General features: G+C 68.0%; 43 protein-coding genes and 2 tRNA genes (1 of these 45 running past the window's edge). 15 read left to right on the top strand and 30 right to left on the bottom strand.

Features of this window, described 5'->3' with window-relative positions:
• The 3 genes from IEV64_RS08560 to IEV64_RS08550 all read right to left on the bottom strand — a co-directional run.
• Positions 1 to 1,050, bottom strand: the 5' portion of a protein-coding gene (locus IEV64_RS08560) for an alpha/beta hydrolase (RefSeq protein ID WP_188423661.1). Its footprint begins 408 nt before the window's first position; only the first 1,050 of its 1,458 coding nucleotides appear in the window; its start codon is at positions 1,048 to 1,050; its stop codon lies beyond the left edge, outside the window.
• 78 nt (positions 1,051 to 1,128) lie between these two features.
• Positions 1,129 to 1,626, bottom strand: coding sequence for a pyridoxamine 5'-phosphate oxidase family protein (locus IEV64_RS08555; protein WP_188423660.1), 498 nt, complete (start codon positions 1,624 to 1,626; stop codon positions 1,129 to 1,131).
• Between the two features lie 38 nt (positions 1,627 to 1,664).
• Entirely contained in the window at positions 1,665 to 2,972 is a 1,308-nt protein-coding gene (locus tag IEV64_RS08550) for an MFS transporter (RefSeq protein WP_188423659.1), read from the bottom strand.
• 119 nt (positions 2,973 to 3,091) lie between these two features.
• Here IEV64_RS08550 and IEV64_RS08545 point away from each other — a divergent pair, with 119 nt between their 5' ends.
• Complete coding sequence (locus IEV64_RS08545) at positions 3,092 to 3,343, top strand: DUF7999 family protein (RefSeq protein ID WP_188423658.1); 252 nt, start codon at positions 3,092 to 3,094, stop codon at positions 3,341 to 3,343.
• Here IEV64_RS08545 and IEV64_RS08540 read toward each other — a convergent pair whose 3' ends face one another.
• On the bottom strand, positions 3,344 to 3,574 hold the full coding sequence (locus IEV64_RS08540) for a hypothetical protein (protein ID WP_007274455.1): 231 nt from the start codon (positions 3,572 to 3,574) through the stop codon (positions 3,344 to 3,346).
• Positions 3,575 to 3,695: 121 nt separating this feature from the next.
• Positions 3,696 to 3,769 (bottom strand) — tRNA-Lys (locus IEV64_RS08535).
• A gap of 132 nt (positions 3,770 to 3,901) precedes the next feature.
• Here IEV64_RS08535 and IEV64_RS08530 point away from each other — a divergent pair.
• Complete coding sequence (locus IEV64_RS08530) at positions 3,902 to 5,359, top strand: DHH family phosphoesterase (RefSeq protein WP_004970563.1); 1,458 nt, start codon at positions 3,902 to 3,904, stop codon at positions 5,357 to 5,359.
• A gap of 4 nt (positions 5,360 to 5,363) precedes the next feature.
• Here IEV64_RS08530 and IEV64_RS08525 read toward each other — a convergent pair whose 3' ends face one another.
• From IEV64_RS08525 to IEV64_RS08505, 5 genes are all read right to left on the bottom strand, one after another.
• Positions 5,364 to 5,657, bottom strand: a complete 294-nt coding sequence (locus IEV64_RS08525; RefSeq protein WP_007274456.1) for a PRC-barrel domain-containing protein — start codon at positions 5,655 to 5,657, stop codon at positions 5,364 to 5,366.
• Positions 5,658 to 5,840: 183 nt separating this feature from the next.
• Positions 5,841 to 8,042, bottom strand: coding sequence for an LUD domain-containing protein (locus IEV64_RS08520; RefSeq protein ID WP_188423657.1), 2,202 nt, complete (start codon positions 8,040 to 8,042; stop codon positions 5,841 to 5,843).
• Positions 8,035 to 8,538, bottom strand: a complete 504-nt coding sequence (locus IEV64_RS08515; protein WP_007274458.1) for a LutC/YkgG family protein — start codon at positions 8,536 to 8,538, stop codon at positions 8,035 to 8,037. Before IEV64_RS08515 ends, IEV64_RS08520 begins: the two co-directional genes overlap by 8 nt.
• A gap of 78 nt (positions 8,539 to 8,616) precedes the next feature.
• The gene (locus IEV64_RS08510) at positions 8,617 to 10,461 is read right to left on the bottom strand and encodes an Nramp family divalent metal transporter (RefSeq protein ID WP_007274459.1); all 1,845 of its coding nucleotides are present in this window, start codon (positions 10,459 to 10,461) and stop codon (positions 8,617 to 8,619) included.
• A gap of 122 nt (positions 10,462 to 10,583) precedes the next feature.
• Positions 10,584 to 11,231: a helix-turn-helix domain-containing protein gene (locus IEV64_RS08505; protein ID WP_007274460.1), complete on the bottom strand. Its 648-nt coding sequence runs from the start codon at positions 11,229 to 11,231 to the stop codon at positions 10,584 to 10,586.
• 372 nt (positions 11,232 to 11,603) lie between these two features.
• On the opposite strand from IEV64_RS08505, the gene IEV64_RS08500 reads away from it, so the two are divergent.
• The 3 genes from IEV64_RS08500 (at position 11,604) to IEV64_RS08490 (ending at position 17,526) form a co-directional block, all read left to right on the top strand.
• Positions 11,604 to 13,316 carry an L-lactate permease gene (locus tag IEV64_RS08500; RefSeq protein WP_188423656.1) on the top strand — a complete coding sequence of 571 codons (1,713 nt, stop codon included), beginning with the start codon at positions 11,604 to 11,606 and terminating at the stop codon, positions 13,314 to 13,316.
• Positions 13,317 to 13,520: 204 nt separating this feature from the next.
• Positions 13,521 to 16,601, top strand: a complete 3,081-nt coding sequence (locus tag IEV64_RS08495; protein ID WP_188423655.1) for an FAD-binding and (Fe-S)-binding domain-containing protein — start codon at positions 13,521 to 13,523, stop codon at positions 16,599 to 16,601.
• Positions 16,602 to 16,740: 139 nt separating this feature from the next.
• Complete coding sequence (locus IEV64_RS08490; RefSeq protein ID WP_007274463.1) at positions 16,741 to 17,526, top strand: CBS domain-containing protein; 786 nt, start codon at positions 16,741 to 16,743, stop codon at positions 17,524 to 17,526.
• A 48-nt stretch (positions 17,527 to 17,574) separates the two neighbouring features.
• On the opposite strand, the gene IEV64_RS08485 is transcribed toward IEV64_RS08490, so the two are convergent.
• The 4 genes from IEV64_RS08485 to IEV64_RS08470 form a co-directional block, all read right to left on the bottom strand.
• Positions 17,575 to 18,702, bottom strand: a complete 1,128-nt coding sequence (locus IEV64_RS08485) for a pyridoxal phosphate-dependent aminotransferase (RefSeq protein ID WP_188423654.1) — start codon at positions 18,700 to 18,702, stop codon at positions 17,575 to 17,577.
• Positions 18,703 to 18,783: 81 nt separating this feature from the next.
• Complete coding sequence (locus IEV64_RS08480; protein WP_007274465.1) at positions 18,784 to 19,587, bottom strand: helix-turn-helix transcriptional regulator; 804 nt, start codon at positions 19,585 to 19,587, stop codon at positions 18,784 to 18,786.
• A 222-nt stretch (positions 19,588 to 19,809) separates the two neighbouring features.
• Positions 19,810 to 20,331, bottom strand: a complete 522-nt coding sequence (locus tag IEV64_RS08475; protein ID WP_007274466.1) for a GIY-YIG nuclease family protein — start codon at positions 20,329 to 20,331, stop codon at positions 19,810 to 19,812.
• A gap of 21 nt (positions 20,332 to 20,352) precedes the next feature.
• Positions 20,353 to 20,784 carry a thiol-disulfide oxidoreductase DCC family protein gene (locus IEV64_RS08470; RefSeq protein ID WP_007274467.1) on the bottom strand — a complete coding sequence of 144 codons (432 nt, stop codon included), beginning with the start codon at positions 20,782 to 20,784 and terminating at the stop codon, positions 20,353 to 20,355.
• 106 nt (positions 20,785 to 20,890) lie between these two features.
• On the opposite strand from IEV64_RS08470, the gene IEV64_RS08465 reads away from it, so the two are divergent.
• The 6 genes from IEV64_RS08465 to IEV64_RS08440 all read left to right on the top strand — a co-directional run bounded on the left by IEV64_RS08465 (position 20,891) and on the right by IEV64_RS08440 (position 30,931).
• Complete coding sequence (locus IEV64_RS08465; RefSeq protein ID WP_188423653.1) at positions 20,891 to 23,242, top strand: DEAD/DEAH box helicase; 2,352 nt, start codon at positions 20,891 to 20,893, stop codon at positions 23,240 to 23,242.
• Positions 23,243 to 23,369: 127 nt separating this feature from the next.
• Complete coding sequence (locus tag IEV64_RS08460; protein WP_188423652.1) at positions 23,370 to 24,527, top strand: alpha-1 4-glucan-protein synthase; 1,158 nt, start codon at positions 23,370 to 23,372, stop codon at positions 24,525 to 24,527.
• 122 nt (positions 24,528 to 24,649) lie between these two features.
• Positions 24,650 to 25,813: an iron ABC transporter substrate-binding protein gene (locus IEV64_RS08455; protein ID WP_007274470.1), complete on the top strand. Its 1,164-nt coding sequence runs from the start codon at positions 24,650 to 24,652 to the stop codon at positions 25,811 to 25,813.
• Positions 25,814 to 25,825: 12 nt separating this feature from the next.
• Positions 25,826 to 27,421, top strand: coding sequence for an ABC transporter permease (locus tag IEV64_RS08450; RefSeq protein ID WP_188423651.1), 1,596 nt, complete (start codon positions 25,826 to 25,828; stop codon positions 27,419 to 27,421).
• Positions 27,411 to 28,583, top strand: coding sequence for an ABC transporter ATP-binding protein (locus tag IEV64_RS08445; RefSeq protein WP_007274472.1), 1,173 nt, complete (start codon positions 27,411 to 27,413; stop codon positions 28,581 to 28,583). The genes IEV64_RS08450 and IEV64_RS08445 overlap by 11 nt, the downstream gene beginning before the upstream one ends.
• A 2-nt stretch (positions 28,584 to 28,585) precedes the next feature.
• A complete protein-coding gene (locus IEV64_RS08440; RefSeq protein WP_188423650.1) occupies positions 28,586 to 30,931 on the top strand; it encodes a DUF7846 domain-containing protein in 2,346 nt (781 codons plus the stop codon).
• A gap of 72 nt (positions 30,932 to 31,003) precedes the next feature.
• Here IEV64_RS08440 and IEV64_RS08435 read toward each other — a convergent pair whose 3' ends face one another.
• From IEV64_RS08435 to malA, 3 genes are all read right to left on the bottom strand, one after another.
• The gene (locus IEV64_RS08435) at positions 31,004 to 32,302 is read right to left on the bottom strand and encodes an MFS transporter (protein ID WP_004970535.1); all 1,299 of its coding nucleotides are present in this window, start codon (positions 32,300 to 32,302) and stop codon (positions 31,004 to 31,006) included.
• Positions 32,303 to 32,584: 282 nt separating this feature from the next.
• Positions 32,585 to 35,059 carry a glucosylglycerol hydrolase gene (gene gghA, locus IEV64_RS08430; protein ID WP_188423649.1) on the bottom strand — a complete coding sequence of 825 codons (2,475 nt, stop codon included), beginning with the start codon at positions 35,057 to 35,059 and terminating at the stop codon, positions 32,585 to 32,587.
• Between the two features lie 95 nt (positions 35,060 to 35,154).
• Entirely contained in the window at positions 35,155 to 37,194 is a 2,040-nt protein-coding gene (gene malA / locus IEV64_RS08425; protein ID WP_268237522.1) for an alpha-amylase MalA, read from the bottom strand.
• A gap of 174 nt (positions 37,195 to 37,368) precedes the next feature.
• Between malA and IEV64_RS08420 the strand changes: the two genes are divergently transcribed.
• Positions 37,369 to 41,904 carry a DUF7997 domain-containing protein gene (locus tag IEV64_RS08420; protein WP_188423648.1) on the top strand — a complete coding sequence of 1,512 codons (4,536 nt, stop codon included), beginning with the start codon at positions 37,369 to 37,371 and terminating at the stop codon, positions 41,902 to 41,904.
• A 118-nt stretch (positions 41,905 to 42,022) separates the two neighbouring features.
• Entirely contained in the window at positions 42,023 to 42,508 is a 486-nt protein-coding gene (locus IEV64_RS08415) for an SRPBCC family protein (RefSeq protein WP_188423647.1), read from the top strand.
• A 39-nt stretch (positions 42,509 to 42,547) separates the two neighbouring features.
• Here the strand turns inward: IEV64_RS08415 and IEV64_RS08410 are convergent, their stop codons facing one another.
• The 8 genes from IEV64_RS08410 to IEV64_RS08375 form a co-directional block, all read right to left on the bottom strand.
• Positions 42,548 to 44,686 (bottom strand): hybrid sensor histidine kinase/response regulator, encoded by a 2,139-nt coding sequence (locus IEV64_RS08410; protein WP_007274479.1) that lies wholly within the window; start codon positions 44,684 to 44,686, stop codon positions 42,548 to 42,550.
• 119 nt (positions 44,687 to 44,805) lie between these two features.
• Positions 44,806 to 45,687: a DMT family transporter gene (locus tag IEV64_RS08405; RefSeq protein WP_188423646.1), complete on the bottom strand. Its 882-nt coding sequence runs from the start codon at positions 45,685 to 45,687 to the stop codon at positions 44,806 to 44,808.
• Positions 45,688 to 45,775: 88 nt separating this feature from the next.
• Positions 45,776 to 46,528 carry a class I SAM-dependent methyltransferase gene (locus tag IEV64_RS08400; protein WP_188423645.1) on the bottom strand — a complete coding sequence of 251 codons (753 nt, stop codon included), beginning with the start codon at positions 46,526 to 46,528 and terminating at the stop codon, positions 45,776 to 45,778.
• A 98-nt stretch (positions 46,529 to 46,626) separates the two neighbouring features.
• Positions 46,627 to 47,367: a 7-cyano-7-deazaguanine synthase QueC gene (gene queC, locus IEV64_RS08395; protein ID WP_007274482.1), complete on the bottom strand. Its 741-nt coding sequence runs from the start codon at positions 47,365 to 47,367 to the stop codon at positions 46,627 to 46,629.
• 71 nt (positions 47,368 to 47,438) lie between these two features.
• The gene (locus IEV64_RS08390; RefSeq protein WP_188423644.1) at positions 47,439 to 48,212 is read right to left on the bottom strand and encodes a 7-carboxy-7-deazaguanine synthase QueE; all 774 of its coding nucleotides are present in this window, start codon (positions 48,210 to 48,212) and stop codon (positions 47,439 to 47,441) included.
• Positions 48,212 to 48,688, bottom strand: coding sequence for a 6-pyruvoyl trahydropterin synthase family protein (locus tag IEV64_RS08385; protein ID WP_188423643.1), 477 nt, complete (start codon positions 48,686 to 48,688; stop codon positions 48,212 to 48,214). Before IEV64_RS08385 ends, IEV64_RS08390 begins: the two co-directional genes overlap by 1 nt.
• Positions 48,689 to 48,830: 142 nt before the next feature.
• A complete protein-coding gene (locus IEV64_RS08380; RefSeq protein ID WP_007274485.1) occupies positions 48,831 to 49,214 on the bottom strand; it encodes an acyl-CoA thioesterase in 384 nt (127 codons plus the stop codon).
• A 91-nt stretch (positions 49,215 to 49,305) separates the two neighbouring features.
• Positions 49,306 to 49,584: a DUF7999 family protein gene (locus IEV64_RS08375; protein ID WP_007274486.1), complete on the bottom strand. Its 279-nt coding sequence runs from the start codon at positions 49,582 to 49,584 to the stop codon at positions 49,306 to 49,308.
• Positions 49,585 to 49,753: 169 nt separating this feature from the next.
• Between IEV64_RS08375 and IEV64_RS08370 the strand changes: the two genes are divergently transcribed.
• Positions 49,754 to 50,131 carry a 2Fe-2S iron-sulfur cluster-binding protein gene (locus IEV64_RS08370; protein WP_007274487.1) on the top strand — a complete coding sequence of 126 codons (378 nt, stop codon included), beginning with the start codon at positions 49,754 to 49,756 and terminating at the stop codon, positions 50,129 to 50,131.
• A gap of 150 nt (positions 50,132 to 50,281) precedes the next feature.
• Here IEV64_RS08370 and IEV64_RS08365 read toward each other — a convergent pair.
• The 3 genes from IEV64_RS08365 to IEV64_RS08355 form a co-directional block, all read right to left on the bottom strand.
• Positions 50,282 to 50,355 (bottom strand) — tRNA-Tyr (locus IEV64_RS08365).
• Positions 50,356 to 50,429: 74 nt separating this feature from the next.
• Entirely contained in the window at positions 50,430 to 52,583 is a 2,154-nt protein-coding gene (locus IEV64_RS08360) for a DEAD/DEAH box helicase (protein WP_188423642.1), read from the bottom strand.
• A 171-nt stretch (positions 52,584 to 52,754) separates the two neighbouring features.
• Positions 52,755 to 53,237, bottom strand: a complete 483-nt coding sequence (locus IEV64_RS08355; protein ID WP_007274489.1) for a hypothetical protein — start codon at positions 53,235 to 53,237, stop codon at positions 52,755 to 52,757.
• A gap of 1,259 nt (positions 53,238 to 54,496) precedes the next feature.
• Here IEV64_RS08355 and IEV64_RS08350 point away from each other — a divergent pair.
• The gene (locus IEV64_RS08350) at positions 54,497 to 55,702 is read left to right on the top strand and encodes a Cdc6/Cdc18 family protein (RefSeq protein ID WP_004970504.1); all 1,206 of its coding nucleotides are present in this window, start codon (positions 54,497 to 54,499) and stop codon (positions 55,700 to 55,702) included.
• Between the two features lie 174 nt (positions 55,703 to 55,876).
• Here IEV64_RS08350 and IEV64_RS08345 read toward each other — a convergent pair whose 3' ends face one another.
• The gene (locus tag IEV64_RS08345) at positions 55,877 to 56,659 is read right to left on the bottom strand and encodes a helix-turn-helix transcriptional regulator (RefSeq protein WP_229722572.1); all 783 of its coding nucleotides are present in this window, start codon (positions 56,657 to 56,659) and stop codon (positions 55,877 to 55,879) included.
• Positions 56,660 to 56,743: 84 nt separating this feature from the next.
• Entirely contained in the window at positions 56,744 to 57,304 is a 561-nt protein-coding gene (locus IEV64_RS08340) for a TATA-box-binding protein (protein WP_004970502.1), read from the bottom strand.
• Between the last annotated feature and the right edge of the window lie 367 nt (positions 57,305 to 57,671).

Genomic DNA, 57,671 nt, shown 5'->3' with positions numbered 1-57,671 from the left:
GCGCATCGACTCGGGCCAGTCGCCGCACCGTCCCCCGACGTGGAGCGCGATTGTGCCGCCGAGGCTGACGCCGCCGACGCCGACGACCGGCGCGCCCTCGGTCCGCGCCCAGTCGGTGAGGACGGCGGTCTCCAGCGCGGCCGCCGAGTAGAGCGTGAAGAGGCCGACGGGCGCGCGGGCGATGTAGGGTTCACCGCTGTACCGGCCGAGTAGCTCGCGGCGACCGTGCCACGGCGCGTCGGGGAGGATGACCCGATAGCCCTCGGGGGCGAGCGCGCGGGCGACGTACTCCTCTTCGGGCCAGTAGCCGAGTTGGTCGTCGAACGCCCCCCATCCGGAGTGGAAGACGAGCGTCGGCAGGTCGGCGTCGCCGCCGGTGTTGACGTCGATGTCGACGGGTTCGTACACCCGCGCGGTCACCCGGTCGCTGAGGTGCGGCGAGGGCGACCGGAAGCGAAGCAGGTACTCGACGGTTCCCGGTCCGCGGACGGTCGCCGAGCGCTCGACGCGGGGGAACTCCTCGGCCGCGCTGGACTCGGCGAAGCCGTACAGTCGCTCGGGTTCGGCGAGTTCGTGGTTCCAGCGGGTCCGCGCGTCCTCGGGCGAGGGCGTCTCGAACTTCACCGACGGCACGAGGTGTTCCTTCGAGAGGAACCCGAAGATGTCGGTCGGTTTGGCCCGCCGTTCCGACACCTCGCGGCGCTCTCGCTCGACGGCGACGCGCTCGTCGGGCGTCGACTCGCCGTCGCCCCAGAACACCTGCTCCCAGCGGTCCATCGTCTCGTCGTACGCGCCGCGGAGGCGCGCGTACCGCGCGAGGGCGCGTTCGATTCGGTCGTGGAGGTGCGGCGCGGGCGGCGCGCCGACCTCGCGGAGGTACGCTTCCGGGCCCTCCGAGAGCGCCACGTCGGCCGCGGCGCGAGCGCGAACGACGGCGAACTCGCGTGGGAGCGAGCGTGTCTTGAACGCCTCGAACGGGCGCGAGGTCACAAGTCGGCCGGCGGGCGAGGTGAGCAACCGGTGTACCGCCGGGGTTTCGAGGTGGTCCATACCGTGTGATACGAGTGACACGATAATGACCCTAGGCCCGCCTGTCGATGAGTGAGAACGGGCGGGGTCGGCCGGCGCTCAGGCCGAGTCGAACCGCCAGCGCGTCGCGTCGGCGGGAAAGCCGGACCACGCCAGCGCGCGCTCGGGGCGAACCCGAAACACCGGCGTTCCGTGTCGAATCCCGTACTTCGCCTCGTAGGCGTCGTCGACGCGGGCGAGCCTGGTTTCGTCCGCCGTCTCCGCGTCCAGTCGCTCGGCGACGCCTTCGAGGATGACCACGTCGGTCCCGCTTTCGGTGTGGACCGCGAGGCGCGGGTCGCGCGCGAGATTTCTCACCCATCTGGTCCGCTCGCCGCCGCCGCAGTGGAACGCGCCGTCGACCCAGACGCCCCAGACCGGGCGGGCGTGCGGCCGACCGTCGGGGCGAGTCGTCGCGACCCAGAACACCTCGTCGTCTGTGAACGCGGTTTCGACGACGCGCCACTCCAGAAGGCCGTCGTCCGATGCGGGGATGCCGTAGCTCGCTTCGGTCTCGGGGCGGTCGCAGACGGTCGCTGGCGGCGCGTCGTCGGGCATGAGACAGAGAGGGGCCGCGAGAGATTAAGCGCGAACTCCTACCACGCCGTGAGCGCGTCGGTCCCGTGGGTCCACGTCAGGGCCGCGAGGAAGGCGAGGACGCCGGTGATGGCCGCCGCGCCGCCGACGAAGAACACCCACTCCATGCCGACTTCGGCCATGAGGTAGCCGCCGAGGAGTGGCGCGACGACGCTCCCGGGCCGCCAGAGGAGTTCGCGGATGCCGAAGCTACTGGCGACGCCCGCGCCGCCGGAGCCCTCGTCGGCGAAGAGCGCCATGCTGGCCGGTTCGCGGAGGCTGTCGGCGACCCCGAGCAGACCCGCGAGGCCGACGAGCGGGAGGAAGGCGGGCGAAAGCGGGCCGAGGAGGGGGAACACCGCGGGGAGCGCGAGCGCCCCGCCGACCGCCGGCGAGAAGGGAACGGCGAGCGCGATGAGACCGTAGAGGCCGCCGCCGACGAAGACGAACCGCGCGCGGCCGTACCCGTCGGAGACGCGGCCGGTGTAGGGCTGACAGAGCATGTTGGTGAACTTCTCGGCGACGACGGTGGCGGCGACGGCGATGCCGCCGTATTCGAGGCCGCCGGAGGCCGCGGCAACGCCGGCGTAGATGGGCACCCACGTCCGGACGAGCGTAACGGCGACGGCGTACTGGACGCGGAACGTCGCCATCGTCAGGATGCGCTCGTTGAGCGCGAGGTCAGTGAAGGGAAAGCCGCGGACGCGGGTCTCGTCCGGCGGGAGGAACACCCAGATGGCGACGACGGCGATGCTCAGGAGAATCGTGATGACCATGAAGATGGGCGTGAAGCCGAACAGGTCGTAGAGGACGCCGGCGCTGATACTGCCGAGGATGGAGGCCGCGAACCGGGCGGCGTTCGCCTTCCCGATGTGGTTCGCGCGCGTCCCCTCGCGGGCGAGCTCGCCGACGAGCGCGAGCGACATCAGCCCCGCGCCGGTGACGGCGACGCCCTGTGCGGCCCGCGCGAGGATAAACGAGAGACTGGAGTCGACGAGCGGAAAAGCGGCGTAGACGACCGCGCCGAGACCGACCGTCCCGGCGAGGACGAGGCGTTTGTCGTAGCGGTCGCCGGCCCACGACAGCGGCACGACGGCGACGGTCTGGGCGAGCGTGAAGCCGGTGGTGAACATCCCGATGACGAACCCGCGCGAGAGGGAGAAACCGCCGAGCGCGAGCCCGCCGAGGGCGAACTCGGGCACGAGGACCGCGCTCGGGTCGAGTTCGTTGATGTACTTCGGAAGCAGGGTGACGAGCGTGATGAAGCCGAACCCCCCGGCGAATCGAGTGAGATACAGCGTCCAAAACCTGAGACGGGTGCGGTCCATGGGCTGTGTGCGGTCAACCGGCGAAAAGAAGTACCGGAACCGGCGGTCACCGTCGGCGACCTAAAAGCCCGTCAGATAGCGGCAGTGAGCTTTATCTTTCAGGACGAGTGACACATCATATGGAACAGGTGGGTGGAGAGACGGCCGCGAGAGGTACGGAGACGCGCCTCGTTCGGATCGAGCGGGAGATGAACGACCACGGGGCGATGACCGTCCGCGTGGTCGAGACCGGAGAGCTACGCACCGTGGTGGCGTGTGCGACGTCGGACCTGCGGGAGCGACTCGCTTCGACGGCGGCGGGCGCGGAGTTCCCGCTTCGGCTCGCGCCGTCGCCGGGGCGCGGGAACTCGTGGGTCGCACTCGGGAGGTAGTCAGGAGTCGAAAAGCAGTTTCGCGCCGACCGCGAGGCCGCCGAACAGCACTACGAGCACCGCGCCGGCGACGACGTCGGAACCGAAAAGCACCCCGAAGTCCGGGGTGAGAACCGCAAGGAACCGTCCGGGGTCGAAGTGGTCCTCGACGCCCGTGGCCAGTCCGAAGACGATGGCGACGAGAAGCGTGATGAAGACGAGGACCAGTTCGGTCCTGTCGCTCTGGTTCATAGTCGGTAGCGTTCGGAGCGGGACATAAAACATCCGAGGGTGGGAAGCCACTCACCTGTCAGCTATCCGAGTGATATAGACGGAGCGCCTCGGCTGTCGGAGTTGGTCTGGAAGGAAGTAGTGGGCCGGACGCGATTTGAACACGCGACCGTCTGATTAAGAGTCAGACGCTCTGCCTAACTGAGCTACCGGCCCTTGCAATCTCTCGTAACTGCCGGTAGGTAAAATGACTTTCCTTTCTGTACGACGACGGCAGGGACGCACACGCGCGAAACAACGGACAAACGGTGGGTGTTAAGTGGCGGCCGGCCGGAGTAGCGGGCAACGATGAGTGCAGGGGTCAGCATTTCCTCGATGTCTACGTACGCGATACTCGGCTGTGGGAGCGTCGGGCACGCGGTCGCCGAGGAACTGACAGACGAGGGAAAAGACGTCCTCATCCTCGACAAGGACGAAAGCCGCGTCGAAGCCCTGCGCGACCAGGACTTGAACGCGCAGACCACGAACATCGCCGACCCGGAGCTCGCCGACGCCGTCACCGGACGCGACGTGATTCTCATCCTCTCGTCGGACGTCGAGGCCAACAAGGCCGCCGTCTCGACCATCCGCGACCGCGACGAAGACCAGTTCATCGTCGTCCGCGCCTCCGACCCCGTCTCAGAGGACGAACTGACGAAGCTCGGTGCCGACGTGGTCATCAACCCCTCCGAGGTCATCGCCGACTCCGCGCTCCGAAGCGTCGAGTCCGGCGAGCTCGAATACAAGGCCCGCCAACTGGCCGACATCCTGCGCGACACCGACCACGGGATGGCCATCCTCACCCACGACAACCCCGACCCCGACTCGCTCGCCTCGGCGGTCGCCCTCCAAGCCATCGCCCGCGAGTACGACGTCGAGGCCGACATCCTCTACTCGGGAGACATGGGCCACCAGGAGAACCGGGCGTTCGTGAACATCCTCGGCATCGAACTCACCCCGCGGAGCGACTCGAAACCGCTCGAAGAGTACGGCGCGGTCGCGCTCGTCGACCACATGAAGTCGGGGATGCCCGACCTCGGCGACGCCGACATCACGGTCTTTATCGACCACTTCGAACCCGACGACGGCATCGACGCCCGCTTTACCGACGTGCGGCCGAACGTCTCGTCGACCTCGACGATTCTCACGAAGTACATCCAGGAGTTCGACCTCAGCCCGTCGCAGGCGGTCGCCACGGCGCTTCTCTACGGCATCCGCGCCGAGACGCTCGACTTCAAACGCGACACGACGCCCGCCGACCTGACCGCGGCGGCGTACCTCTACCCCTTCGCCGACCACGACACGCTGGAGAAAGTCGAGTCGCCGTCGATGTCGCCGGAGACGCTGGACGTGCTCGCCGAGGCCATCCAGAACCGCGACGTGCAGGGCTCGCATCTCGTCTCGAACGCGGGGTTCATCCGCGACCGCGACGCGCTGACGCAGGCGGCCCAGCACCTCCTCAACCTCGAGGGCATCACCACGACGGCCGTCTTCGGCATCGCCGACGACACCATCTACCTCGCGGCGCGGTCGAAGGACATCCGCATGAACATCGGGAAGATTCTGAGCGACGCCTTCACCGGCATCGGCGAGGCCGGCGGCCACTCCACGCAAGGGTCCGTCGAGATTCCGCTCGGCATCTTCACGGGCATCGAGTCCAACGACGACAACCGCGACACGCTCCTCCAACTCACCGAGGAGGCGGTAAAGCGCAAGCTCTTCCGTGCGATGGGCGTCGAGGGCGGCGAGAGCGGAAACGGGAGTTAGAACGTCAGACGACCAGCGACTCTTCGTCTTCTTCTGGGTTCTTCAGGCGCTCGATGACGTCGTTGATGAGGATGACGTCGCCGACGGCGCGGACCCATCGATACGGGATGAGAACGCCCTTTCCGGGTTCGATCTGGTTGCGGAACAGTTCGTCGTTCAGCGCCGTCAGCGCGAGGCCGGTGACCGTCTCGTGGTCCAAGTCGAGGCGGACGTCTTCGACCTCGCCGACGAACACACCGTTGTTCGAGTAGACCTCCCGGCCTACGAGCGTCGTAATCTCTTCGGGCGTCCCGTCCATATCCGCCAACATGGGATGCCGGGTCTTAATTGTTCGTAGCCCGCGAGTCGGGGCGCAGACGCGCGGCAGACGGGCGTCCGACGCCGGCGAGAAATCACCGGACGGAGACGTGTTGTTCAGTTGAGAAGACGGGGGCGAGTCGCCGCGAACGACGACCGAGACAGGAGCCGAGTCGGGGGCGCGTTACCGCCGCGGCGCGACCAGTTGAATCGGGTGTTGCGTCGGGCGGCTGAGGAGCGAATCGAGCTGTTCGAGACAGGAGGTCCCGCTGGCGACGACCGTGCGGTCCCCGTTCTCGTCGGTTTGGAACTGCCCCTGTAGCTCGGAGCCGACGTCGACGCTGAGTTCGTAGTACTCGGACTTGTAGCCGAACGAGCCGGCCATGCCACAGCACTCCACGTCGGAGGTGGCGACGTCGTAGCCGAGGTCCGACAGGACGGCCTCGGTGTGGCCTTCGAGGCCGAGCGTGCGCTGTTGGCAGTGACTGTGGTAGGCGACTTCCTCGCCCGTACCGGCCGAGAGCGCGTCGGCGTCAGCGCCGTGTTCCAGCAGGCCGAAGACGTACTCCATGACCTCGTAGCTGGCCTCCGAGATGCGCTCGAAGGACTTCTCGGGCAGGAACTTCTCGTACTCGGTTCGGAACATCGCGAGGTCCGAGGGCTCGATGACGACGATGTCGCGGCCGTCGTCGATGTGCTCCGCGAGGCCGGCGTACACGTCGTGGGCGTGGTCCTCCGCGGTCGCAACCATGCCCTGCGAGAGCGGGGCGCGGCCCGACGAGCGAACGTCGGGGACGATGACGTCGACGCCGAGCGCTTCGAGGGTACGGACCGCGGCCTTCCCGCGTTCGACCTGCACGTGGTTCGTGTACACGTCGGGGTAGACCACGGCCGTCCGGACCGGGTCGTCGACCCGCGAGGTGCGGCTCTCGAACCAGTCTTTCAGCGTCTCGCGCTGGAATTCGGGGAGTTCGCGGCGGGCGTCGATACCGAGGAACCGCTCCATGACGTCGCGGGAGACGCCGAGGCCGGCGGCCCAGTTGGAGACGGGCGCGAAGAAGCTCCCGACCTTCGCGGCCGTCTCGAAGTTGCCGAAGAAGCGCTTCTGGAGGCTGACGCCGCCGGGTTCCTCGTCGGGGGTGAGTCCCTCGACGAGCCAGTCGAGTTCGGACACCTCGCCGCGGTTGACCCGGTCGCGGACGACCGTGTTTATCCACGGGATGTCGATTTCGACCGGGCAGGCGGTGGTACACCGGCTACAGCCGGTACAGAGGTCGTTGAACTCCGCGGCGCTGTCGAGGCCCTCGACGCCGGCCTCCCAGCCGGTGCCGATGCCGCCGGAGTAGGTCTCGCCGCCGAAGGCGTGGCCGCCGACGTGCTGGAAGTTGGCGCAGACGTTGGAACACGCCGAACACCGGATGCAGTAGAGCGTCTCGCGGAGTTGGTCGTCCTCGCGCATGTCGAACCGCCCGTTGTCGATGAGCACGAGATGGAAGTCGCGGTCCGTCTCGGTCGCCGAAAGCGGCGTGTCGGGAGCGTCGAAATCGACGGTCGGCGACTCGACCGGCGGCGTCAGAAGCGAGATGTAGGAGGTGATGTCCTGTCCCGTCCCCGACTTGCCGATGAGTTCGACGAAGGGCCGGAGGTCCTCGACGGTCGGAATGACCTTCTCGACGCCGGCGACCGCGACGTGCGTGTCGGGCACGACGGCCGTCTTCCGGGCGTTACCCTCGGAGGTGACGAGCGCCATCGTCCCGGTGTCGGCGGTGATGAAGTTCGCGCCGGTCATCCCCACGTCCGCGCCCTCGATGAGTTCGCCGAGCTGTTCGCGGGCGAACATGGTGAGTTCCTCGGCGGTTTCGAGGGGTTCGTCGGGGTCGAACGCCTCGTTGAACAGGTCGGCGATGGCCTCCCGCGACTTGTGGATGGCGGGCGCGACGATGTGCGACGGGGACTCGTCTGCGACCTGCAGGACCCACTCGCCGAGGTCGGTTTCGACCACGTCGATGTCGGCGGCTTCGAGGTCCTCGTTGACCTCTATCTCCTCGGAGGTCATCGACTTCGACTTGACGACGCGCTCTGCCTCCTTGTCCTCGCAGACCTCGCGGATGTACCGGTTCGCGTCGGCCGCGTCGTCGGCGATGTAGAGCGTGCCGCCGTTCGATTCGACCGTCTCGCGCAGTTGGTCGATGAGTTCCGGGAGCCGTTCGATGGCGTCTTCCTTGATGGCCCGCGCTTCGGACTTCAGCCCCTCGTAGTCGTCGAGCGTCTGGACCGACTGGTAGCGCCCCTCGTTGAACCCGCGGGTGCTCGTGCCGACGGCGTCGCCCTCGGTCTCCATCAGCTGTCGAATCTTCGCCGCCTTGGCCTCGCGCGCCTTACTCATCGAGAATCACCACGTGGACTTCCTTCGGACCGTGCGCTCCCTTCACCAGCGCGCCCATGTCGGCGGTGGCGCTGGGACCGGTGGCGATGATGGCCGAGGAGTGTCCCGTGCGGAACTCCTCGCCCAGCCAGTCGAACGCCTCGGGCATGCCGGGGACGATGTCCGACCGCCGGAGGACGGCGACGTGGAGGTCGCCGAACAGGCTCACGGGTTCGACGCCGTCGGGCGTGCCCTGCACGACGACGCTCCCGTAGTCCGCGATACCCAGACCGGCCGCCGTGACACCCGCGTTCGCCTCCCGGAGGTCCGCCGGGGTCGGGTCGGTGTTCACCCAGTCGGGGAGGTCGACGCCGTCGTACGGGAGGGAAACGCCGATAGTCGGGTCCGAACAGAGTCCTTCGAGCACGTCCGCCAGCCCATCGGGAGACGCGTGTGTCCAGCCTACTTCGAGTCGTTCGAGCGAGTCCTCGAACGTCGCAACCGTGCCGGTTGACATACGTGGAACTAGCGCGTTCTACATAATCGTTCTTCGGGTTCAGACACCACGCCGTCGGTTAATTATGAAAGATTCGGGTTAGGGGAATCGACCGACCGCCTCGTCCGCGTCGGCGACCGTGCCGGCCGCCTCGCGCTTGCCGGCGGCGGATTTCGTCACCGCGTAGGCCTGCACGACCAAGTAGCCCGCCCAGAGGAGGTAGCCGCCGGTCCCGCTCCCGAGGACCGTCGGGACCGTTCGGAACGTCGTGAGCCCGATTCCGTTGAGCCACGTCCCGATGAGGAGGACGCTGAAGTAGCCGTAGAAGCCCGTCGCCCACCACATGCCGACGACGCGCGCCCAGCCGGGTTGGACGTGTTCGGGGAGCCGCGTCGTGTTCATCACGAGGACGAGCGCGGTGTAGGGCCACATTATCACGCCGGACATCGCGGCCCCGACGACGAGGAAGAAGAACGGCTCTTGGCCCTCGAACGGCGAGGAGAAAAGCAAGATGATGACGACGCCCCAGACGCAGAAGGCGGTGAGGAGCCGCCAGAACAGCTTCGGGAGGTCCCAGCCGGCCTCGCGGCCGTAGGACTCGTAGAGGGCGTCGGCGCTGTTGCGGACGAACGACTCGACGATGGCGTACTCGGTGGTAAAGAGCGCGACGAAGAGGACGGCGAAGACGAGAAACGAGCCGACCGGGCCGAGAAGCGGGACGACGTCGCCGAGCCACATCTGAATGGCGTTGGCGGTCGACCCCGACGCGTAGCGCATGGCGACGCTCATCAGCGCGGGGGCGACGAGGAGCAGGCCGAACACGAACGTGAGCAGGTGTTCGAGTTGGACGACGCGCCACCAGCCGCGCCAGCGGCGGAGGTTCGTCAGCGTCGGGCGGAACGCGAAGCCGTCGCGCTGGATGGGTTCGGGGTCGTCGCCGCGAAGCGGGTTCTTCACGCGCCCCTGATAGTTGCCCATGCCGTAGCCCTTCTCCCGCATCCAGAGGCTCTGAGAGAGGTTGAGGTAGCCGCCCGCGCCGGCGAAGGCGAGGCCGCCGAGGAAGACCGCGATGTCCAGTCCCTCGGGGAGCGTTCCGACCGAGCCGGCGGCCGCGGGGAGGTCGGCGAACTCGACCCACGAGCCGGTGACGGCGACGAGGAGCAGGGCCGCGCCGATGGCGACGAACAGGAGGCCGATTTGGAACACCTCGACGGCGTTGTACATGACCGACGACACCTGATACGAGAGCCAGATGACGCCCATGAGGGCGGCGGCGACGAGTTTCCACGTCGCGAGCGACGCGCCGAAGAGCGCGACCGACCCGTCGAGTCCGAGCGCCGTCGTGGCGACCTGCGCCGCGCCGGCGGCCCACCCCGGCCACCCGAGGCTGATGAGGCCGCCGACGAGGAACGCCCACGGCCAGTACGACCCCACGCGTGCGAACGCGCGGAAAATGCTCTCGCCGGTGGCGAGCGTCCAGCGCTGAAGCTCCGTGTTGATGAGAAACTGCGTGAAGACGCCGACGACGAACGCCCAGAACACCGCCCAGCCGTACTGCGCGGTCAACACCGGCCAAAACAGCGTCTCGCCGCTCCCGAGCGACGCCCCGAGCATGATGGCCGAGGGGCCGACGACGTGGCCGACGCGGGGGACCCGCGGGAGGTCGGCGAGGCGGAACGACCCGCCCTCGCCCGACTCGGGGTAGTCGTCCGAGTCGTCGGACTCCTCCAACTCCTCGTAACGAAGCGGGAGATACCACGTCCCGCGGTACTGCTTTCCCTCGACCTCGGAGGCGTAGACGTCGTCGCCGCCGGCGACGCTCGGTTCCGTCGAGGGCGCGGACTCCGAGGGGTCCGAGAGGTCCGCGCCGGAGTCGTCCGAGTCGTCGAGCGCGTCCGACCGCGCGGACGCGTCGGCGTCGGAACCGGGTCGACCGTCGCTCACGAGACGAGACACCCCGGAACGGAACTATCGGACGGCGAATCGCTTGACATCGATGCGTTTGCCGGAATTGTGGCCCGATGGTGTATAAATTCGTAGGGTGGCTGTCGCGTTCAAAAACGGGACTACCCGCCGAGGAAGTGCCAGATGTGGCCGCGCTCTTCCGGCGGGTCGACGCCCGGCAGTTGCTTGAGCGCCGGCTGAATCGCGTTCCACCAGCCCTCGGCGGACTCGAAGCCGGCGGGGTAGTCGTGGTACACGTCCCGCAGGAAATCCGCCTTCTTCGCCTCCGGGTGGTCGGTGAGGTACTGGTACGCCGCCGACAGCGCCTCCCGGCGGGCGTCGAGCATCGGGCCGCTCCCCGGCAGGTCCGCGCGCTCGATGGCGGACGAGACGGCGGGCGGGTGGTCGAGGTCGTTAGGACCGTCGGCCTCGGCCTCGCCCGTGGCCGCGGTTTCGGTGGGCGAAGCCGAGTCGGTCGAGTCGGCGGCCCGCCCCGCAGTCGACTCCCCGCGGGCGGGTATCGGAATCCAGAACACCCGGCTCCGAGCGCCGACCTTCCGGGTGGCGAGGTCGCCGCGTTCTTCGAGTTCGTTCAGTTTGTTGTGCGCGGTGCGCCGCGAGCAGTCGAGCGCCTCCATCACGTCGGTGGCGGTGAGGGGGCGAGCGGCGTCGTCGCGCCCCTCGAACACGTCCAAGACGGCGTCCAGCGAGATGCGTCCCACGTACTGTCCGTGCTCGTTTCGGGAGCGCGCGCGAGACTCATCTTCCATGATAATTCCAGTTCACACGACTGTATAAGCCTTTGCACACGAGTGAATATCCAGTTCACTCGTGTGTTGTGGCCGTGAGACACGTGTGTTATAGCCGTTTCGAGAATCGGTTTTCCGAAATCGGCTCCGAACGCGAACCGACAGGATAGACCATGTGAAACCAGAATTCGGCGTTTAATCGCGTATTTGCCCGAATATCCACGAGTGTACTGGGTTGTGTACTTCGGGTAAGTCGACCTCAACAGATATGTCATGAATAGCGACGAACGATAGATATTTATCACAAAGGTTGTGTAGCGGATGCCACGATGCACCGCATCAGGCACGAATCTGGAACGGCACAGGCTGGAACGAACTGCGGAGGTGTGCGGCATGGTTAACGCGACCGACGCGGTCGTCGCACTGCTCCCGCTTATCACCATCGCCTATCTGATGGTCGGGCGGTACTGGCCCGCGACGCGGGCGATGCCCGTCGCGTGGGTCGTCGCAATCGGGGCCGGCGTCCTCGGCTGGGGCATGACGCCGCAGTGGGTCATCGCCTCGACCATCAACGGCTTCATCACCGCCTCGAACATCCTGTACATCGTCTTCGGAGCTATCTTGCTCCTGTACACGCTCAAGCAGACGGGCGCGTTCGACGCCATCAACAACGGCTTCGCCTCCATCAGCGAGGACCGCCGCGTGCAGGTCGTCCTGCTCGTGTTCCTCATGGGCTCGTTCATCGAGGCCGCCGCCGGCTTCGGCACACCCGCGGCAATCGTCGGCCCGCTCCTCGTGGGCCTCGGCTTCCCGCCGCTCGCGGCCGTCGTGGTCGCGCTGACGGGGAACCTCATGGCCATCACCTTCGGCGCGGTCGGCACGCCGCTCATCATCGGGATGATAGACATCTTCGACGACGTGCCGGTCATCACGAACGCGCTCGACGCGCAGGGCATGGGCGTCGAACAGTGGGTCTCGGAAATCGCCGTCTTCGCGGCGATGAACCACGTCGTCGTCGGCATCCTGCTCCCCTTCATCGGCGTCGCCATGATGACGCGTTTCTTCGGCGAGGAGCGCTCCATCAAGCCGGCGCTCGCAGTGCTTCCTCTCACGCTGTTCGCGTGGGCGTCCTTCTCGGTGCCGTACTTCCTGACGGCCTACTTCCTCGGCCCGGTGTTCCCCGGACTTGTCGGCGCGATGGTGGGGCTACTGCTCACCGTCTCCGCGCTCAAAGCCGGCTTCTTCCACCCCGACGAGGAGTGGGACTTCGCGCCGCAGACCGAGTGGCCCGACCACTGGGTCGGCGACATCCAGCCCGGCGAGACGAGCCAGCGCGGCGGTGCGGTCGCCGCCGACGGCGGTTCGGTCCAGCAGATGCCGCTGTGGAAGGCGTGGACGCCGTACGTCCTCGTCGCGGCGCTCCTCGTCGTCACCCGCGTGTTCGACCCGCTGACGAGTTTCCTCACGTCGAACCTCGTCTTCGAGTACGCCGACATCTGGGGCACGGAGTTGGCCGGCGACTTCCAGTTGCTCTACCTGCCCGGCGCGGTGTTCCTCGTGGTCCACCTCGTCACCATCGGCCTCCACGACATGGACGCGAAGCAGGTCAAAGCCACGTGGGCGGAGACCGCCGAGAAAGTCACGCCGGCGGTCGTCGCGCTGTTGTTCGCGGTCGCCACCGTCCAAATCATGCTCCAGTCGGGCAACGCCACGGGCACCGACAGCATGCTCATCGTCCTCTCCGAAGGCATGGCAGGCATCGCGGGCGGCGTCTACCCGTTCTTCGCCGCCTTCGTCGGCGCGTTCGGCGCGTTCCTCGCGGGGTCGAACACCGTCTCCGACATCCTGTTCGGCACCTTCCAGTACGGCGTCGCCGACCAGATCGGCACGCCGAAGACCGTCATGCTGGGCGCGCAGGCGGTCGGCGGGGCCATCGGCAACCTCATCGCCGTCCACAACGTCGTCGCCGCGCTCGCGGTCGTCGGCCTCGTCGGCGAGGAGGGCCGCGTCATCCGCCTCGAACTCATCCCGCTTCTGTACTACGGGACCGCGACCGGCGTCCTCACGCTCCTGTTCAGCTACGTGCTGTTCCCGGGCGTGTTCTGACCGGCCGGCGCTTTCGACCCTGCTCGGCCCGGTCGAACTACCTCGGCCCGAATCGACCAGATTCGGTTCGGGGCGAACCGTCCCGATCCGGCTCGATTCGAACCGCGAACCGACTCGCAAACCACCCGCGCGCGACCCGGACCGACGCCCGTCACCGGGTGTCTTTATCCGTTCACGCAAACCGACATACGACAGAGCTAACCAATGGCATCCAACACGCACGAACCGGCCACCGACCCCGCGCTCGCTGGCGATTACGACTACGTCAGCGACGACGTCGAGCGGCCGGGGCTGGTCGAAGACCTCCAGTCCCTCGTCGAGGGCGACGTGCGCTTCGACACCTACACGAGAACGCTGTACGCGACCGACGCGTCGGCGTACGAGCAAGTCCCCATCGGCGTCGTCATGCCGACCTCGACGGCCGACGTGGCGGCGGTGATGGAGTACTGCGCCGATCGCGAGATTCCCGTCCTCCCCCGCGGCGGCGGCACGAGCCTCGCCGGCCAGACCGTCAACGAGGCCGTCGTCCTCGACCTCGTCCGCCACATGGGCGGCGTCGAGGAAATCGACCCCGAGGCGCGGACCGCGACGGCCGAGGCGGGCGTCCGCCTCGGCGAACTCAACGAGGAGCTCGCCCTCCACGGCCTGAAGTTCGCGCCCGACCCGGCGTGGGGCGACCGCTCCGCGCTCGGCGGCGCAATCGGCAACAACTCCACCGGCTCGCACTCGCTGAAGTACGGCAAGACCGACTACTACATCGAGGAGCTAGAGGTCGTCCTCGCGGACGGCACGGTGACGACGTTCGGCGAGGTGAGCGTCGACGAACTCCGCGAATCCGGCGACCCCGACGGCGACCTCGAAGCGCGCATCTACGCCGAAATCGCGCGGATACTCGACGAGGAGGCCGACGAGATTGCAGAGCGCTTCCCCGACCTGAAGCGCAACGTCTCGGGCTACAACCTCGATATGCTCGTCGACGAGATGCGCGGCGAGCGCCGCACGCCCGACGACTCGGGCATCGACGAGGACTGGGAGGCCGGCCGCGTCAACCTCGGTCGCCTCGTCGCCGGGAGCGAAGGCACCCTCGGCATCGTGACGAAGGCGACCGTCTCGCTGGAGGAGATTCCGAACACCGCGTCGGTGGCGCTTCTCACCTACGACGACGTCATCGACGCGATGCACGACGTCGCGCCCATCCTCGAACACGAGCCCGCGGCCGTCGAGGTGATGGACGACGTGCTTCTCGGCCTCGCGCGCGACACCGCCGAGTTCGCGGACGTGGTCGGGATGCTCCCCGAAGGCACGGACTCGACGCTCCTCGTGGAGTTCTACGCCGACTCCGACGAGGCCGGCAAACAGAAGGTGGCGAACCTCATCGAAGACCGCGTCATCGACCCCGACGGGACCGAGTTCGACCCCGACGAGGGCTCGGCCTCGGTGACCGAGACGGAGCGCCGCGCGACCGACTTCATGGAGGCCCACGACGCCGACACCCGCGCGAAGTTCTGGAAGATGCGCAAGTCGGGCCTCCCGATTCTGCTGTCGCGGACGACCGACGAGAAGCACATCGCGTACATCGAGGACACCGCCATCCCGGCCGAGAACCTCCCGGCGTACGTCTCCGACTTCCAGGACATCCTCGACGAACACGACACCTTCGCGTCGTACTACGCCCACGCGGGGCCGGGCGTCCTGCACATCCGCCCGCTCGTCAACACGAAGACCGCCGAGGGCGTCGAGACGTTCGAGGCCATCGCCGACGAGGTGACGGACTTGGTCGTCAAGTACGGCGGCTCCGTCTCCGGCGAGCACGGCGACGGCCGCGCGCGCACCCAGTGGAACCGCAAGCTGTACGGCGACCACCTGTGGAACGTCTTCCGCGACCTCAAGACCGCGTTCGACCCCGACTGGCTCCTGAACCCGGGGAACATCTGCGGCGACCACGACATGACCGAGAACCTCCGCTTTTCCCCCGATTACGAGTTCGACGCCGGCTTCGAACCGGCGCTGAACTGGGACAACGACAACGGGTTCGAGGGCATGGTCGAACTCTGCCACGGCTGTGCCGGCTGTCGCGGCCAGCAGTCCACCGTCGGCGGCGTCATGTGTCCGACGTTCCGCGCCGCCGAAGAGGAGATTCAGGCGACCCGCGGCCGCGCCAACATGCTCCGGCAGGCCATGAGCGGCGGCCTCCCCGAAGACGAGATGTTCACCGACGAGTTCGTCGACGAGGTGCTCGACCTCTGTGTCGGCTGTAAGGGCTGTTCGAAGGACTGCCCCAGCGAGGTCGACATGGCGAAGATGAAAGCCGAGGTCGTCCACGAGTACCACCAGCGCAACGGCTCCAGCTTCCGCGACAAGCTGTTCGCCAACATCGACTCGCTGTCCAAACTCGGGTCGGCGTTCGCCCCGCTCGCCAACGCGGCGACGAAGGTGCCGGGCGCGCGGACGCTCATGGAGAAGACCGTCGGCATCGCCAAGGAGCGCTCGCTTCCGACGTTCCACTCGACGAGCTTCGTCGACTGGTTCGAGAGCCGCGGCGGGGGCGGCGTCCCGGAGGCGGAGGCCGACCGCAAGGCGCTGTTGTTCCCCGACACCTACACGAACTACAACCACCCCGAGGTCGGCAAGGCCGCCGTGAAGGCGCTTGAGGCCGCGAACGTCCACGTCCGGATTCCGGAGGGCGTCGCCGGCTCCGGTCGGCCCCCGCACTCGAAGGGCTTTCTCGACAAGGCCCGCGCCGATGCCGAGCAGAACGTCGAGGCGCTCGCGCCTTCCGTCGAGGAGGGCTGGGACGTCGTCCTCTGTGAGCCCTCGGACGCGGTGATGTTCCAGTCGGACTACCTCGACCTGCTCTCCGGCGACGACGTGGAGGCCGTCGCCGAAAACGCCTACGGCGTCATGGAGTACGTCGATGCGTTCCGGCTGGACGAGTCGCTGTCGTTCCGACCGCAGGACGACTACCTGACGTATCACGGACACTGCCACCAGAAGTCCACGAAGAAGGACCACCACGCCGTGGGCGTCCTCCGCCGCGCCGGCTTCGAGGTGGACCCGCTTGACTCGACGTGTTGCGGGATGTCCGGGTCGTTCGGCTACGAGGCCGAACACTACTCGATGTCGAAGGCCATCGGGAACATCCTCGAAGGACAGGTGGCCGAGAGCCCCGGCGACGTTGTCGTCGCCCCCGGCGCGTCCTGCCGGACGCAACTCGAAGACATGGACGGCGCGACCGACGACCCGCCGCACCCCGTCGAGATGCTCGCGCGCGCCATCGACGCGTAAGCGGCGCTACGGCAGAAACCACCGATTCGAGCGCGCCGCCGGTCGCCGTCCCGCCTCGTTTTTCGTCGCAGATACGTTTAGGGCGCTCGGCGGCCAACCGCGGGACGACCGAGATGCGAGGGAACCAGCCATGACACCGATGGAACTCGACGACGTGCGCGTCGACGCGTACATGACGACCGGCGTGGAGACCGTCGACCCCGACGCGTGGGTCACAGACGTGGTCGACAAACTCAAGGCGGGACCGCAGTACGGCGGCCTCCCGGTGGTCGACGACGAGAACCGCCTCCTCGGGTTCGTCGGCGCGATAGACCTCTTGGAGGTCAACGGCGACGTGCGGGTCGAGTCGGTGATGAGCCGCGACCTCGTGGTCGTCCGCCCGGAGATGACGGTGAAGAACGCCGCGCGCGTCATCTTCCGCACCGGCCACCAGTTCCTCCCCGTCGTCGACGACGACCGGGTGTTGCTCGGCCTGTTTTCGAACGGCGACGCGGTGCGGAGCCAAATCGAGCGGACGACGCCCTCGAAGGTCCAGAGCACCCGCGAGATGCTCGAACGGACCCACGACACGTCAATCGACGTCGGCGAGCGGGAAGTCGAGGTCGGCTCGCTGATTCCGACCCAGCGGGAGGTCTACGGCGACGAGCTCGAGGGCCGGAAGTACGAACTCCAGAACGGCCTCGCGGAGCCGCTCATCGTCGTCTCCCACGGGTCCGAGACGCTCCTCGTCGACGGCCACCACCGGGCGATGGCCGCGAGGCGGCTCGATATCGACCGGATGCTCGCGCACGTGCTCACGGTCTCGGAGGAGGTCGACGAACTGGGTCTGCGGCGGATGGCCCGCCTCGGCGGCCTCCGGTCGCTCGCGGACGTGGAGGTCAACGACTACCTCCAGCACCCGCTCATCGAGAAGACAGAACAGTAGACGGACCGAAGCGAGGAGGCGAAAACGGTGGGTCGAGGGTGCGGCGGGCTACTCGGCGAGGTCGTCGAGCGCGTCGCCGAAGGCTTCGAGGCCGGGTTCCATCGCCTCGGGGTCGCCGCCCAGCGAGATGCGGAACGACTCCGGCGAGTCGAAAAATCGGCCGGGGACGACGAGCACGCCGCGGTCCCACGCGGCGTCCGCGACCGCGTCGCCGTCGGCGTCGGCGTGGTCGAGGAAGGCGAACGTCCCGCCGGCGTGGATGCGCCCGTCGAGGTCGTCGCGCTCGGCGACGAACGACGCGAGGAGGTCGTGATTGGCCGAGAGGTGCTCGCGGGCGGCGGCCTCTATCTCGTCGCTGTGGTGGAGCGCGCGCCGGGCGAGTTTAGTGCTCGGTTCGGCGACCGCGGGGAGGTACATCGACGCCGAGCGGGCGCGCTCGACGACCTCCTCGGGGCCGATAATCCAGCCGACGCGGAGGCCGCCGAGGCCGTAGAACTTCGTCAGCGACCCGGTGACGACGGTGTTGTCGAGGCCGGACGCCGTGGTGCCGCCGAAGGGGCCGTCGACCGCGGGGTCGACGAAGGGCGCGTACACCTCGTCGACGAGGAGGTAGCCGCCCGCGTCGGCCGCGGCCGCCGCGACCTCGGCGAGTTCCGCGCGCGGCGTGAGTTTGCCCGACGGGTTGTGGCGGTTGGTGACGATGGCGAACGCGAAGGCGTCGGTCGAGGCCCCGTCGAGGCGGGGCGGTTCGAGTTCGTAGTCGTACTCCGGCGGGCGGACGAAGCGGTCGACGCGCGCGCCGAGCGCCTCCGAGGTGACAACGAGCGGCTGGTAGCCCGGCTTCTCCACGAGCACCTGCGGGCGCGAGGCGTCGGATTCGTCACGGTCTTCGTCGTCGCCGGACGCGAGGTCGAGGAGGGCGCAGGCGGCGAAGAAGTTCGCGTTCGTCGCGCCCGCGGTGACGAGGACCGACGACTCGGAGACGCCGTAGCGTTCCGCGAGTTGGCCGGCGAGCGTCGCGTCTTCGGGGTCCGAGCGACCCGCGAGAACCGGCGGGACGAGGTCGTCGCCGCGCCGGGACGAGCCGAGGTCGCTCGTCGCGAGGTCGTGGGTGGCCTCGTCCACCCGGTCGACAATCCACTCCAGATAGGGAATTCCGGGAAACGTCGTCGTCATTGGGACTCCTTCGCGGGCACTGCCGTAAGTCGTTGGGGTCTCGGGGACATCGGCCGCAGGCGATGGGGGACGGCGGGGCGCTCAGCGGTCGTCGGTCGTCGGCCGAGGAAGCGGCGCGGCGTCCGTCTGCCAGTCGTCGATGCGTCGCCTGGCCCACGACACCGCCGGCCGCGAGTCGTTGTAGATGACGCCCGCGAGACCTCGCTCCGAGTACGCGACCAGGAACGCGACGGGGCCGTCCGGGAGGTCCGAAACGACGAGACTGTAGGGAAGCGAATCGACCGACCGGAGCGAAAAGGAGTCGACCGACCACGCCTCGGCGAGCTGTGGCCGGTAGGCGGTGACGAGCCGCTGGACCACGTCGTCGGTGGCGACGATGTCGACCGGGATGCCGCCCTCGACGACGGCCCGGTAGTAGGCGTCGACCTGCGAGGGAAGGGCCCCGCGGACGCAACCGCGTACCGACGTCGCCTCTTCGACGAAGGACGTGAGCTTCGACAGCGCGGGGCCGGAACCGCCATCGGTGACGGAGATGGCGTCACAGCCGTCGAGGAACGCCGGTGCGAGCGGCGCGTCCGAGTCGAGGGAGTCGAGCACCGCGGCGGCCGCGTCGATGTCGTCCAGACACTCGACGAAGTGCGCGTACGTATCGAGCGCCATTCGACCGGCGAGCGTCGGGCGGTGGACGCCGCCGTTCGTCTCGACGAAGCCCGCGCTCTCCAGCTCGCGAAGCCCGCGGTCGACGGTCGACCGCGACACCGGGAGGTCGTCCGCGAGCTCCGCCGTCGTCCGAGGCTGGCGAACGACGGCGTCGAGCACGTCGGCGCGCGACGCGAGCACGTCGAACACCTCGTCGACCTCGGACCGAACCATGTCGAACTGCATGAACGTGTTACTACTTAAATAACAGGAGAACCGACGCTTAGTATATAAATAAACGAACTGTTTATATATTATAACTCACGGCGTGCGTGAGTGATGCGATGGGTGAAGTAAAGCGTGTGGCAGGAGTATGAGGGAGTGCCGGGGTGCCTCTGACAACCGGCTTTTCGCCCGAGCCGGGGTGCCCGGTCCGGTTCGGGCGTCAGAAGGGGAAGACATTCCCCTTCACATTTTGCTCTGAAACGCTTCTTCGACGAGGGGAACCGCCGTCTCCACCGAGTCGCCGCGCGCGAGGTGCGCGTCGCACGAGCAGTCCGACGAGCCGAAGCCATCGACGCCCGCCGCACCGAGCGACGACGCGAGGTCGGTCGCGACCGCGCACTCCACGTCGCGGTCGGTGACGCAGACGACGCGCGCGAGGTCGACCGCGGGGGACCCGCCGAGGTAGTCGACGTGCCAGTGGCGGGCGTCGTGGTCGCCGGCCGCGACGCGTCGGTGGCGGCGGACGCGGCGGAGGCCGCCCGTTCCGAACGCGCTCCCGACGTAGACGTAGGCTCCCGCCGAGAGGCGGTGGTCGCCCAGCGCGCCGACCTCGACGGTCACCGCGGGTGCGTCGAAGACCAGCGCGTACGTCCCGACGGGCGACCGAGCGTCGAGCGCCAGCGGGTCGTCGTCGGTGCCGAGGACCGCGGAGTCGAGCGAGTGGACTGTCGGGGCGTCGTCGGTCGGGGTCCGCGGGGTGGTCATAGTCGGAGTACGTCCGTCCGGTTACGAAAGCTCGGCGGGTCGCTGTTCGGCGTTGTCGAGGAGGGCCGGGAACAGGTCGGCCGCGGCGGCGTCGAGGTCGTAGACGCTGTGGACGTCGTCGGGGTCGCGGCCGCGGCCGCTGGCGGCACCGACGGCCTTGGCGATTCTGTCGTAGTTGTCGCGGACGAGACTGCCGAGGAGGCCGGGCATCCCGGCGCGGTCGGTGAGTTCCTTCGCGGCGGCGCGGCCGGCGTAGACGCGGCGCGCTCGGCGGTCGACGAAGACCATGGCGAACGGCACGTCGGCGAACTGGGCGTCGAGGAACGCCTGTGCCGCGTCGTCGTACCACGAGATGGCCTCCACGTCGTCGAGGCGCTTCAGCGCCGACGCGGCGACAGAGCAGTAGGCGCACTCGCCGTCGTAGATGAGCACGGCGTCCGCGGACTCCTTCATACGCTTCCGTCGGGGCGCGGAGAACAAAAACGGCCCGGCGGCCGTACCGTGTGCTATCAGTTCCGGCCTGCGACAGCGTTAGGGCGACCACGTCCGCAGTAGGCGTGTGGACGACCTCATCGAGTGGCTTCGGACCAGACCGTACTACGAGGGACAGATTCGGTCCCACCGCCGGTTCGAGGCGCGCGAGCCGGCGTTCGCCGACGTGGACCTCGAACCGCGGTTGGCGTCGGCGCTCGACGACCGCGGCATCGACCGACTCTACCGGCATCAGGCCGAGGCGGTCGAGGCCATCCGCGACGGGAACAACGTCGTGTTGGCGACGCGGACGGCGAGCGGCAAGAGCCTCGCGTACACCGTCCCGGCGTTCGAGCGGGCGATGGACCACGGCGGGCGGACGCTCTATCTCGGCCCGCAGAACGCGCTCGTCGCCGACCAACTCGACACGCTGTCGGACCTCGCGCGCGGCCTCGGCTTCGGCAGTCGCGTCTCGGTCGACCAGTACACCGGGCGGCTGTCGAAATCGGAGAAGCGCGAGGTGAGAAAGCGGATGCCGACGGTCCTGCTTTCGAACCCCGACATGGTTCACTACGCGCTCCTCCCGCACGCCCACCGGCTGTGGGAGTGGTTCTTCTCCTCGCTTGAGACGGTCGTCATCGACGAGGTCCACGGCTACCGCGGGGTGTTCGGGAGCCACGTCGCTTTGCTCATTCGCCGGCTCAAGCGCGTCTGCGAGCGGTTCGGTGCCGACCCGCAGTTCGTCTGCTGTTCGGCCACCATCGGCAACCCCGTCGAGCACGCCGCGCGCATCACGGGCGAGCGGGAGGACTCCTTCGCGCTCGTGGACGAGGACGCGAGCGGGACCGGCGAGACCAACTGGCTCCTCTGGAACCCCCCGGAGTACGACAACCCCGACGCCGGCGGGTCGGGGCGGCGGCGCTCGGGTCACGTCGAGACGAAGAACCTCTTTGTCGACCTCGTCGCGCGCGGTCACCAGACGCTGGCGTTCACCCGCGCCCGACAGGCCGCCGAACGGTACGCTTCCGAGAGCGCGAGCGACCTCAGAAGCCGCGGCGAACACGGACTCGCGGGCGAGGTGGCGGCGTATCAGGCCTCCCTGACCCACGACCGGCGGCGAGAGATAGAGGCCGGCCTCCACGACGGCGACATCGCGGGCGTCTGGAGCACCAACGCGCTCGAACTCGGCGTCGACGTGGGCGGCCTCGACGTGGTGCTCATCGACGGCTACCCCGGCACGCGGATGTCCGCGTGGCAACAGGCCGGGCGGGCGGGTCGCGGCGACAGGCCCGCGCTCGTCGTCCTCGTCGGCGGCGAGGACCAACTCGACCAGTATCTGATGAACCACCCCGCGGAGTTCTTCGACGGCGACCCCGAACGGGCCGTCTCCGACCCGGAAAACGACCATCTCCTCCCGTCGCACGTCGCCTGCGCGGCCGCGGAGAACTGGCTCTCGACCGACGACGAATCGTACTTCGGCGGGTCGTTCCCCGGCGCCGTCTCCGACCTCGAAGCCGACGGCACGCTGGCGCGCCGGGAGACCGACGACGGCCTCCGGTGGACCCACGACGGGGGCGAGAGCCCGCAACACGCGATGAGCCTCCGAACCATCACCGACCGCGAGGTGCAACTGATGGACTCGCGGAACGACGAGACCATCGCCACGCTGGCGTTCGACGACGCGCTCCGGGACGCCCATCCGGGCGCGGTCTACCACCATCAGGGCCAGACGTACGAGGTCGCCGAGTTGGATTTGGACCGCGACGTGGCCCGGCTCCAGCCGACGTGGGCGGACTACTACACCCGCGTCCTCCACGACAAACACATCACGGTCGAGCGGGACATCCTGTCGAAGCCGCTGTCGGCGCGAGACGACGTGGAGGTCCGGTTCGCGGAGGTGACGATGCGAAAGCAGATAACGGGCTTCGAGCGCCGCGACCCGAAGCGCGGGACGACAATCGGCCAGCAACTGCTCGACCTCCCGGAGACGAGTCTGCGGACGAAGGCGCTGTACTTCACCGTCCCCGGCGACGTGGAAGGGGAGATGCGCGAGCTATCGAACGACCGCCCGGAGGGCCGCGACTACGGCTTCAACGGCGGCATCCACGCCGCGGAACACGGGATGATTTCGCTGTTCCCGCTCCGACTCCTCTGTGACCGCGGCGACATCGGCGGGCTCTCGACGCCGTACCACTCTCATACTGACCAATCGACTATCTTCATCTACGACGGCCACCCCGGCGGGGTCGGCATCACGCGCGCCGGCTACGACATCGTCGAGGGACTGATGCGCCAGACCGCCGACCTGATTTCGGACTGCGACTGCGAGGACGGCTGTCCCTCCTGCGTGCAGTCGCCGCAGTGCGGCAACGCGAACGACCCGCTGGCGAAGGACACGGCCGTCCTGCTGTTGGAGTCGCTGACGGGGACGCGGGCCTGAATCCGGCGGCCGGGCGCGAACCGCCCGCCCCCGCCGACCCGACGGGTGAAATATCACGATACCGGCATTTCAGGGCCGCTATTCCGAACCAACAGCTATTTTTGGGAACCCTAAATCTATAGGGGCAATGAACGCGGACATCTGCGTGGTCGTCCCGACAATCCGGGAGTACGAGTGCATGCGGTCGTACTTCGACAACGCCCGCGCGCACGAGTTCGACCTCGACCGGCTGTTCGTCCTCCTCGTGACGGAGGACTTCTGCGACGCCGAGGGGATGGCGTCGATGCTGGACGACGAGGGGGTTTCGGGCGCGGTCTTCGACGGGTCGGCCCGCGAGGAGTGGTACGACGAACACGACATCTCCGAGTACTCGCATCTCGTGCCGGCGGCGAGCCACGCCCAGACGAGCTTCGGCCTGCTGTACATGTGGGCGCACTCCGAGTTCGACTACGGCGTGTTCATCGACGACGACACGCTCCCCCACGACGAGTGGGACTTCTTCGGTCGCCACATGGCGAACCTCGACCGCACCGACGAGGTGGAGTCGGTGTCGAGCGACGAGCGCTGGGTGAACGTCCTCTACCAGAACGCCGACGAACACGGGCTGTACCCCCGCGGCTACCCCTACTCGGCGATGGACGAGACGGTCGAGACCGGAACGCGCGAACTCCGCGACGTGGTCGCCTCGCAGGGGCTGTGGACGAACGTCCCGGACCTCGACGCGGTCCGCATCCTGATGGACGGCGACCTCGAAGGGCAGGCCCAGACACGGACCGACTTCGAGGACTTCGATGGTGACTTCGTCGCCGAACCGGGCCAGTACCTCACCGTCTGCTCGATGAACCTCGCGTTCGAACGCGAAGTCATCCCGGCGTTCTACCAGCTCCCGATGGACGACAACGAGTGGGAGGTCGGCCGCTTCGACGACATCTGGTCGGGCGTCTTCCTCAAGCGCGCCGCCGACGTGCTCGGAAAGGACGTGCTCACCGGCTACCCGCTGTGCGAGCACAACAAGGCCGCCCGCCCGACGTTCGACGACCTCAACAACGAGGTGCCGGGGCTCGAACTCAACGAGCATCTCTGGGAGGTCGTGGACGCGGTCGGCGACGACGCCGACAGCTACGCGGGCGTCTTCGAGGCGATGGCCGACGCGCTCGCCGACGGCGACTGGTCCGACTACCGCAACGGCGACTTCTTCAACTACGTCGGCGAGCACATGCGCGACTGGCTGGACTGCCTCGACGCGCTCGCCGCGCCGCGGGCCGCCGCGCCGGCCGACGATTGAACGGGCGACGGCGAACGCCACCCGCGCGACGACGCGGGGGAGGTGACCCGCGTCCCGCGATTCGGCCGCGTCGCCCGACAAATCGGTAGGTATAAATGATTTAGGGAGACCTAAATCAATGTATGCACGAACGCGACCGAGAGCCTCGCGGCCACAGTCGTCGCCGGTTCATCGCGACGACGGCGGCCCTCGGGGTCGGCGCGCTCGCCGGGTGTACCGGCGGCGACGAGGAGACGGAGACGACGACCGAAGCCGGAGCCAACGAGTCGGTCGGACAGATCGGGTCCGGGCGGTCTCCGTTCGGCGACCGCGACATCACCGGCGGCGTCTCCGTCGCGGAGATGCCGGACCTCTCGGGCGAACTCACGCTCTACTCGGGTCGCGGACAGGCGCTCGTCGGCGAGCTCATCTCCTTTTTCGAGGAGTACTACGACGAGTTCACCATTCGCCCGCGGTACAACTCGGCGGCCGAACTGGTCAACCAGATTCAGACCGAGGGCCAGAACAGCCCCGCGGACGTGTTCTTCTCGGTCAACGCGGGTTCGCTCGGCGCGCTGAAGGACGCCGGTCGCACGCAGGAGCTTCCGAGCGACGTGCTCGACCTCGTCCGCGACGAGTTCCACGACCCGGACGGCCAGTGGACCGGGACCTCCGGTCGCGCCCGGACCGTCCCGTTCAACACCGACCAGTTCGACGAGTCGGACGTCCCCGACGACATCATGGCCTTCCCCGACACGGAGGCGTTCAGAGACAACATCGGCTGGGCACCGACGTACTCCTCGTTCCAGGCGTTCGTCACGGCGATGCGCGTCCTCGAAGGCGAAGACGCCACGAGAGAGTGGTTACAGGGCATGCAGGACCTCGGCGTCACGGAGTACAACGACGAGTTCCTCGTCTCGCAGGCCGTCGCCGACGGCGAAATCGGCGCGGGCTTCGCCAACCACTACTACATCCAGCGCATCCTCGCCGGGCGACCGAACGCGCCGCTTTCGACCGCCTTCACCGCGGGCGACGCCGGCTCGATTTTCAACGTCGCGGGCGCGCTCGTCCTCGACAGTACCGACGACGCCGAACTGGCGAGCAACTTCGTTCGCCACCTGCTTTCGGCCGAAGCGCAGGACTACTTCGCGCGGACCACCTTCGAGTACCCCCTCGTTTCGGGCGTCGACCCCATCGGCGAACTGCCGAGCATCGACGAACTCAGCCCGCCGGAGTCGCTCGACCTGACCCAGCTTTCGGACCTCGAAGGAACCGTGGAACTCTTGCGTGAGGTGGGCGTCCTCTGAGGTAGCACACTCATGGCGACCGAACAGCAGACGGGGACCGGTGGAGGAGACGACGAGCAACCGCTCGGTCTGACCATCGCGAGCGGGGCCGTCGCCGCCGCCGTCGTCGTCCCGCTGTTGTGGCTCGTCAAGACCGCGCTCGACGTGGGGTTCGCCGAGGCGGTGTCGCTCGTCACCCGGCCGACGACCGTCGAAGTGTTCCTGAACAGCGCCGTCCTCGTCACGCTCGTCACCGCCGCGTGCATCGGGCTCGGCGTCCCGCTGGCGTACCTGACCGTCCGGACCGACCTGCCGTTCAGGCGCTTTTGGACCGTGGTCGTCTCGCTCCCGCTCGTCATCCCGAGCTACATCGGCGCGTTCGCGTTCGTCTCGGCGTTCGGCCCGCGGGGCGCGTTCCAGCGGCTCTTGGCCCCGCTCGGCGTCGAGTCGCTCCCCGAGATATACGGACTACCCGGTGCCGTTTTGGTGCTGACGCTCTACACGTACCCATACGTGTTCATCACCACCCGGGCCGCGCTGAAGTCGATGGACACCACGCTCATCGACGCCGCGCGGACCCTGAACCACAGCCGCTGGGAGGCGTTCAAGCGGGTGACGGTCCCGCAGATTCGCCCCGCGGTCGCCGCCGGCTCGCTCCTGACGGCGCTGTACGTCCTCTCGGACTTCGGCACGCCGGCGATTATGCGGTTCGACGCCTTCACCCGCGTCATCTACGTGGAGTTCGGGACGTTCGGCCGCGACACCGCGACGCTCCTGTCGCTCCAACTCATCGCCGTGACGCTCCTCATCTTGACCCTCGAATCGAAGATTCGGGGCGACGAGCGCACGACGACCGGCGGGCGCTCGGGGGCGCCGATGCCGCTCGGCCGGTGGAAGTACCCGGCGCTCGGCTTCGCGGCGCTCGTCGCGACCGTCGGGCTCCTCGTCCCGCTCGGCATCCTCTTTACGTGGCTCGCGCAGGGCGTCGCCGCGACGAGCGGGTCGCTCGCGTTCCAACCCGAGTACGCGTTCAACTCGGTCCTCGTCGCGGCGGCGACCGCGGGCGCGGCGACGCTCGCCGGCCTGCCCGTCGCGTACCTCGCCGCGCGGCACCCCTCGCGGCTGAGTTCCGTCTTCGAGCGCGCGACCTACGTCGGCTACGCGGTGCCGGGCGTCGTCCTCGGGCTGGCGCTCGTCTTCTTCGGAAGCTCGTACGCGACGCCCATCTATCAGACGCTCTACCTCCTCGTGTTCGCCTACGTCATCCGCTTTCTCCCGCAGGCAATCGGGTCGCTCCGGGCGTCGTTCCTCCGGGTCGACCCCGCGCTCCCGGAGGCGGCGCGGACGCTCGGCGAGACCCCGACGGGGGCGTTCCGGCACGTCACGCTCCCGCTCGTCGCGCCCGGCCTGTTCGGCGGCGCGGCGCTCGTCTTCCTGACCACGATGAAGGAACTGCCCGCGACGCTCCTGCTCCGCCCCTCGGGGTTCAGCACGCTCGTGACACACATCTGGACGGCCTACGAGCAGGGCTACTTCGGTCAGGCCGTCGTGCCCGCGTTCATCCTGCTTTTCGTCTCCGGGCTCTCGATGCTCGTTATCATCACCCAAGAGGGATACGATGTCAAATAGCACACTCTCGACCACCGACCGCTCGAACCGCGCGGAATCCACCGGCTCCGAGGCCGACGACGAGGACATCGGCGGCGTCCTCGAACTCGACGGCGTCTCGAAGTCCTACGGCACCGAGTCGGTCATCGACGACCTCTCGCTCAGCGTCGAGGAGGGCGAAATCCTCACGCTCCTCGGCCCCTCGGGCTGTGGGAAGACGACGACGCTCCGACTCATCGCCGGACTCGACCGCCCCGACGGGGGCGAGGTCCGACTGAACGGGAACGTCGTCTCCGGCGGCGACACCTTCCGCGCGCCCGAGGAGCGCGGCGTCGGCGTCGTCTTCCAGGAGTTCGCGCTGTTCCCGCATCTCACCGCGGCCGAGAACATCGCCTTCGGGCTGAAGGACCTCGACGAGGCCGCGCGCGACGAGCGCGTCGCCGACCTCCTCGACCTCGTGGGACTGGAGACCCAAGGCGACAGCTACCCCGACGAGCTCTCCGGCGGCCAGCAACAGCGGGTCGCCCTCGCGCGCTCGCTCGCGCCGGAGCCGGCCATCCTGCTCCTCGACGAGCCCTTCTCGAACCTCGACGTGGACCTCCGCGTCCAGATGCGCGAGGAGGTCCGCCGCATCCTCAAGGAGGCCGGCGTGACGGCCGTCTCCGTCACCCACGACCAAGAGGAGGCGATGTCCATCTCCGACCGCGTGGCCGTGATGAACGACGGCGACCTCGAACAGGTGGGCGAACCCGAACAGGTGTTCCAACACCCCGAGTCCCGGTTCGTCGCGGGCTTCCTCGGCTACGCCGGGTTCCTGCCGGGACGCATCGCGGGCGACGTGGTCGAGACCGAACTCGGGACGGTCGGCCGCGACCAGATTCACGGCCTCGCGCCCGAGTACGACGACACCGACATCGACATCCTCGTTCGCCCCGACGACGTGTCGGCGCATCCCTGCAACGGCGGCGGCGACGGCCACGGCGAGGTCGTCGGCAAGCGCTACCTCGGGCCGACCATCCTCTACGAGGTCGAACTCCACGGCGGCGACAACCTGCTGTGCATGCACAACCACGACGAGACCGTCCCGACCGACGGTTGCGTCGAGGTGACGCTCGACGCCGGCCACGAACTCGCGTGGTTCCCGCGCGAACAGCGCCCCGAGACCGGCCTCTACTCGGACTGAGGATGGGTCGGCGAGACTCGAACACGGGCCGGAGGGTCCCGCTCGGCGGGCGCGTTCGCGCCGCCGTCCGCGGCCTCGCGTTCGACACCGACTTCTCCATCGACATCGACCGAAACCGGACGCGGCGGCGACTCGCCGCGCTCTGTGTCTCGCTTCTCGTCGGCCTCGTCGTGACGTGGCTCGCGGTCGACCTCTTTCCGTACCACACCGTCAACGACGACGAGGGCGTCTACCTCACTCAGGCCGCGATGCTCCTCGAAGGCAAGCTGTTCCTCTATCCCGGCCAACTGACCGAGGCCGTCAGGCCGTGGTTCTTCGTGGTACAAGAGACGCCGAGCGCGCCCGGCGGCGTCCAGCTCTACTCGAAGTACTCGCCGGCGGTGCCGGCGCTGTTCGCGGTCGGCCTCGCGGTCGGGCTTCCGAACCTCGTGTTGGGAGCCATCGCCGCGGCGTCCGCCGCGTTAGTCTACGCCCTCACCGCCGACGCGTTCGACCGGACGACCGGCGTCGTCGCGGCGGGCCTGCTCGGCCTCTCGCCGCTGTTTCTCATCACCTCGGCGACGTTCCTCGCGTACGCGCCGACGACGATGCTCAACCTCGGGTTCGCCGTCTGCTACGTCCGGGCCGCCCGCCGAGACTCCTCGGGCTACGCCGTCGTCGCGGGCGCGCTCGTCGGCGCGGCGTTCTTCGCCCGCCCGTACACCGCCGTCCTGTTCGCCCTGCCCTTCATCGCCCACTCGCTGTGGGCGCTGGCGACCGCCCGCCGCGCGGGGACCGGCTGGGTCGTCTTCCGTCGGTACGCCGCCGTCGCGCTCCCCGGCCTCGCGTTCGTCGGCCTGACGCTCGCGTACAACGCCGTCGTGACGGGCGACCCGCTCACGTTCCCGTACATCGCCTTCGCACCGCGGGACGGCATCGGCTTCGGCGAGCGGGCCATCCTCGACTACGAGGTCGTCTACACGCCCGCCATGGGCGTCGAGACCGCCGTCGAGGCGCTCGACCGACTCGCGTTACGCTGGGGGCCGATGGGGTGGCTCGGCACCGTCGCCGCGGTGTTCGGCCTCGGCGTCACCGCCCGCCGCTGGTGGAGCCACAAGACCGGCCGAAACCTCCGGGGGAGCGCGAGACGCCGCCACCACGGACTCGGCGGCCGCGACCGCGCGTTCACCGAACTCTCCGACGACGCCCTCGCCTGCGTCGTCGCGGGCGTGTTCGCCTCGGTGTTCCTCGGCAACGCCGCCTTCTGGGGGACGCACAACGGTCTTCGAAACGGCCTCATCGACCTCCTCGGCCCGTTCTACCACTTCGACGCGCTCGTCCCGCTGGCGGTGTTCGGCGCGGCCGGCGTCGTCGCCGGCGCTCGGCTCCTCCGCCGGCTGGCCCACCGCCGCTTTTCGGCCTCGGAGGCCCGCGGCGTCGTCTTCTCGGTGCTTCTCGTCTCGGCGCTGTTCGCCGGCGGCGTGACCGTCGGCGCGGTCGAAGACCCCTACGACGAAAACCGGCTCCGAACCGAGAACCTCGCGGCGACCTACGAACCGCTCCTCGACGCCGGCTTCGAACAGCCGCCGCTGACGCCGTCGCTTCCGGGCGTCGATGCCGGCGGTATCGAGGGCGGTGCCGACGGTCTCGGCGTCGCCGGCGACCCGTCCGCCGCCGGTAACGAGACGAAGGCGCTCGTCTTCCACCCCGACCCCTACGGCGACTGGTCGGCCCATCCCTTCCAGACGCTCCGCAACGACCCCGGGTTCGACGGTCCGGTGGTGTACGCACTCGACGACGGGGCCGAACGGGACTTCGCGGTCCTCGACGCCACGAACCGAACGCCGTATCGGTTCACCTATCGGGGCACGTGGACCGGAGCAACCGAGGCGGTCGAACCGGACCTGACCCGACTCGACGTGCTCGCCGGCGAGCGGGTCGACGCGACGACGACGCTCGGCGCGCCCGCGGGGGCGAACACGGCGTCGGTCCGCGTCGAGACCAAGGCGGGCTACGCCCGTTACGACGCGGCGACGGCCGAGAACCTGACCGTCGAGTGGTCGCTTTCGCCGGCGGGCGTGGCCGTGACGAACCGGCCGCTGGCCGCCGGTCCCGAGCGACTGTCGATTCCGCCCGGCGCGAGCGAGGTCGACCTCGCGGTGACCTACGTCGGCGACTTCGGCGAGACGGTCACGTACCGACAGACCGTGACGGTCGAGCGCTCGGGCGGCGAGATACGGGTTCTCTGGCCGCCGGAGACCCGCGTCTGCCGGCTGACCACCGACTGCGGGACGGAAGGCGAGTGGGTCGGCCCCGACGGCGACTACCTCGACGGCGTCTCGGTCGAGACCGACGCGCGCGTCGCCTGAGGCGAGCGTCGAGAGCCGGCGGCTCGCGGGAGTGTGGGCGTCGGGAAAAAATGAAACGTCGCGGTCGGCGGCTCAGTCGTCGGCCGGGCCGGTCGAGCCCGACGAGCCGAGGAAGCCGTCGACGGTCGCGCGCTTCGCGATGTGCGGGCGGTAGACCCACGCGTTCAGGAGGACGATGGGAACCATCGTCGCCGCGACGAGCGCGTAGCCGACGTGCAGGTTCGGCAGGAGCACAGACGAGTAGACGAGCGGGTAGGTGATGCCGCCGATGGTGCCGACGCCGCCGACGACGCCCGCGACGGCCCCCGAGCTGTTGGGGAACATCGCGGGGACCTGCGCGAAGATAGCGCCCTCAGCGAAGGCGCAGGCCATGCCGACCATGAAGCCGGCGGCCACCGCGATGAGGACGGTCCCCGAGAGGCCGGCGAGCGTCATGACGAGCATGGCGACGACGATGAACGAGAGCGACACGAACGTCCACTGCTCGCGGTAGCGGCCCTCGAAGACGGGCAGGATGTCCATCTCCTTGCGCGCCAGCACGTCGCTGACGTAGCCGCCGATGGGCCGGAGCAGGCCGGCCGCGATGGAGAACGTGGCCGCGAACGTGCTCGCGAGCACGAGGTTGTTCGTGTTGAACGCCTCGCGGTAGTAGGTGGCGAGCCAGCCGTTCATCGAGAGTTCGAGACCGAAGCTCATGACGTAGGCGAGCGCGAGCGCGACGGTCCCGTAGCGGGTCGCGGTGTGGACCCACTGCTTGAGCGTCGCGTTGTCGGCGGTCGCCTGCCGGCGCTCGTCGTTCGCCGCGGCCTCGCCGAGGAGGTAGTAGGCGACCGCGAGCAGAATCGAGACGACGCCGGTGTAGAAGAACGCCGCCCGCCAGTTGCTCTGGAACAGGGGCCCGCTCCAGTCCGCCCCGAACACGCGGGGCAGGATGAGCGCGCCGCCGGCGGCCCCGGCGTTCCCGATGCCGGCGTAGATGCCCTCGGCCATGCCGAGGTTCTCCTCTTCGAACCACTCCGAGACGTGCTGGATGCCGATGACGAACGTGATGCCCGCCGTGGCGACGATGAGGCGCTCGACGAAGAACACGGTGTAGCTCTCGGCGAAGGCGCTCGCCATCGAGAACACCCCGACGTAGCCGAGGACGATGGCGAACACCACCGGCGCGCCGAACTTATCCGAGAGCCAGCCGGTGAGGATGCGGCCGAAGGGCGCGAGCCAGATTGCCGCGCTCGCCAAGATGCCGATTTCGGCGAGCGAAAGCCCGAACTCCTCCGCCATCGGCCCCGTGAAGGGCGCGAACGAGAACCAGATGAGAAAGGAGAAGTTGAACCCGATAGTGGCGAGAAGGAGCGTTCGCCACTTGGTCATCTTTACGAGACCCATACAGCAACCTCCGAAATAGGAGCACAATCGTGTACAATCCCACCGTTCTTCTGCATTAGTTTGAACATCATGTAGCGGATAGCACAGAGACATCATAGAAAAGTACTGTCCACAATTCTCCATAAACACTTACCGAGTGTTTAGAGAATTGAACTAGATAAGGAGTATATTACCCATATTATCCGATAATATACCGAGTTGCACTATGGACATACGTCCAAAAACACTCGGAGAGTATGAATCTGGTGGTGAGTTCTCTCCCGTCGGCTACGGGTCGCGCCGCCAGACGACGGCCGCCCCGTTGGCGAGTTCGACCGCGAGCGGATTGGAAGCGGCGGTCGAACCGTCTGGTTCCTCGACGCCGGGAGCGACGAGCGCCGGCTCCCAGCCGTCGGTCGGGACGGCCGGCGCGTTCGCGTCCCCGGCCGCGTCGTCGGCGAGGGTCGCGGGCGACACCTCGACGGGGACGCCCTCCATGTTGGCGGCGAAGAGCAGTTGTTCGCCACCGGTCGAGTCGGTCGCGTCGCCCCTGTCCGGCGCGGTTCGGAAGCCGTAGTAGAGGACCGTCCCGTCGGTCGGGTGGCGGTAAGTGAAGTAGTCGTCGTCGGCATCGAGGTCGGCGAGGAGCCACGGGCGGTCGTGACGGAACTCGCGGGTTTCGAGGCGGAAGGCGGTCCGCTCGTCGTCCTGTTCGTCGCGCCAGTGGCCGAGGTTCGCGAAGTCGTGCACGTCGCGCATCCACGCGTAGCCGTAGGCTTCGAGGTCCGCGGCCGAGAGGTCGTCGCCGAGCGGTTGGTCCATCGCCGAGAGCATGGCCGCCATCACGTCGAGGTCGTAGTCGGTCGCGCCGACCGCCGACGAGAGGGCGTTCATGAAGGTCAACAGTCCCTCGCGGGAGTCGAAGCCGAGGTCCTTCACGCGCCGGAAGAAGCGGTCGTCCTCGAAGTCCTCGTCGCGCACCTGCCAGTAGCAGAACTTCGACTCGTCGGAGACGACCTTGACGTTCCACGTCGGGTCGGTGTCGCGGACGAACCCCCACGGCGCGCGCATGTTGGCGTGGACGAAGTCCATCGGGACGCCCGGCAGGAAGCAGTGGAACAGCATCGACGACGCGGCGTTGTCGTACGCCTCGCTCAGCGTCTCGGGGTAGTCGTCGCCGAGGTAGGGGTTGACCGGCGACTGGTTGAACTCGACCGTCGGGTCTATCTGCGTCCCCCGGCGGACGGTGTCGTGGTTGGCGACGCCCGTCAGCCAGTTGCCGCCGAACTCGCCGACCTCGCGGACGCGCCACCACTTCGTCGCCCAGAAGGTGAGAAGCGCGGGGGTGTTGTGGGCGAAGGTGATGGGTGACCACTGGAACGAGTGGGGGTGTTGTTCGATGAGCGCCCGGTACGAGGAGGCGAGTTCCCAGTCCTCGCGCGGCCACGGCCGCCCGTCCTCGTAAATCATCCACGGCCGGTACTCCGTGCCGGCGACCTCCTGCGTCACGCGGTCCATCTCCGCGAGGAAGTCGTCGTCGTGGTACATCTCGCCCGTCTCGGGGTCGTGGGAGGTGAAGTCCTGCGCGCCGTCGACCCGGATGCCGTCGGCACCGAAGTCCATCTTGCGCTCTTGCATCTCCAAGAAGACGGCGCGCGCGGTCGGTTCGGTGTAGTCGAGGTGCTTGCCGTACATCCCCGGGCCGAGGACGTACCGGTCCGAGAGGAGTTCCGCGCCGCGGTTGTCGGCGTGGCCGAGCGCGATGTCGAAGACGACCTTTATCGGTCGCGGGAGGTCGTGGCAGGCGGCGATGAAGTCGACGAGTTCGTCCGGGCGGCCGGTTTCGAGGACGGCCGGATTCGGCGCGGAGAAGGCGCTGACGACGATGTCGTAGCCCCAGTTTATCATCTCCGGGCGGGCGACGTCGACCGTCACCTCGCCGGCCGAGCCGTCGGCGACCGTCCAGAAGTCGTGTTCCGCCTCGTTCTCGGTCAACGGCTCGACGGGCATCAACTGAATCCCGTCGTAGCCGGCGAAGGCGCGCTCCCACGGGGCGAGGTCGTCGCCGGCGCGCTGTTTCGCGGCGATTCCCTCGTACACCTCGGCGAGGCCGGCGAGCGACCCGCGTTCCGTGGCGGTTCCGGGGTGGATTTCGAGCATGCTCGTCGCGGGGTCGATACGCGGGAGGCCGCCGTCGTCGGTCGTGGCCACCCGCTCGTCGTCGGTGCCGAGCGCCTCGAAGTAGGCGCGGTCGGCGCGGGTCTCGTCCAGCCTGTCGAGGTCGTACACCTCCGCGGGCGCGAACGCCCCGAACGGAACCGAGTACGCGACGGGGTCCTGAACCGTTCGCTCCTCGCCGTCGTCGCCCTCGTAGACGAGTCGGTAGAGCGCGCCGAGGGTGTCGCGCGTGCCGGCGCGGACGCCCTCGACGGCCGCCCAGTGGTACTCGCCGACCCGACGCGTCGGGACGCGGTGGCGGTCGAACGTCACGCGCCGGTGGTCGGTCTCGCCGGGGTCGAGGTCGGCCGGCGGCGTCAGCAGTTCCAGTTCGACGGCGGCCTCCGGCACGCCGGCCTCGACGAGGTCCGGCGTCCAGAAGCCGAACTCGACGACTCCGTCGCGGCGGTGCGCGCCGAGTTTCGTCGTCAGCGTCTTGGCGGCCGAGAAGTCGTCGTCGTTGCTCTCGACGACCGACTCGTGCCACGAGGTGAGGTCGTCCGTTCGGTCGGCGTGCAGGGTCGGGATAGGGGAGTTCGTGCTCATGGTGTATCGGGCTGGTCGGGTCGAACGGCGGCGAAATCGGAGGTGGAGGCGAAATCGGAGACGACGCGAACGTGGAAACGGGACGTCTGCGGACGTTACGCGAGCGGGCAGACGACCACGTCGTCGACGCGGACGCCGCCCTCGGCGGCGACGGAGTCACCGGAGACGATGTCGGTCGCGTCGACCGCGAGGTCGCCGACGTCGACCGTGGTCGAACCGGGGGCGAAGTTGAGCGCACAGAGGTACGAGCCGTCGTCGTGGTCGCGGACGAACGCGACCGCGCGGTCGGAGTCGGCCTCGTAGTCGATGCGGCGGAACGTCCCGTCGTGCCGGAGCGCGGGCGTCTCGTCGCGGAGTTCGATGAGTCGCTCGTAGTGCTCGCGGATGTCGTCGCGGGCGTGGTCCCACGCGAGGGCGTCGCGGCGGCCGCGCTGGCCGATTTCCTGCCCGCCGTAGACCATCGGCACGCCGGGGAGCGTAAACAGCGCGCCCGCGGCGGCCAGCGCCTCGTCCTCGCCGCACTCGACGATGTAGCGCGTCTCGTCGTGGTTTTCGAGGTAGAGCATGAACGACGCGTGGTCCGGGAAGCCGACCTGCGTCCGCTGTTCGATGGCGTCGAGGACGCGCTCTGCGGGTTCGTCGCCGCGGCCGACCTGCCGAAGGGTGAAGTACAGCGTCGTGTCGAAGTGCATGTCGAACATGCCCTCGTGGAAGTCGGCGATGTAGGGGATGGTCTCGTCCAGAAGCAGGAACTCGGGGTCTTTCGCCTTCACGCGGTCCCGAATCTCCTGCCAGAACGTGTCGGGGACGGCCCACGCCATGTCACAGCGAAAGCCGTCGACCACCTCGGCCCACATGTCCACCGCGTCGAGCAGGTAGCGCCGGACTTCGAGGTTCCGGTGGTCGAAGTTGGCGATGTACTCCCAGTCGAAGTAGGTGCCCGGCTCGCCGTTCTCCTGCCACTCGTACCAGTCGTAGTACTCGGAGTCGGGGTTCTCGTAGGCGTCCTCGAAGAAGGGGTGGGCGCGCGCGGAGTGGTTGAGCACGAGGTCGAAAAGCACCTTCATGCCGCGGTCGTGGGCGGCCTCGACGAACCGCTCGTAGTCCTCGCGGGTGCCGAGGTCCTCGGCGACGTCGTAGAAATCCACGATGTTGTAGCCGTGGGGCGCGTGGTCGTTCTCCAGAACGGGCGTGAGCCACAGGCAGTCGACGCCGAGCGATTCGAGGTAGTCGAGCCGCGTTTCGAGCGCCTCGAAGGTGTTGTCGGCGTCCTCGACGTCCGAGGCGTAGCCGCGGACGTAAATCTCGTAGAGCGTCACCTCTTGGGCCCACTGCGGCGGGTCGTTCGGCCGGGAGACGGAGACGGACGCCTCCTGCGCGCCGGAGCCGTCAGTGTGGCCCGTCACGTCGGCCCGTACCGCCTCCGTCTCCGCCTCGGCGACCCCGCCGTCGGCGATGGCCTCGCGTTCGACGGTCACGGTGTCGGGGACGCTGTACGTCTCGTCGAGGGCGACGGCGTGGACGCGGAGCCGGTCGCCAATCGCCGAAAGCGGGACGCGGAGCTCCCAGCCGTCGGTCTCGACGGCCGCGTCGTCCACCTCGTCGCGGTCGTCGACGACGAACTCGACCACGAGGTCGTCGCGGTCGGTGTCGCTGTCGGGGTTCGGGTGCGGGTCGGCGCGGACGACGACGACGCCGTCCTCGACGGTCGCGTCGAGCCTGATGCGCGGCCGACCGCCCCGTCCCCGCTGGGCGTCGCCGGCGCCGCTTCCGGAGCCGGACGCGCCGCCGCTGGACCCCGTCGGGCGCGCGGAGCCGCTCTGTCCGCTGTAGCCGCTCATCCCGCTCATCCCGCTCGCGCCGCTCCTGACCGAGCCGGCGGGCAGGTAGGAACCGGGGAAGACGCGGACGGTGAGCGTGTACGTCACGTCTGGCGCGTCGAGTTCGACCACGTACCGCCCGGCCGCGTCGGGCGTGAACTGCACGACTGCGGTGTCTTCGTCGAGTTCGAGACTGCTTGCGACCGGCGCGCTCCGAACCCGCCACGAGTAGTCTGCGTCGGGGTCCGGGTCGCGAGGTGCGAGTTGTACTGACTCGCCGACAGCCATGAACTGCGGCGGTCCTGGGTGTTGCATACTCACAATCAACGTGCCGGGTGACTTTGAGTTTACCCCTGAAGTGACCGGCGTTCCGGTGAGAGACGGGTTCTACCGAGTCGCGCCGGCGTCTCCCGAATTCGTCGGTCTACAGGCATAAATGATGGCAAACGGGCGGCCAATACTTATGGTTCGGGACCCTCGTCTACCTCTATGCGACTTCGGACCGCGTTAAACGAATACAAGCGCGACCGGGGCGGACGCTTCCCAGAGGAGTGCCAGACCTCGGACGGCGCGTTTTCGGGTCACGGGGACCGACTCGTCTACGTCGGCCTCGACGGCTCCCTCCGGGACTACTCCGCTTCTCTTTCGGGCCTCTACGGCATCGACCGCTCTCGGTTCGGCATCGAGACGGACGGCGAGACGCACTGGTTCGACGAACTGGAGTCCGTGCGACAGCACTACTACCGGGAGACGAGCCTCGTCGAGACCGAGTACGACGCCGGGGAGTACACCGTCCACCAGTACGACCTGACGCTCGGCCGCGCCCACGTGACGCACGTCGAACTCCGCGGTGCGATTCCCACCGACGCCCACCTGACGGCGTTTCTCACCTTCGCCCCCGAGGGCCGAGAGACGCGGGTCGGCCGGCTCATCCACGAGGCCGGCGGCCCGAACGACACCCAAGCGGTCGAGGTGTTCCACCGAAACGAACACGACTACGTCACCGCGTCGACCGGCCTCACCGACGTTCGGGGGCAGATTCCCGAGCGGTTCGACGAGATTCTCTCCGACGACAGCTTCGACTTCCCGCGAGAGGCCGTCCTCGACCGCTACGAGGACACCCACCTCTCGGGCGACGTGGTCGTCAGCGCCCCGCTCGAACAGGAGGGCCGCGCCGCGCGAACGACGCTCGTCACCCAGCTTTCCGACCACAACGAGATGGCGCGGACCGACGCCCTCGCCGACCTCCGACACTGTTCGGTCCAGCACGCGACCGCGGACGCGCTCCGTGGGGCCGCCCGCGAGCAGGCCGAGGTGTCCGTCCCCGACGGGACGCCGCGCGAGCGAATCGTCCGCGCCGACCTCCGGGCGCTGTCGCTTCTGACCGCCCCCAGCGGCGCGCGCATCGCCGGCCCCGAGTTCGACCCGTTCTACGCCCACTCCGGCGGCTACGGCTACACGTGGTTCCGCGACGACGCCGAGGTCACGCAGGCGCTCGCGCACGCCGACGACGCCTTCGGCCTCGGTCTCGGCGACCGCCTCGCGACGAGCGCGGCGTTCTACTGCGAGACGCAACTCGAAGACGGCACGTGGCCCCACCGCGTCTGGGCGGTCGACGGGACCGTCGCTCCGGGCTGGGCGCACGGCCGCGTCGAGGGCACCGGCGACGAGGAGTATCAGGCCGACCAGACGGCGAGCGTCGTCGCCGCGCTCGCGTCGCTCCTCGCCGAGCGCCGCGACGAACTCGACGACGAACTCGTCGGGCGCATCCGCTCGACCGTCGCGGCGGGCGTCTCCGGACTCGATAGCAGTCTCGAATCCGACGGGCTCCCGAAGCCCTGTCAGAACGCGTGGGAGAACATGAGCGGCCGGTTCACGCACACGACCGCGACGTTCCTCCAAGCGTACGCCACGGTCGCCACCGCGCCCGTGAACGACGACCTCCGGGAGCACGCCGCCGAGCAGGCGACCGCGGTGTGCGAGGGGCTCGACGAGCTCTGGTCCGACGAGCGAGAGGTGTACGCCCTCCGAATCGACGGGAACGGCGGCCTCGACGACCGCCTCGACTCGTCCACGTTCGCCCTCGTCGACGCCGTCGACGCCTACGCCGACGTCGGAGAGGTCGACTCGAAGACCGCCGACCGGCTCGTCAAGCACATGGCCGCGACGCTGAAGGGGCTCTATCGGAACCCCCGCGGCGACGTAGCCGGATTGGTCCGGTTCGAAGAGGACTACTGGCGCGCCGACGGGCAGGACGGCGAGAAGGTCTGGTCCGTCTCGACCGCGTGGGGCGCGAACGCCGCCGCGAAGTTCGGCGTCCTCTGTGACCGCCTCGGGAAGGACGGCCGCCGCTTCGTCGAGCGCGCGACGAACCTCTACGAACTGCTCCAGCCCGACGGCCCCTTCACGACCGACGCGGGCTACCTCGCAGAGCAGGTGTTCGACGACGGGGGCTTCGACAGCGCGACGCCGCTGGGGTGGCCCCACGCCATCCGCATGGAGACGACCGCCATCCTCGCCGACATCGACGCGCTCCCCGCGCCGAAGCCCGCGCCGACCGGCCCGGAGAACCGGCCGCGGTGGACGACCGGCGAGAAGTACGGCATCGGCACCGTCGCGGACCACTACGCCGACGACCCCTCGCGCGTCTGGTTCACCCTGACCGAGGGCGCGCTGACCGAGGTCCGCTTCCCGCGGGTCGACCTGATGAACCTCCGGACGCTCGACTTCCTCGTCGTCGACGCCGACCCGGACGACGAGTACACCGCGCGGACCCACAACGAGACCCGCCGCGACGACCACGCCGACACGGTCGAGCGCCGGGCCGAAATCGTCGACGACGACGCGCTCGTCTTCCGGCACGTCGTCACCGAGACGGGCGACGGCCGCGGCCACGAGTGGGAGCTCACCGTCGAGTACGTCCTCGACCCCGAACACGACGCGATGCTCGCGGACGTGCAGTTCGTGTCCATCGACGGCGACGACTACGAGCTGTACACCATCGCCGACACGGCGCTGGCGAACACGGGGACGAAAGACCGCGGCATCCGCCTCGGCCAGCTCGGGAGCTACCACCTCGTCGCCCGCGACGCCGGCGCGTTCGACGCCGGCGACGGCCACGAACCGCTCCTCATCGACCGGGACGGCAGGGAGTACAGCGTCGCCATCGCGCTCACCGCCGCCGGCCGCTTCGAGTGGGCGACCGTCGGCGTCGCCGGCTCGCGGTACCTCGCGGACTTCTTCTCGAAGGGCGCGCTCCCGAGCGCCCAAGAGCGCGTCGACGACGAGAACGTCGTGCTCGTCGGGCGCATCGGCACGGGCGACGAGCTCGGCGAGACGCTGGCGCTCGGCTTCGCCGAACACGCCGACACCGCCGCCGCGCTCGGCGAGGCGGCCGGCGCGCTCACCCGCGGCTACGAGACGGCCCGGTCGGCCTACGTCGACTCGTGGGCCGACTTCCTCGCCGACAAGGAACTCCCCGGCTCCGTCGCCGCCGACGACGACCTCGCCGCGCAGTACAAGACCGCGCTCATGAGCCTGCGGGCGGTCGAGGACAAGACCTACCTCGGCGCGGGGCTCGCCTCGCCGTCGGTCCCGTGGGGCGAGGCCGTCGCCGCCGAGGAGCCGAAGGGGTACGGCTACAACTTCGTCTGGTCGCGCGACCTCTATCAGGTGTTCACCGTCTTCGAGGCTGTCGGCGACGTCGAGACGGCCATCGACGCGCTGGAGTACATCTACACCTACCAGCAGGACGACCGCGGCTTCATCCCGCAGAACACCTACCTCAACGGGCGGACCCGCTGGGGCGGCGAGCAGATGGACAACATCTCGTTCCCGCAGGTGATGGCGTACATGCTCCACGAGCGCGGCGTCACCTTCGACGACGTGGGCTACGGCTACGAGAACGTCAAGCACTCCGCGGACTACGTCGCGCGGAACGGGCCGCCGACCGCACAGGAGCGCTGGGAGGAGGAAGCCGGCTACTCGCCGTCGTCCATCGCGGCCGAAATCGCCGGCCTCGGCTGTGCGGCGGCCATCGCGCTCGACGAGGACCACTCCGAGGACGCGCTCGTCTGGCTGGCGCTGGCCGACGACTGGACCGAGCGCGTCGACGACTGGACCGCGACGCGGACCGGCACCGACCGCAACACGCACACGCCGTACTACGTCCGCGTCACCCGCGACGGCGAACCCGACGCCGGACACCTGCGGACGCTCGCGAACAACGGGCCGACGCTCGACGAGCGCGAAATCATCGACGCGGGCTTCCTCGAACTGACCCGCCTCGGCATCAAGCCCGCCGACGACGAGATAATCCGCAACTCGGTGAAGGAGGTCGACGAGACCATCCGCGTCGACACGCCGCACGGCCCGGCGTTCTACCGGTACAACGGCGACGGCTACGGCGAGCGCGAGCGCGACGAGGAGGGCGCGCCGTGGTCCGTCGACGCGAAGGGGAAAGGCCGGCTGTGGCCCATCTTCACCGGCGAGCGCGGCGAGTACGAACTTCTCGCGGGAACCGAGGAGGGCGACCTCGCGCCGGACAACCTACTTCGGACGATGGCCGCCTTCGCCAACTCCGGCCGCATGCTCGCAGAGCAGGTCTGGGACCGCGAGCACGCGACCGACTACAACTGGGAGTTCGGCGAGGGCACCGGCAGTGCGACGCCGCTGGCGTGGTCGATGGCCCAGTACGTCCGCCTCGCCCACGGCGTCGACGCGGGCGAACCCGTCGAGACGCCCGCGTTCCTCCGCGAGCGGTACGTCGAGTCCGACCGCCCGGACGGACCGTCGCTCCGCGTGAGCACGCGCTTCAAGGGCGACAAACTCGTCGTCTCGGGGCAGACCGACGCCGCCGTCGTCGCGGTCAAGACGCCCGGCGAGACCCGACTCGTCGAACCCGACGGCGAATCGTTCGAAGTCGAAGTCGCCATCGAGTACGGCGAAAACCAGGTGACCGTCGCCGCGGCGACCCACGAGGACCTGACGAAAGCCGGCACGACCGTCTCGCGCTTCACGCTCTGAGGCGGCACGGCCGGCCGCCAGCCGCCGAGCGCCGCCCGTCGGCGGGGTCGGCGATTCGCTTCTGTTTTCGACCCATTCCGCCAACACCGCTTTTCCGTCTCCGGCCTAACCGTCGGGTATGCCGGTCTACCAGCGTCGAACCCGCGTCGCCGCCCCGCTCGAACGCGTCTGGGAGTTCCACTCCGAGGTGTCCGGGCTGGAGGCGCTCACCCCGGCGTGGATGAACCTCGAAATCGAGTCGGTCCGCGGCCCGGACGGCGAGGCGGACCCCGACGAGCTCGTCGCCGGGACGGAAATCGAGATGTCGATGCGGCCGTTCGGCGTCGGCCCGCGCCAGCGGTGGACCTCTCGCATCCTCGACCGCGAGGCGGGTGAGGGAACGGCGTGGTTCCGCGACGACATGGTCGGCGGCCCCTTCCCGCGGTGGGTCCACACTCACCGCTTTGTCGCCGACGGCGACGAGACGGTACTCGAAGACCGCGTGGAGTACGAACTCCCGTTCGGCCCGCTCGGCGACCTCGCGGGCGTCTTCGGCGGCGTCGGCTTCGAGGGGATGTTCCGCGGGCGACACGCCGAGACGAAGCGCCTACTAGAAGAAAGGTAGCGACGGGTCAGCGGGAGCGGCGGCGGGAGCGGCGACGGCTCAGTCGTCGCTGAGCGAGAACCGCGGTTCGACCTCGGAGCGGACGCCGCCGATGTCGAACTCGAAGCGCGCGCCGCCGAGGTCGGGTTCCGGGGGGGTCACCTCGATGTCCCAGCCGTGGGCCTCGACGATGCTCTCGACGATAGAGAGCCCGAAGCCCGTGCCGGACGCGGAGGTCGTGTGCCCGTGTTCGAAGACGGCGTCGCGCTCGTCGGCCGGGATGCCGGGGCCGTCGTCGGCGACGTAGAAGCCGGTCTCGGTGGGGCCGACGCGGACGATGAGTTCGTCGGACGCGCTCGTCGCCGCCGACTCGTGAGTCGCGGGCTCTGTGCCCGACGAATCCGCAGGAGAGCCGTCGGCGGTGGCCGCGTCGGACGCGCCCGCCGCTCTCTCCGACGCGCCGTCTGCCGAGGCGTCCCCGGGGTCGCGACAGGGGGCGCCGTGTTCCACCGCATTCCGAAACAGGTTCTCGAACGCCTGTTGGAGCCGCCCTTGGTCGGCCTGCGTGGACCCGAGGCCGTCCTCGATGATGAACACCGCGTCGTCGCCGGTGTCGACCGCCTTCCACGCCCGCTCGGCGACGTCCTCGATGGCGATAGAGTGCGTCTCGCCGACCGTTCGGCCCTGTCTGGCGAGTGTGAGCACGTCGTTGAGGAGCGTGTCCATCCGGGTGACGCCGTCGAGCGCGCGGCCGAGGTAGGTCACGTCCTCTTCCTCGCGGGCGAGTTCGACAAAGCCCTTGGCGACGTTGAGCGGGTTCCGGAGGTCGTGGGAGACGACCGACGCGAACTCTTCGAGGCGGTCGTTCTGCCGCTGGAGTTCGCGCTCGCGCCGCTGACGGGCCAACGTGTGCGTGACGTTGTTCCCGACAGAGCGCAGGAGGTCGACTTCGGTGTCGGTCCACGAGCGACTCGTCTCGACCACGTCGAAGACGACGAAGCCGACGAGCGCCCACTTCGACACCATCGGCACGGCGACGAAGCCGCCGGTCTCGACGTCGGTGAGCACGCCCTTGGTGTCCGACGCATCGGGCGGGAGGTCCGAGACGCGATGGAGGCGGACGTTCTCGAAGCGGTGGAGCCGTTCGAGCAACCAGCGGGCGTCTTCGAGGGCGACGCGCTCGGGGTGCTCGCAACGGTCGTCGCCGCGCCAGTCGTGCATCCGGGCGGCGACGTTCGTCTCGTCGTCGTAGAGGTAGACCGAACAGCGGTCGAGGTCGGCCACCTCGCCGACCGACTGGAGCGTCCACTCGATTTTCGTGCCGATTTCGTCGGTCTCGGCGCTCATCAGTGACGTGGAGGTGTCCAAGACGGCGTCTTTCAGGCGCGTCTCGTAGCGCAGTCGGTTCCGCCGGCGGCGGCGCTCGGTCACGTCCTGTAGCGTTCCGATGACCGCGGGGTCGTCGTCCTCGGTGGGGCGGAGCGCGAGGTGGCCCTCACAGAGGAGGTCGTCGCCGTCGTGCGGGTACGCCGGGCCGGGCGACAGCACCGTCTCGAAGCGCTCCGTGTCGGGGGCGTCCGGCGCGATGACCCGCTCGAAGGCGGCGCGAATCTCGTCGTCGGACTCGGCGGCGAGGTCGGCGAACTCCCGACCGATAATGGCCTCGCGGTCGTAGCCGGTGAGTTCGCAGAAGACGCCGTCGGCGGAGGTAAAACGCCCCGCCGAATCGAGCGAGTAGACGCCGCTGTCGAGCACTTCGATGGCGGTGCCGTACCGCTCGGAGGCCGCCTTCGCGCGGTACTGCGAGACGGCGTTGACGACGCGGTTGGCGAGGACCGTGTACTGGTCGGTGCCGGTGTCTTTCTGCATGTAGTCGGTCGCGCCGACGCGGAAGGCGTCGCGGGCGACCTCCTCGGAGCCTTTGCCGGTAAAGAGGATGAAGGGGAGGTCGGGGTGTTCGGAGCGGACCGCGCGGAGGAACTCCAACCCGTCGACGTCGGGCATGTCGTAGTCCGACACGACGCAGTCGACCCGTTCCTGTCGGAGTCGTTCGAGGGCGTCGGCCCCCGAGTTCGACGTCGATACCGAGAGGTCGACGTCGCCGGCCTCGCGTTCGAGGTAAATCGATACGAGGTCCGTCAGACTGGGTTCGTCGTCGACGTGGAGGACGCGTACGTCGGCCCCCGACCCGTCGTCCATACGATGTAGCGACCGCTCACCGTAATGAGCGTTGTGACGCGGTTATCAGGGCCGATAACTAACTTCGGGGTTTCAAATCCGGGGTTCCGAACCGGGGCTATCTGATTCAGGAGCCCCGCTTAAGACGCGCTGACGTAGATTCCACCGAGGACGACGGCCCCCCCGAGGACCGTCGGGAACGTGGGAATCTCACCGAGGAGAAAGAGCGCGAGTATCGTACTGCCGACGGGCTCGCCGAGGAGCGAGACGGAGACGACGCTCGATTCGAGGTGCGCGAGCGCCCAGTTGATGACGGTGTGACCGAAGACGCCCGGCCCGACCGCCATCCCGAGAAACAGGAGCCACTCGCGGGGCGGATAGCCCGTCAGCGGGTCGCCCCGGCCGACCGCGACGACGAGGAGCGCGGCGGCACAGACCGCGTAGACGACGACCACGTAGGGGACGAGCGCGACCCTGCTTCGGACGCTCCGGCCCGTGAGGACGTAGGCGGCCGCCGTCACGGCTCCGACGACGGCGAGCCCGTTTCCGAGGAGCGGGCGCGGCGCGCCGCCGGCGGTGAGGAAGTCGGAGACGGACATGAGCGCCATGCCCGCGAGCGCGACGCCGATGCCGACGGCGGTGCGGCGGCTCACGCGCTCGTCGAGGACGGCCCACGCGCCGACGGCGACGAAAAGCGGTTGGGACTGCACGAGCGTGACGCTCGCGGCGACCGTCGTGTGGTTGAGACTCTCGAACCACGACGCGAAGTGGGCCGCGAGCGCGACGCCCGCGCCCCCGGCCGCCAGAAGGTCCCGCCCCGAGATGGTCGCCAGCGCGTCGCGGTGGCGGACGAGCGCGACGGGCGCGAGCAGAGCCACGGTGAACAGAACCCGGTAAAAGGCCTTCACGAGGCTCGGCGCGCCGCTCCAGCGGACGAGGATGGCGCTCGTGCTGACCGCGAGGACGGCGATGCCGAGGCCCGCGAGCGGCGAGATTGGGGCCTCGGAGTCAGGCGTTGACACACCCCCACGTCGCGGGGGGCCCGCTTACCGTTTGTGGGTCCACGTCGGTCGGCGTCAGCCTGTCGGCCGCGGGACCGACGCGGCGGGCCTACTCCTTCCGCGCTCGAATCAGCGCCTTCGGGTTGGCGAACGAAACGACGGAGTCGCCGTCGGACTCCACGTCGAACAGCGCTTTCGCCTCGTCGGACGCCTCGCGGAAGCGACGTTCGAGTTCGGCCCGGTCGGCGGGCGAGACGTTCGTCCGCTCGGTCCACGGGTCGAACTGGAGGCGTATCGCGGCGGTCTCGACCGCCTCGACCGACAGCCCCGCGGCCTCGAACCACTCGCGCCACCGGGAAATCGGGTGGAGTTCGACGTGGGTCGGGTCGCGGAGCACCTCGACGCCGTTGAGGAACTCCGCGAGGGACGCGTCCTCGGGCGCGACGTTGTCCTCGAAGGCGAAGACGCCGCCGGGTTCGAGGACGCGCGCGACCTCGGCGACGAACGACTCGGGGTCGGGGAAGTGGTGCGCGGCGATTCGGCAGGCGGCCGCGTCGAAGGAGTGGTCGGCGAACGGGAGGCGCTCCGCGTCGGCGACGACGCCCGCGACGGGGTACTCACGGATCGCGGTGGCGACCATCTCGGGGGCGGCGTCGGCCGCGACGACCGAGGAGACGCCGACGTCGGCTATCGCGCCCGCGGTGTGGCCGGCTCCCGTCGCCACGTCGAGCGCGCGGGTCGCGCCGCGACACCACGACGCGAGCGTCTCGCGGTCCTCGCCGAGGCGGTGGACCTCGCTGTCGAAGTACGACTCGGCGGCGCTTCCGAACTGGGCGGCGGTTCGGCGTTTCTCGTCGCTCATGACGCGGGGTTCGCGCAGGCCGGTGAAAAAGGGGCGCGAGGAGACAGGCGGGGACAATCCGCAATCCGCAATCCGCGGCGGCGACGGGCAGAGGGACGCTACGGCGCGTCCACGTCCGCGTCCGCGTACTCCGGGCGCTCGGCGTACGGAATCGGGTCGCGCTCGCCGAGGTTCTGGAACGCCTGCAGGCGGAACGCACAGGAGTCGCAGGTGCCGCAGGCCGGTTCCTCGGCGCGGTAGCAGGACCACGTGTGCTCGAAGGGGACGCCGAGTTCGAGGCCGCGGCGGGCGATGTCGGTCTTCGAGTCGTGGACGAACGGGACTTCCAGCGAGATGGTCGTGTCGGGTTTCGTGCCGACGTCGACCATCGCCTCGAAGGCGTCGAAGAACTCGGGGCGGCAGTCGGGGTAGCCCGAGTAGTCCTCGGAGTGCGCGCCGACGAAGACGGCGTCGCAGTCGTTCGCCTCGGCGTACGAGACGGCCATCGACAGGAGGTTGGCGTTGCGGAAGGGGACGTAGGAGGTCGGGATGTCGTCGGCGTCCATGTCGGCGTCGGCGACGGCCATCGAGTCGTCGGTGAGCGACGACGCGCCGATTTGCTTCAGGTGGCTCGTCTCGATGTGGAGGAAGTCCCGAGCGTCGAGTTCGTCGGCGAGCGCGCGGGCGCAGTCGTACTCCTTCGACTCGGTCTTCTGGCCGTAGGAGGTATGGAGCGCGTAGAGTTCGTAGCCGCGTTGCTTGGCCTCGTAGGCGGTCGTCGCGCTGTCCATGCCGCCGGAGAGGAGGACGACGGCGCGCTTCTCGTCGGGCGTGGATTCGGTATCGATATCGGTAGTCATCGTTGTCGTGGAATGGTTCGGAGTGTGTTCGAGGTTCGTTTGGCGGGCGTTCGGCTGGCGTTCGGCGGTACTCAGGTCTCGGGCGCGTCGTTCCAGAGGTCGACGTGGAGTCGCGGCGTGTAGCGGTAGCCGAACGACGCGGCGAGGTCGGCCACCTCGGTCCGGGTCCGGGCGAGTTGCTCGCGGGTCTGTCCCTCGGGCATGAGCAACACGTCGCTGTCGCGTACCTCGCGGTCGGCGACGCCGCGCACGTCGGCGACGAGCGACTCGATTTCGTCGAGGTCGTCGCGGCCGGTGACGACGAACTTCAGTTGGAACTCCGCCGCGTGTTCGACCAGCGAGGCGAGCGCGTCGAGGTCGACGCGGGCGTTTTCGTGGCGCTCGGTCCAGACGCCGGGGTCAACGTCGGCCGGGGCGTTCTCGGGCGTCGGCGTCGACGACGCGAGTTTGGGGCTGACGCTCGCGAGGTCGACCGGCGCGTCGGTGTCGAGCGTCCCGTTCGTCTCGACGGTCAGGTGGTAGTCGTCGGCGAGCGCCGACAGGAGCGCGTCGGTCTCGTCGTGGACGAGCGGTTCGCCGCCGGTGACGACCACGTGTTCGGGGGACAGCGACTCGACCTCGGCGACGATTTCGTCGAGACCCATCCACGCGTGGGTCGGCTCCCACGAGGTGTGAAAGGAGTCGCAGAACCAACAGCGGAGGTTACAGCCGCTGGTGCGGACGAACGTGCTCGGGACCCCCGCGAGTTTGCCCTCGCCCTGGAGCGACGCGAACAGCTCGTTTATCGGGAGGCGATCGCCCTCGGCGTCGGTGTCGTCGCGGGCGACGGTGTCGGAGACGGGCATCAGAAGTCGGCGCAGAGTTCCGACGTTTCGCTGACCGAGACCGAGACCTCGGAGACGGTGTCGGGAAGCGCCGCGAGCAGTTTCTCCTCGAGGACGACGGCCATCACCTCGGCCGTCGGCGGCGCGTCGAGGACGACCGTCCCGTCGGCGTCGCCGGAGCGCTCGAACGCCTCGACGAGCGGGTCGCCCGACTCGACGAGAAAGCGGTGGTCCCACTCGTCGATGACGTCGGTGACGACGCCCTTGTCGACGACCCAGCCCTCGTCGGTCAGGTCGCCGACGACGCGGACCGAAATCTCGTAGTTGTGCCCGTGCGGGCGGCTACACTTGCCGTCGTGATGGAGGAGGCGATGACCGGCGCTGATGCGAATCGGCCGGTCGCGCCCGATGTGGAGGACGCGCTCGCCTGCTCGGGACAGCGGGGTCTCGTCGTCGGCGTCCGCCGACTGTGCGTGTTCTAGTGTTCCCCGAGGCATATTCGGAGATTATCACGAGAGTATATAACTGTCCTGTCTCGGCTCGGTCGGGCGAATTGCGGGTCCCGTCGGTCGCGGTCGATTCGGGGGGTCGATTCGGGGGGACAGAACGCGGGCGGACGCGAGCGGACGAGGCCGGGCGCTACGGTTGGTCGGCGATTGCCTCACGCCACTGGTCGGGGACGCGCGTCGGGCGACCCTCGTCGTCCAAGGCGACTTGGACCGTCTCGCCGGTGGCGACGACTTCGCCCTCGTAAGAGAGCGTGTAGGTGAGTGGGAAGCTCGTTCCGCCCGGCTCGCCGGCCTCGACTTCAACCTCGACGGTGCCGACGCCCTCGATGGGCGCGCGGTAGTCGAGTTCGAGGTGCGCGACGACGAAGTTCGCGTCCGAAAGCGGCGTGTCCATCACCTCCTCGAAAAAGCGGACACGGGCCTGTTCGCAGTAGGTCGCGTAAACGGCGTTGTTCACGTGTCCGAACGAGTCGTGGTCGCGGAATCGGACTTCCACCTGGGCGACGAAGCTCATTGCGGTGCGCGACACGGGCGAGGGGTATAGCACCGACGGTTTGCCTCCGACGAACGCGGGGAGAGAGTTCAGCGAGGGGACCGAGGACGGCTCAATTGGCCGTCCGCGCCGACTGGTCGGTGGGGAGCGTCCGCCGGCCGTGGAGCGCGACGGCTTTCCAGACGTTCGAGCGCGAACCGGCGCGCACCATCTCGACGGGGACGCGAGCGCCCTCGGGGAGGGACGCGAGCGTGTCGCGGATGCGCTCGGACTCGTAGGCGACGAGGTGGCGCGTTTCGTTCGTCTCGTGCAGTTCCACCGTCATCGTCTCGTGGTCGTTCATCTCGACGCGGACGTTCACCAACACCGGCGCGGACGCGAGGGTCACCATCACGCTCACCTACGAATTCGCCCGTCATAAGCCGTTATAATACTGATATCTTCGGGTATGGACTCTACATAGCTGACGAGAGACCGCGAGTGAGGGGTGGGTGAGGTGACTGGACGAGGGACCGGCCCGAGGGGTACACCCATATCGAGTCGGCCCGAACGACCGACCGATGAGCGACCGCGAGTCCCGACCTCGAACCGAGTGCGACCCGGCCGACTCGACCGTCACGGTTCGCGTCCGCGACGTCAACACCGACAGCGACCGCGTCACCGACCTCGACGTCGAACGCGGGACCGTCCTCCGCGACGCGCTTCTCGACGCCGGACTCTCGCCGTACGCGCGGCTCACGAAGCGAGTGAACTGCGGCGGCCGCGGGCTCTGTGCGACGTGCGGCGTCCGGGTTCGCTCGGGCGAGCCGACGCCCGATCACTGGCACGACGACCTCGCGGCGCGGTTCGGCTATCCACGGCTCTCCTGTCAGCTTCGCGTCGACGGACCGATGACCGTCGAACTGGTCGAAAAGGTGGTGTGGGGCGGTCGGAAGTAGCGGAGTAAATCAGTCAATGCGAGCGAAGACGGTCCGTTCTCCCCGATTTGAACTCACTCGCAACGCTCGGCGTTGCTCGTTTCTCAACTCGGATCGAGACGTCCTTCACATTCGACACCGCTCGCTACGCTCGCGGGTGTTGAAGTTCAGTCCGCTCTCCCCGATTTGAACGGGGGACAAGCCGATCTACAGTCGGCTGCTCTGCCAGGCTGAGCTAAGAGCGGTCAAGAGAATCTCAATCTACGGGTAGACTTAAGAATTCTCATTCCGGGCGACGAAGCGCCCGACGACGGGGTGATTACTCGTCTGTCGTCGCCGACTCGGAGTCGTCCGGAGATGTTGACTCGGAGTCGTCCGGAGATGTTGACTCGGAGTCGTCCGGCTCGCCGCCCTCGGCGTCGGTGTCGCCACCGTTCGACTCGGTGTCGAGGTCGTCAGAGCTCGTCTCCCGAACGCGGATACCCTTCCCGGCGAGGTGTTGCATCTGACGCTGGGCGAAGTCCTCCTCGCTGGTCCCGCGGGTGGCGAGCACGTAGACGAGCGCGCTCCCCGTCGGGCGCATGGTTCGGCCGGCGCGCTGGGAACCCTGCCGGCGAGAGCCGCCGAGGCCGGAGGCGACGATTGCGAGTCCGGCGTTCGGGAGGTCGATGCCCTCGTCGCCGATGCGGGAGATGACGAGCGTGTCGAGGTCGCCGTCGCGGAACGCCTCGAAGTACGCCTCGCGGCGGTGGTGGCGGGTCTCGCCGCTGACGAACGGCACGTCGAGCGCCTCGGAAATCGCCTCGCCCTGGTCGAGGTAGTCGACGAAGACGAGCGTCTTCGAGTCGGCGTGGCGGGCGCGGAGCCGACGGATCTCGAATATCTTTCCGGGGTTCATCGCGGCGAGCATGTGCCGCTCGCGGCCGTCGCTGGAGGCCCACTCGTTTCTGGCCATGTCGTCGCCCCACTCCACGTAGCGAATCTCGACTTCCGGCTCCTGAACGTAGCCGGCGTCGAAGAGCTTCCCCCAGTCGGTGCCGATGGGCGGGCCGATGAGCGTGAAAATCTCGGCCTCTTTGTCGTCCTCGCGGATGGGCGTCGCCGACAGCCCGAGGCGGTGTTTTGACTGGAGGTCGGCGCTCCGCTGGAAGACGCGACTCGGGATGTGGTGAGCCTCGTCGTAGATGATGAGCCCCCAGCGGCGCGAGTCGAAAAGCGAGCGGTGGCGGTCCATCCCGGCGGTCTGGTAGGTGGCGATGGTGACGGGGCGAATCTCCTTCGCGCCACCGTGGTACTCGCCGATTTGGTCCTCGTCGAGGTCGGTCGCCGAGAGCAGTTCCTCGCGCCACTGGCGGGCGAGTTCGCGGCTCGGAACGAGAATCAGCGTCTCGCCGCCGACCGCGGCGAGCGCGCCGATGCCGGCGATTGTCTTCCCCGCGCCGGGCGGCCCGACGAGGACGCCGGCGCGCTGGTCGACGAATCGGTCGACCCAGTCTCGCTGGTAGTCGCGGAGGTCGACGCCGAGCGTGACGTCGAGTTCCTCGCCCTCTTCGAGGTCGCGGTCGTCCTCGACGGGGTAGCCCGCGTCGTAGAGGATGCGCTTTATGGCCGCGATTTCCCCGTCTCTGACCCACGCCTCCGTGTCCGAGATGGGCGCGTAGACGTGGTCGTCGTCGAGTTTCTGGAGCGCGACGTTGCCCATCAGACTCTCGGTGGCGGCTTCGAGCACGGTGTACCCCTCCTCGTGAGAGTAGAGCCGGAACTGGTGGGCGCGCTTCCACTGGTCTTCGACCCACGCTTCGAGGTGCGGCGACCGCTCGGGAAGGACCGACCGGAGCATCGAGAGCAGTGACTCGACGTCGTCGAAGGGGGCCTGCCACACGTCTTCCTGCCGGATTCGGTAGAGGTAGCCTCGGCCTCGGCCCTCGCGGTCGCCGGTGGTGTCGACGAGGTGCGCGAACTGCGAGAGCCGCGCCCGCGTGTACTGGGTCGGGTTGTCGACGACGACTTCGCGGCGCTTCGGAAAGAGGACGACCCGCTCGCGCGAGGCGAGTTCGCCCCACTCGGTCGGGTACCAGACGACCGGGTCGGTCTCGACGTTCACCCGCTGGACCCGCCCCGCGTCGGCGAGGTCGTCGAGTCCGTCCATCGCGTCCGCCTGCGAGACCCCGAGACGGCGGGCGACCTGCTGGGCGGTCGCGACGGGGCGACCCTCGGATTCGAGCGCCCCGTAGAACGACGCGAGCGAGACGCCGTCCGCCGCGTCGCTCGGTTGGTTCGCGTCGGCCGGGGGCACGTCAGGGAGGGACGCGCCGGACGCGTCGGACGCGCTGGACACGTCGGACACGTCAGATACGTCGGGGGCTTCGGATACGTCGGTCGCATCGGCCAACCGGTCGAGTACGTCTCGGGACGTGCCGGTTCCGTCGCCGTCTCCGTCGGGAGGACCCGGGTCCTCGTCCTCGGCAGTCATCGAACGCGGGTACGGCCGCGAGGGGGAAACGGCTTGCGACACCGGGGGTCCGTGAGACGGGCGAGAGACCCCGCTCGTCGCGGGTGAGAGCAGTTGGGATCCGACGAGAGCGAACGAGGGACCGAGCGGCGCGACTCGGTCTCGTCGAAGCGGTTCTGCGTCGACTCGGCGTTATCGAGACGTACTCGACCGCGCCGGAGCCATCCGGTCGAAGACGGCTCGGAAGTCGTCGTCGACGGTGAGAAACTCGGGGAACTCTTCGAGGGTCCGAACGCCGTCGAGGTAGACGTACTCGACCGGTTCCGGGGGAATCTCCTCGAAGACCTGAACCGGGCCTCGCTCGGTGAGACCCACGAACGGTCGCCCCTCCGGGTCGGTCTGCGGCGTCAGTTCGTGTTCGAGGTAGAGTTTCGCCATCGCGAGCGCGCTCGCGAGTGGAACCTGTCCGGGCGTCAACTGCCACGTGACCTCCCGGTCTTCGTAGTGGACAGTGGTCACGTAGCCGTCGTCGAACCGAAAGCAGTCGACTCGCTCTCCCGAACGCGACCACCGCGTCTCCGTCGTCCGGGAGCGTTCGAGGGACCATTCCTCGTCGTCGCCGCGGTCGAACACGGCCTCGCCGAGGCGCACCCACACGCGACTGAGCGCACGCATACGTCACTGATTCGTTCCCCTGGGTAATTGCATTGACGCCACGGGAACGACACAGTCCGCCGCGAATGAACGTTGTGACGCGAGGCCGACGCGAGGTCGACCCGGGTGCGGGTGTATCAGAGCGTGGCGATGAGGCGCGGCCGCTCGGGCGTGAACAGTCGGATGCACGTGAGTCGCACGCACACCACGTTTCCGGTGAACGAGGAGACTGCTTACCGAGTCGTTGCCGCGGGTGACCCACACCTCGCTTCCGGTGAATTGCAAGTCCGCGTGAGACGGGCAGAGACACCACGTTTCCGGTGAATTAGCGCGAGACGTCTGGGAGGTAACGACCCGACACAGTGGGAGGGTGACGAGCGGCGAACGTCGTCCTGCGAGCCGTCGCCGCGGGCCGACTCGTCGAAGAACGTTGCAACGCTGACAGACACCACGTTTCCGGTGAAATACGGCGTGGGGGAACGAGGGAGTAGCACCGACCGACGGAGTCGTCAGTTCGCACGTGGCTCGCGAGGAGGGAGTCACGCGAACACCACGTTTCCGGTGAACCGGTGAGTGGCTGACGGTGGGAGGCGAGGTCGAAACCGAGTCTGACGACTCGAACCGTTCCCGTGCGTCCCGGCTACAATTGAATCGGTTCACTTATAACGAACACACCACGTTTCCGGTGAAAACGCCCGTAGTATCTACTCTGCAAAGGATTCTGCCACGGGCCACGGAACGGTGTGAGACACCACGTTTCCGGTGAGTTAGCATGCCGGGGCGTCAGGGGGGCGTCGAACGGAAACTCGGCTCTCGTCGGTGGTTCGGACAGCATGCATAACAACAATTAAATAGTTTATTTGTGTTACCGACCATTGATACACTCGCAAAAGTAAGAAGTACTCGAAGCTCGAGTACTGTTCGATCAGAACAGACCGTCTCAGTCGGGTGTTTTCGAGCGGCTCGTTGGTTCTCGGAACCGGCGGTGTCGTCGGCCGCTCTCGACTCTACTGTGATGACTGCGGGTCTGTCAGATGTGTGGTTATCGTTCGTTTCGTCGCTTTGGGACGTTCTCTCCGCGTTCTTGTCCGGAGTCCAAATCCGGGCAGTCTGTTTTCGTGTGGTCAGAGAAGAACCCCCACACCGTGTTTCCGGTGAACTGAAACCTCCGTTTCGTGTGGACCGACGACCGGGGTTCGGAGCCGTTCACCGGAAACGTGGTGTGTGTGTGCTGGGTCGAATGGTAAGTCCTTTCACCGGAAACGTGGTGTGTTGCGAACATGCCTAACGCCAGCGACGACCTCTTCACCCGGGAGGACCCCATCTTCGCCAACAAGGAGTTGTTGGAGATTAACCACCTCCCGGGTGAGGGTCGCATCGTCGGTCGCGACGACGAGATCTCGGATCTCGCGACCGCGGTGAACCCCGCCATCTTCGGACAGAGCCCGAGCAACGTCCTCATCTACGGGAAGACGGGGACAGGGAAGTCGCTCTGTGCGAAGTACGTCTCCCAGCGCCTCGTCGAGACGGCCGAAGAAGAGGGGGTGAAAGCGACGTTCGCCTACGTGGACTGCGCGCAGGACACGACCGAGACGCAGGCCGTCCAGACTATCGCCGACAGCGTCAACGACACCGCGGTTACCGGAATCAAAGTCCCCGACAAGGGACTGTCGACGTCGACGTACTACAAGCGGCTGTGGCGCATCCTCGACGCACTGTACGACGTGGTTCTCATCATCCTCGACGAGATCGATAAACTGAGCGACGACGACATTCTCATGCAACTCTCACGGGCCGGTGAAGCGGGGAAAATCGCCGGCTGTAAGCTCGGTGTCATCGGTATCAGCAACAAGATACAGTACAAAGACCGGATGGACGAGCGGGTGAAATCCAGTCTCTGCGAGCGCGAGTTCGTCTTCCCGCCGTACGATGCGAACCAGCTCCGCGACATCATGGACGCCCGGAGCGACGCCTTCCGCGACGGCGTGTTGGACCCCTCGACGATTCCGCGGGCCGCGGCGCTCGCCGCCCGCGAACACGGGGACGCGCGGAAAGCGATCGACATCTTACGGTACGCGGGGGAAATCGCACAGTCGATGGGAGCGAGTACCGTCAAGGAGAACTTCGTCACGCAGGCCCGTCAGCGCGCGGAGACCGACCGCTTCCGCGAGTTGATTCGCGGGTCGACACCGCACTCTCGCTACGTGTTGCAGGCGCTCGCTATCCTCTCGCTTTCGAACGAAAAGCAAGACGGCTTCCGAACGAGCCGCGTCTACGAGGTCTACGAGAACATCTGCCGACAGCAGGGCTCCGACAGCCTGTCGCTCCGGCGGGTTCGAGACCTCCTGAAAGAACACGCCTTTCTCGATATCATCGAACAGTCGAAACACAGCGGCGGGAGCGCGGAAGGAAGCTACACCAAGCACCAACTCCTCGAAGATCCGGACGTGGTGAGGGACGTCCTCATCGAGAACACGGACACCTGATTGGAGAATCGGAATCTCGACCGGGGCGTGTGAGGGCCGAACCGGCTAGCGGGAACGCTGTACCACCGCAGGCGTACCTCCGTAGAGCGGCCTCTTATAGTTTATTGCAACAACACGTGACCGGAATATTCACGCGTGACCGCCCCGATCACGCTTTTCACTGTCGGCGACGACTCACGGTTCGAGTCGGCCGACCGGGACCGACGTCGACCGGACCGATTCGTACAGGCTTTCGACCCACGAGACGACCTCCGGCGCGTCGCCGTCCACGAGAGCCGTCATGTTGTTGTGTTCGTCGTAGGCGGAGACGATGCCGTGGCCGTCGACCACCAGCAGTCCGAAATCGAGGCTCTCCTCGGCGATTCGAAGCTCGAACTGGTCGAGTTCCCGCGCGCGCTCGAAGGAGTCCGGATAGGCGTCTATCGACCGTTCGAGGACCCCGCGGTCGACGATGAGTTCCATCCGGGTGTTCTCCCCCAGCACCGCTTCGGCCGATTCGTTGAAGACGCGACTCACGATGGGCGCGACACCGCGGAAGCGGTCGACCGGTTCGTTTCCGACGATAGTGAGATATCTGTTAAGCGGCGCGTGCGGGTCGTTGTCCGCGGCGGTCGTGATGTTCATCTGACCGAGGACGCCGGGTGGAGCGTTCTCACAGATTTCCGCGGCATCCGCCAGGAACTCGCTCATTCGGTCGGCGCATTCGACCGCCTCAGTGAACCGCTCGTACTGCTCGTGGACCATCGTTCCGCCCGGCGTGAGGTGATACAGCCCATCGGCCTTCTTCACCCATCCCCGGTCACAGAACCCCGCGAGTGTCCGCTGTGCCGTCTCTCGGGCGCAGTCACAGCGTTCCGCGAGCTCTGTCGGTCGGTGTGGCTCGACCGCCAAGGCTCGGAGAATCGCCTCCCTGCTTTGCGACCCGACGAGAAACGCCACGTCCTCCCGCGCGCTCATGTCCTTCCGTTAGACTATCCGGTATTTTACATTTATGGGTGTTCGTACCCGTGGTGCGGCGAAAAATCGATGGTTCGGAAGTGCCTATCCGAGAAGGCCGAGCGCGTCGATGCGCTCGACGATCTCTTCGACGGCGGTTTCCGCGTCGTCCGTCCGCTTTCCGCCGGTGATGACGATTTTTCCGGAACCGAAAAGCAGGATGACGACCTTCGGCTCGTCCATCCGGTAGACGAGACCGGGGAACTGCTCGGGTTCGTACTCGACGTCTTCGAGTCCGAGACCGATAGCCAGCGCGTTCAGGTTCAGGTTGTGTCCGAGGTCAGCGCTTGAGACGATGTTCTGGACGGTTATCTCTGGCTCGTCGTCGACGGGAATCTGAAGCTCGCGGAGCTTGTCGAAGATAATGCCGAGTGCGTCGTGCACGTCGTCGATACTCTTTGCACCCGTGCACACGATCTTCCCCGAACGGAAGATGAGCGCAGCGGCTTTCGGGTCCTGGGTGCGATAGACGAGGCCCGGGAAGTTGTCCGGGTTGAAATCTGCACCGGGGAGGTCGTCGGCGAGGGCTTCGAGGTCGAGCTCCTGACCGATCCCGGTCGATGCGACTACGTTCTGAATCTCGATGGAGTCTGCCGGCCCACTCATTGCTCGCACGTGAATCGTACCTCCGGCCTTATAAAGCGACCCGTTATAAACCGACTTCAACGGGTCGATTCTATCCACGCTTCGTACGCGCGCGAAACTAATACATTGATTTCTCGCTCAACCGAATTGATGTCACAACTGACCGCGCGTGAAGTTATGGCACGCCTCGTGTCTATTTTTCTCACAGAGCCACTAAATCAACGGGGTTAAATGTATCCCCGGCATTCGGACTAATGCGAAGAAGCGCACGGGGGCACTCCCCCCGAACGCTTCCACCGAACGCCCCGACCCCAAGGTCGTCAGGCGCTCACCGGGATGACACACCTTCCCGGGGGTCGCCACGATACGACGGCCTTAAGTGGTCCAA

The sequence above is a fragment of the Haloferax sulfurifontis genome, from assembly GCF_014635105.1.
Classification (GTDB): Archaea; Halobacteriota; Halobacteria; order Halobacteriales; family Haloferacaceae; genus Haloferax; species Haloferax denitrificans.
The sequence above is the reverse complement of the archived record's forward strand: the minus strand, read 5'-3'. Positions and strand labels throughout refer to the sequence as shown.

Bases quoted from the DNA above. Each gene is read 5' to 3' on its own strand.
- IEV64_RS08555 (WP_188423660.1), bottom strand. From the start codon at position 1,626: ATGCCCGACGACGCGCCGCCAGCGACCGTCTGCGACCGCCCCGAGACC.
- IEV64_RS08550 (WP_188423659.1), bottom strand. From the start codon at position 2,972: ATGGACCGCACCCGTCTCAGGTTTTGGACGCTGTATCTCACTCGATTC.
- IEV64_RS08445 (WP_007274472.1), top strand. From the start codon at position 27,411: ATGTCAAATAGCACACTCTCGACCACCGACCGCTCGAACCGCGCGGAA.
- IEV64_RS08340 (WP_004970502.1), bottom strand. From the start codon at position 57,304: ATGAGTGGGCCGGCAGACTCCATCGAGATTCAGAACGTAGTCGCATCG.
- IEV64_RS08545 (WP_188423658.1), top strand. From the start codon at position 3,092: ATGGAACAGGTGGGTGGAGAGACGGCCGCGAGAGGTACGGAGACGCGC.
- IEV64_RS08375 (WP_007274486.1), bottom strand. From the start codon at position 49,584: ATGGTGACCCTCGCGTCCGCGCCGGTGTTGGTGAACGTCCGCGTCGAG.
- IEV64_RS08370 (WP_007274487.1), top strand. From the start codon at position 49,754: ATGAGCGACCGCGAGTCCCGACCTCGAACCGAGTGCGACCCGGCCGAC.
- IEV64_RS08420 (WP_188423648.1), top strand. From the start codon at position 37,369: ATGCGACTTCGGACCGCGTTAAACGAATACAAGCGCGACCGGGGCGGA.
- IEV64_RS08415 (WP_188423647.1), top strand. From the start codon at position 42,023: ATGCCGGTCTACCAGCGTCGAACCCGCGTCGCCGCCCCGCTCGAACGC.
- IEV64_RS08400 (WP_188423645.1), bottom strand. From the start codon at position 46,528: ATGAGCGACGAGAAACGCCGAACCGCCGCCCAGTTCGGAAGCGCCGCC.
- gghA (WP_188423649.1), bottom strand. From the start codon at position 35,059: ATGAGCACGAACTCCCCTATCCCGACCCTGCACGCCGACCGAACGGAC.
- IEV64_RS08435 (WP_004970535.1), bottom strand. From the start codon at position 32,302: ATGACCAAGTGGCGAACGCTCCTTCTCGCCACTATCGGGTTCAACTTC.
- IEV64_RS08520 (WP_188423657.1), bottom strand. From the start codon at position 8,042: ATGAGTAAGGCGCGCGAGGCCAAGGCGGCGAAGATTCGACAGCTGATG.
- IEV64_RS08500 (WP_188423656.1), top strand. From the start codon at position 11,604: ATGGTTAACGCGACCGACGCGGTCGTCGCACTGCTCCCGCTTATCACC.
- IEV64_RS08480 (WP_007274465.1), bottom strand. From the start codon at position 19,587: ATGCAGTTCGACATGGTTCGGTCCGAGGTCGACGAGGTGTTCGACGTG.
- IEV64_RS08360 (WP_188423642.1), bottom strand. From the start codon at position 52,583: ATGACTGCCGAGGACGAGGACCCGGGTCCTCCCGACGGAGACGGCGAC.
- IEV64_RS08475 (WP_007274466.1), bottom strand. From the start codon at position 20,331: ATGACCACCCCGCGGACCCCGACCGACGACGCCCCGACAGTCCACTCG.
- IEV64_RS08380 (WP_007274485.1), bottom strand. From the start codon at position 49,214: ATGAGCTTCGTCGCCCAGGTGGAAGTCCGATTCCGCGACCACGACTCG.
- IEV64_RS08525 (WP_007274456.1), bottom strand. From the start codon at position 5,657: ATGGACGGGACGCCCGAAGAGATTACGACGCTCGTAGGCCGGGAGGTC.
- malA (WP_268237522.1), bottom strand. From the start codon at position 37,194: ATGCAACACCCAGGACCGCCGCAGTTCATGGCTGTCGGCGAGTCAGTA.
- IEV64_RS08455 (WP_007274470.1), top strand. From the start codon at position 24,650: ATGCACGAACGCGACCGAGAGCCTCGCGGCCACAGTCGTCGCCGGTTC.
- IEV64_RS08440 (WP_188423650.1), top strand. From the start codon at position 28,586: ATGGGTCGGCGAGACTCGAACACGGGCCGGAGGGTCCCGCTCGGCGGG.
- IEV64_RS08390 (WP_188423644.1), bottom strand. From the start codon at position 48,212: ATGCCCGTCTCCGACACCGTCGCCCGCGACGACACCGACGCCGAGGGC.
- IEV64_RS08350 (WP_004970504.1), top strand. From the start codon at position 54,497: ATGCCTAACGCCAGCGACGACCTCTTCACCCGGGAGGACCCCATCTTC.
- IEV64_RS08345 (WP_229722572.1), bottom strand. From the start codon at position 56,659: ATGAGCGCGCGGGAGGACGTGGCGTTTCTCGTCGGGTCGCAAAGCAGG.
- IEV64_RS08460 (WP_188423652.1), top strand. From the start codon at position 23,370: ATGAACGCGGACATCTGCGTGGTCGTCCCGACAATCCGGGAGTACGAG.
- IEV64_RS08385 (WP_188423643.1), bottom strand. From the start codon at position 48,688: ATGCCTCGGGGAACACTAGAACACGCACAGTCGGCGGACGCCGACGAC.
- IEV64_RS08485 (WP_188423654.1), bottom strand. From the start codon at position 18,702: ATGACGACGACGTTTCCCGGAATTCCCTATCTGGAGTGGATTGTCGAC.
- IEV64_RS08505 (WP_007274460.1), bottom strand. From the start codon at position 11,231: ATGGAAGATGAGTCTCGCGCGCGCTCCCGAAACGAGCACGGACAGTAC.
- IEV64_RS08450 (WP_188423651.1), top strand. From the start codon at position 25,826: ATGGCGACCGAACAGCAGACGGGGACCGGTGGAGGAGACGACGAGCAA.
- IEV64_RS08490 (WP_007274463.1), top strand. From the start codon at position 16,741: ATGGAACTCGACGACGTGCGCGTCGACGCGTACATGACGACCGGCGTG.
- IEV64_RS08530 (WP_004970563.1), top strand. From the start codon at position 3,902: ATGAGTGCAGGGGTCAGCATTTCCTCGATGTCTACGTACGCGATACTC.
- IEV64_RS08515 (WP_007274458.1), bottom strand. From the start codon at position 8,538: ATGTCAACCGGCACGGTTGCGACGTTCGAGGACTCGCTCGAACGACTC.
- IEV64_RS08355 (WP_007274489.1), bottom strand. From the start codon at position 53,237: ATGCGTGCGCTCAGTCGCGTGTGGGTGCGCCTCGGCGAGGCCGTGTTC.
- IEV64_RS08470 (WP_007274467.1), bottom strand. From the start codon at position 20,784: ATGAAGGAGTCCGCGGACGCCGTGCTCATCTACGACGGCGAGTGCGCC.
- queC (WP_007274482.1), bottom strand. From the start codon at position 47,367: ATGACTACCGATATCGATACCGAATCCACGCCCGACGAGAAGCGCGCC.
- IEV64_RS08540 (WP_007274455.1), bottom strand. From the start codon at position 3,574: ATGAACCAGAGCGACAGGACCGAACTGGTCCTCGTCTTCATCACGCTT.
- IEV64_RS08495 (WP_188423655.1), top strand. From the start codon at position 13,521: ATGGCATCCAACACGCACGAACCGGCCACCGACCCCGCGCTCGCTGGC.
- IEV64_RS08410 (WP_007274479.1), bottom strand. From the start codon at position 44,686: ATGGACGACGGGTCGGGGGCCGACGTACGCGTCCTCCACGTCGACGAC.